This is a genomic window from Pseudorhodobacter sp. W20_MBD10_FR17 (assembly GCF_052119765.1).
Taxonomy (GTDB): domain Bacteria; phylum Pseudomonadota; class Alphaproteobacteria; order Rhodobacterales; family Rhodobacteraceae; genus Pseudorhodobacter.
In genome coordinates this window covers 1-56,834 of sequence record NZ_JBGQOQ010000016.1, presented here as the reverse complement: position 1 = coordinate 56,834, position 56,834 = coordinate 1, and the positions used below count along the sequence as shown (strand labels likewise).

The 56,834-nt window shown below is 57.2% G+C and carries 54 protein-coding genes and 1 tRNA gene (1 of these 55 running past the window's edge); 23 read left to right on the top strand and 32 right to left on the bottom strand.

Annotated features, from left to right (window positions below; all coding sequences use genetic code 11):
- The 9 genes from ACEN2J_RS12205 to coxB all read right to left on the bottom strand — a co-directional run.
- Nucleotides 1-573, bottom strand: the 5' portion of a protein-coding gene (locus ACEN2J_RS12205) for a GNAT family N-acetyltransferase (RefSeq protein ID WP_442106178.1). The gene continues 15 nt to the left of window position 1, outside the view; the window shows 573 of its 588 coding nt (coding positions 1-573); it begins with the start codon at nt 571-573; the stop codon falls past the left edge of the window.
- The gene (locus ACEN2J_RS12200; RefSeq protein ID WP_442106177.1) at nt 573-1,832 is read right to left on the bottom strand and encodes a M16 family metallopeptidase; all 1,260 of its coding nucleotides are present in this window, start codon (nt 1,830-1,832) and stop codon (nt 573-575) included. The genes ACEN2J_RS12205 and ACEN2J_RS12200 overlap by 1 nt, the downstream gene beginning before the upstream one ends.
- Complete coding sequence (gene thrC / locus ACEN2J_RS12195; protein ID WP_442106176.1) at nt 1,829-3,214, bottom strand: threonine synthase; 1,386 nt, start codon at nt 3,212-3,214, stop codon at nt 1,829-1,831. The genes ACEN2J_RS12200 and thrC overlap by 4 nt, the downstream gene beginning before the upstream one ends.
- A gap of 12 nt (nt 3,215-3,226) precedes the next feature.
- Nucleotides 3,227-3,898, bottom strand: coding sequence for an SURF1 family protein (locus tag ACEN2J_RS12190; protein WP_442106174.1), 672 nt, complete (start codon nt 3,896-3,898; stop codon nt 3,227-3,229).
- Between the two features lie 81 nt (nt 3,899-3,979).
- A complete protein-coding gene (locus ACEN2J_RS12185; RefSeq protein ID WP_442106172.1) occupies nt 3,980-4,783 on the bottom strand; it encodes a cytochrome c oxidase subunit 3 in 804 nt (267 codons plus the stop codon).
- A 53-nt stretch (nt 4,784-4,836) separates the two neighbouring features.
- Nucleotides 4,837-5,409 (bottom strand): cytochrome c oxidase assembly protein, encoded by a 573-nt coding sequence (locus ACEN2J_RS12180; protein ID WP_442106171.1) that lies wholly within the window; start codon nt 5,407-5,409, stop codon nt 4,837-4,839.
- The gene (locus ACEN2J_RS12175) at nt 5,406-5,588 is read right to left on the bottom strand and encodes a hypothetical protein (protein WP_442106170.1); all 183 of its coding nucleotides are present in this window, start codon (nt 5,586-5,588) and stop codon (nt 5,406-5,408) included. Before ACEN2J_RS12175 ends, ACEN2J_RS12180 begins: the two co-directional genes overlap by 4 nt.
- 1 nt (nt 5,589) lies before the next feature.
- Nucleotides 5,590-6,522, bottom strand: a complete 933-nt coding sequence (gene cyoE / locus ACEN2J_RS12170) for a heme o synthase (RefSeq protein WP_442106168.1) — start codon at nt 6,520-6,522, stop codon at nt 5,590-5,592.
- 84 nt (nt 6,523-6,606) lie between these two features.
- A complete protein-coding gene (gene coxB / locus ACEN2J_RS12165; protein ID WP_442106166.1) occupies nt 6,607-7,485 on the bottom strand; it encodes a cytochrome c oxidase subunit II in 879 nt (292 codons plus the stop codon).
- A gap of 172 nt (nt 7,486-7,657) precedes the next feature.
- On the opposite strand from coxB, the gene tldD reads away from it, so the two are divergent.
- Together tldD and ACEN2J_RS12155 are read left to right on the top strand one after the other, a co-directional pair.
- The gene (gene tldD / locus ACEN2J_RS12160) at nt 7,658-9,079 is read left to right on the top strand and encodes a metalloprotease TldD (protein WP_442106165.1); all 1,422 of its coding nucleotides are present in this window, start codon (nt 7,658-7,660) and stop codon (nt 9,077-9,079) included.
- Nucleotides 9,076-9,489: a hypothetical protein gene (locus ACEN2J_RS12155; RefSeq protein ID WP_442106163.1), complete on the top strand. Its 414-nt coding sequence runs from the start codon at nt 9,076-9,078 to the stop codon at nt 9,487-9,489. The genes tldD and ACEN2J_RS12155 overlap by 4 nt, the downstream gene beginning before the upstream one ends.
- A 350-nt stretch (nt 9,490-9,839) precedes the next feature.
- Here ACEN2J_RS12155 and ACEN2J_RS12150 read toward each other — a convergent pair whose 3' ends face one another.
- The 10 genes from ACEN2J_RS12150 to ACEN2J_RS12105 form a co-directional block, all read right to left on the bottom strand.
- Entirely contained in the window at nt 9,840-10,163 is a 324-nt protein-coding gene (locus tag ACEN2J_RS12150; RefSeq protein WP_442106162.1) for a hypothetical protein, read from the bottom strand.
- A gap of 70 nt (nt 10,164-10,233) precedes the next feature.
- On the bottom strand, nt 10,234-10,671 hold the full coding sequence (gene nusB / locus ACEN2J_RS12145; RefSeq protein ID WP_442106160.1) for a transcription antitermination factor NusB: 438 nt from the start codon (nt 10,669-10,671) through the stop codon (nt 10,234-10,236).
- A gap of 35 nt (nt 10,672-10,706) precedes the next feature.
- Nucleotides 10,707-11,228, bottom strand: a complete 522-nt coding sequence (locus ACEN2J_RS12140) for a 6,7-dimethyl-8-ribityllumazine synthase (protein WP_442106158.1) — start codon at nt 11,226-11,228, stop codon at nt 10,707-10,709.
- 3 nt (nt 11,229-11,231) lie between these two features.
- Entirely contained in the window at nt 11,232-12,329 is a 1,098-nt protein-coding gene (ribB, locus tag ACEN2J_RS12135) for a 3,4-dihydroxy-2-butanone-4-phosphate synthase (protein WP_442106157.1), read from the bottom strand.
- A gap of 86 nt (nt 12,330-12,415) precedes the next feature.
- The gene (gene phnE / locus ACEN2J_RS12130; protein ID WP_442106156.1) at nt 12,416-13,237 is read right to left on the bottom strand and encodes a phosphonate ABC transporter, permease protein PhnE; all 822 of its coding nucleotides are present in this window, start codon (nt 13,235-13,237) and stop codon (nt 12,416-12,418) included.
- Nucleotides 13,234-14,034 (bottom strand): phosphonate ABC transporter, permease protein PhnE, encoded by an 801-nt coding sequence (gene phnE, locus ACEN2J_RS12125; RefSeq protein WP_442106154.1) that lies wholly within the window; start codon nt 14,032-14,034, stop codon nt 13,234-13,236. Before phnE (ACEN2J_RS12125) ends, phnE (ACEN2J_RS12130) begins: the two co-directional genes overlap by 4 nt.
- Nucleotides 14,031-14,852 (bottom strand): phosphonate ABC transporter ATP-binding protein, encoded by an 822-nt coding sequence (gene phnC / locus ACEN2J_RS12120; RefSeq protein ID WP_442106153.1) that lies wholly within the window; start codon nt 14,850-14,852, stop codon nt 14,031-14,033. The genes phnE (ACEN2J_RS12125) and phnC overlap by 4 nt, the downstream gene beginning before the upstream one ends.
- A 66-nt stretch (nt 14,853-14,918) precedes the next feature.
- Complete coding sequence (gene phnD / locus ACEN2J_RS12115) at nt 14,919-15,866, bottom strand: phosphate/phosphite/phosphonate ABC transporter substrate-binding protein (RefSeq protein WP_442106152.1); 948 nt, start codon at nt 15,864-15,866, stop codon at nt 14,919-14,921.
- A gap of 166 nt (nt 15,867-16,032) precedes the next feature.
- Nucleotides 16,033-16,575, bottom strand: a complete 543-nt coding sequence (locus tag ACEN2J_RS12110) for a hypothetical protein (protein WP_442106150.1) — start codon at nt 16,573-16,575, stop codon at nt 16,033-16,035.
- 11 nt (nt 16,576-16,586) lie between these two features.
- Entirely contained in the window at nt 16,587-17,189 is a 603-nt protein-coding gene (locus ACEN2J_RS12105; RefSeq protein ID WP_442106149.1) for a riboflavin synthase, read from the bottom strand.
- Nucleotides 17,190-17,368: 179 nt separating this feature from the next.
- On the opposite strand from ACEN2J_RS12105, the gene ACEN2J_RS12100 reads away from it, so the two are divergent.
- From ACEN2J_RS12100 to ACEN2J_RS12090, 3 genes are all read left to right on the top strand, one after another.
- The gene (locus ACEN2J_RS12100; RefSeq protein WP_442106148.1) at nt 17,369-18,658 is read left to right on the top strand and encodes a capsule biosynthesis protein; all 1,290 of its coding nucleotides are present in this window, start codon (nt 17,369-17,371) and stop codon (nt 18,656-18,658) included.
- 122 nt (nt 18,659-18,780) lie between these two features.
- Nucleotides 18,781-19,893: a polysaccharide biosynthesis/export family protein gene (locus tag ACEN2J_RS12095; protein ID WP_442106146.1), complete on the top strand. Its 1,113-nt coding sequence runs from the start codon at nt 18,781-18,783 to the stop codon at nt 19,891-19,893.
- Nucleotides 19,890-21,959 carry a capsular polysaccharide biosynthesis protein gene (locus tag ACEN2J_RS12090; RefSeq protein WP_442106144.1) on the top strand — a complete coding sequence of 690 codons (2,070 nt, stop codon included), beginning with the start codon at nt 19,890-19,892 and terminating at the stop codon, nt 21,957-21,959. Before ACEN2J_RS12095 ends, ACEN2J_RS12090 begins: the two co-directional genes overlap by 4 nt.
- A 4-nt stretch (nt 21,960-21,963) precedes the next feature.
- Here the strand turns inward: ACEN2J_RS12090 and ACEN2J_RS12085 are convergent, their stop codons facing one another.
- The 3 genes from ACEN2J_RS12085 to ACEN2J_RS12075 all read right to left on the bottom strand — a co-directional run bounded on the left by ACEN2J_RS12085 (nt 21,964) and on the right by ACEN2J_RS12075 (nt 23,248).
- Entirely contained in the window at nt 21,964-22,461 is a 498-nt protein-coding gene (locus tag ACEN2J_RS12085; protein ID WP_442106142.1) for a MarR family winged helix-turn-helix transcriptional regulator, read from the bottom strand.
- A 107-nt stretch (nt 22,462-22,568) separates the two neighbouring features.
- Nucleotides 22,569-22,805 carry a succinate dehydrogenase assembly factor 2 gene (locus tag ACEN2J_RS12080; RefSeq protein WP_442106211.1) on the bottom strand — a complete coding sequence of 79 codons (237 nt, stop codon included), beginning with the start codon at nt 22,803-22,805 and terminating at the stop codon, nt 22,569-22,571.
- Nucleotides 22,806-22,852: 47 nt separating this feature from the next.
- Complete coding sequence (locus ACEN2J_RS12075; RefSeq protein WP_442106140.1) at nt 22,853-23,248, bottom strand: helix-turn-helix domain-containing protein; 396 nt, start codon at nt 23,246-23,248, stop codon at nt 22,853-22,855.
- A 122-nt stretch (nt 23,249-23,370) separates the two neighbouring features.
- Here ACEN2J_RS12075 and ACEN2J_RS12070 point away from each other — a divergent pair, with 122 nt between their 5' ends.
- From ACEN2J_RS12070 to ACEN2J_RS12025, 10 genes are all read left to right on the top strand, one after another.
- Nucleotides 23,371-24,573, top strand: coding sequence for a pyridoxal phosphate-dependent aminotransferase (locus tag ACEN2J_RS12070; protein ID WP_442106138.1), 1,203 nt, complete (start codon nt 23,371-23,373; stop codon nt 24,571-24,573).
- A 12-nt stretch (nt 24,574-24,585) separates the two neighbouring features.
- Entirely contained in the window at nt 24,586-24,996 is a 411-nt protein-coding gene (locus tag ACEN2J_RS12065) for a hypothetical protein (RefSeq protein WP_442106137.1), read from the top strand.
- A gap of 201 nt (nt 24,997-25,197) precedes the next feature.
- Nucleotides 25,198-26,475 (top strand): 4-aminobutyrate--2-oxoglutarate transaminase, encoded by a 1,278-nt coding sequence (locus ACEN2J_RS12060; protein ID WP_442106135.1) that lies wholly within the window; start codon nt 25,198-25,200, stop codon nt 26,473-26,475.
- Between the two features lie 140 nt (nt 26,476-26,615).
- Nucleotides 26,616-26,876, top strand: a complete 261-nt coding sequence (locus ACEN2J_RS12055; RefSeq protein ID WP_442106133.1) for a glycine zipper 2TM domain-containing protein — start codon at nt 26,616-26,618, stop codon at nt 26,874-26,876.
- A 154-nt stretch (nt 26,877-27,030) separates the two neighbouring features.
- Nucleotides 27,031-27,771, top strand: coding sequence for an energy-coupling factor ABC transporter ATP-binding protein (locus tag ACEN2J_RS12050; RefSeq protein WP_442106131.1), 741 nt, complete (start codon nt 27,031-27,033; stop codon nt 27,769-27,771).
- Nucleotides 27,746-28,342: an energy-coupling factor transporter transmembrane component T family protein gene (locus ACEN2J_RS12045; protein ID WP_442106130.1), complete on the top strand. Its 597-nt coding sequence runs from the start codon at nt 27,746-27,748 to the stop codon at nt 28,340-28,342. The genes ACEN2J_RS12050 and ACEN2J_RS12045 overlap by 26 nt, the downstream gene beginning before the upstream one ends.
- 18 nt (nt 28,343-28,360) lie before the next feature.
- The gene (locus ACEN2J_RS12040) at nt 28,361-28,903 is read left to right on the top strand and encodes a biotin transporter BioY (protein WP_442106129.1); all 543 of its coding nucleotides are present in this window, start codon (nt 28,361-28,363) and stop codon (nt 28,901-28,903) included.
- A gap of 200 nt (nt 28,904-29,103) precedes the next feature.
- Complete coding sequence (locus ACEN2J_RS12035) at nt 29,104-29,892, top strand: inositol monophosphatase family protein (protein WP_442106127.1); 789 nt, start codon at nt 29,104-29,106, stop codon at nt 29,890-29,892.
- A gap of 74 nt (nt 29,893-29,966) precedes the next feature.
- Nucleotides 29,967-31,124: an AMP-binding protein gene (locus ACEN2J_RS12030; RefSeq protein WP_442106126.1), complete on the top strand. Its 1,158-nt coding sequence runs from the start codon at nt 29,967-29,969 to the stop codon at nt 31,122-31,124.
- A complete protein-coding gene (locus tag ACEN2J_RS12025) occupies nt 31,058-32,221 on the top strand; it encodes an acetyl-CoA C-acyltransferase (protein ID WP_442106124.1) in 1,164 nt (387 codons plus the stop codon). Before ACEN2J_RS12030 ends, ACEN2J_RS12025 begins: the two co-directional genes overlap by 67 nt.
- On the opposite strand, the gene ACEN2J_RS12020 is transcribed toward ACEN2J_RS12025, so the two are convergent.
- Entirely contained in the window at nt 32,218-32,682 is a 465-nt protein-coding gene (locus ACEN2J_RS12020) for an Lrp/AsnC family transcriptional regulator (RefSeq protein WP_442106123.1), read from the bottom strand. The genes ACEN2J_RS12025 and ACEN2J_RS12020 overlap by 4 nt on opposite strands.
- Nucleotides 32,683-32,786: 104 nt before the next feature.
- On the opposite strand from ACEN2J_RS12020, the gene putA reads away from it, so the two are divergent.
- Nucleotides 32,787-36,236: a bifunctional proline dehydrogenase/L-glutamate gamma-semialdehyde dehydrogenase PutA gene (gene putA, locus ACEN2J_RS12015; protein WP_442106121.1), complete on the top strand. Its 3,450-nt coding sequence runs from the start codon at nt 32,787-32,789 to the stop codon at nt 36,234-36,236.
- 42 nt (nt 36,237-36,278) lie between these two features.
- Nucleotides 36,279-37,025, top strand: coding sequence for a rhomboid family intramembrane serine protease (locus tag ACEN2J_RS12010; RefSeq protein ID WP_442106120.1), 747 nt, complete (start codon nt 36,279-36,281; stop codon nt 37,023-37,025).
- 48 nt (nt 37,026-37,073) lie between these two features.
- On the opposite strand, the gene metF is transcribed toward ACEN2J_RS12010, so the two are convergent.
- Nucleotides 37,074-37,943 carry a methylenetetrahydrofolate reductase [NAD(P)H] gene (gene metF, locus ACEN2J_RS12005; protein ID WP_442106118.1) on the bottom strand — a complete coding sequence of 290 codons (870 nt, stop codon included), beginning with the start codon at nt 37,941-37,943 and terminating at the stop codon, nt 37,074-37,076.
- A 92-nt stretch (nt 37,944-38,035) separates the two neighbouring features.
- Between metF and ACEN2J_RS12000 the strand changes: the two genes are divergently transcribed.
- Entirely contained in the window at nt 38,036-38,947 is a 912-nt protein-coding gene (locus tag ACEN2J_RS12000) for a LysR family transcriptional regulator (protein ID WP_442106116.1), read from the top strand.
- Between the two features lie 135 nt (nt 38,948-39,082).
- Nucleotides 39,083-40,438, top strand: coding sequence for an MATE family efflux transporter (locus tag ACEN2J_RS11995; protein ID WP_442106115.1), 1,356 nt, complete (start codon nt 39,083-39,085; stop codon nt 40,436-40,438).
- Here the strand turns inward: ACEN2J_RS11995 and ACEN2J_RS11990 are convergent.
- Complete coding sequence (locus ACEN2J_RS11990) at nt 40,435-41,718, bottom strand: Nramp family divalent metal transporter (protein ID WP_442106114.1); 1,284 nt, start codon at nt 41,716-41,718, stop codon at nt 40,435-40,437. The genes ACEN2J_RS11995 and ACEN2J_RS11990 overlap by 4 nt on opposite strands.
- 345 nt (nt 41,719-42,063) lie before the next feature.
- Nucleotides 42,064-42,945: a DUF2059 domain-containing protein gene (locus ACEN2J_RS11985; RefSeq protein ID WP_442106113.1), complete on the bottom strand. Its 882-nt coding sequence runs from the start codon at nt 42,943-42,945 to the stop codon at nt 42,064-42,066.
- Between the two features lie 187 nt (nt 42,946-43,132).
- Here ACEN2J_RS11985 and ACEN2J_RS11980 point away from each other — a divergent pair.
- The 3 genes from ACEN2J_RS11980 (at nt 43,133) to ACEN2J_RS11970 (ending at nt 47,768) form a co-directional block, all read left to right on the top strand.
- A tRNA-Ser gene (locus ACEN2J_RS11980) sits at nt 43,133-43,222 on the top strand.
- A gap of 615 nt (nt 43,223-43,837) precedes the next feature.
- A complete protein-coding gene (locus ACEN2J_RS11975; protein WP_442106112.1) occupies nt 43,838-46,741 on the top strand; it encodes a class I SAM-dependent DNA methyltransferase in 2,904 nt (967 codons plus the stop codon).
- On the top strand, nt 46,731-47,768 hold the full coding sequence (locus ACEN2J_RS11970) for a restriction endonuclease (RefSeq protein WP_442106111.1): 1,038 nt from the start codon (nt 46,731-46,733) through the stop codon (nt 47,766-47,768). The genes ACEN2J_RS11975 and ACEN2J_RS11970 overlap by 11 nt, the downstream gene beginning before the upstream one ends.
- Before the next feature lie 1,575 nt (nt 47,769-49,343).
- On the opposite strand, the gene ACEN2J_RS11965 is transcribed toward ACEN2J_RS11970, so the two are convergent.
- The 6 genes from ACEN2J_RS11965 to ACEN2J_RS11940 all read right to left on the bottom strand — a co-directional run bounded on the left by ACEN2J_RS11965 (nt 49,344) and on the right by ACEN2J_RS11940 (nt 56,151).
- Nucleotides 49,344-50,339 (bottom strand): hypothetical protein, encoded by a 996-nt coding sequence (locus ACEN2J_RS11965; protein ID WP_442106110.1) that lies wholly within the window; start codon nt 50,337-50,339, stop codon nt 49,344-49,346.
- A gap of 648 nt (nt 50,340-50,987) precedes the next feature.
- The gene (locus ACEN2J_RS11960) at nt 50,988-53,804 is read right to left on the bottom strand and encodes a DNA-primase RepB domain-containing protein (protein WP_442106109.1); all 2,817 of its coding nucleotides are present in this window, start codon (nt 53,802-53,804) and stop codon (nt 50,988-50,990) included.
- Nucleotides 53,805-53,887: 83 nt separating this feature from the next.
- Nucleotides 53,888-54,097, bottom strand: coding sequence for a helix-turn-helix transcriptional regulator (locus ACEN2J_RS11955; RefSeq protein ID WP_442106108.1), 210 nt, complete (start codon nt 54,095-54,097; stop codon nt 53,888-53,890).
- Nucleotides 54,081-54,296, bottom strand: a complete 216-nt coding sequence (locus ACEN2J_RS11950) for a helix-turn-helix transcriptional regulator (protein ID WP_442106106.1) — start codon at nt 54,294-54,296, stop codon at nt 54,081-54,083. Before ACEN2J_RS11950 ends, ACEN2J_RS11955 begins: the two co-directional genes overlap by 17 nt.
- A gap of 281 nt (nt 54,297-54,577) precedes the next feature.
- A complete protein-coding gene (locus ACEN2J_RS11945) occupies nt 54,578-55,921 on the bottom strand; it encodes a tyrosine-type recombinase/integrase (protein WP_442106104.1) in 1,344 nt (447 codons plus the stop codon).
- A 14-nt stretch (nt 55,922-55,935) separates the two neighbouring features.
- On the bottom strand, nt 55,936-56,151 hold the full coding sequence (locus ACEN2J_RS11940; RefSeq protein WP_442106102.1) for a hypothetical protein: 216 nt from the start codon (nt 56,149-56,151) through the stop codon (nt 55,936-55,938).
- A 277-nt stretch (nt 56,152-56,428) separates the two neighbouring features.
- On the opposite strand from ACEN2J_RS11940, the gene ACEN2J_RS11935 reads away from it, so the two are divergent.
- Entirely contained in the window at nt 56,429-56,764 is a 336-nt protein-coding gene (locus ACEN2J_RS11935) for a DUF6538 domain-containing protein (protein ID WP_442106101.1), read from the top strand.
- Nucleotides 56,765-56,834 lie beyond the last annotated feature (70 nt).

Below are 56,834 nucleotides of genomic sequence, written 5' to 3'. Positions count from 1 at the left end.
CGTGCGTCCACGCCGGTCATTGCGCAAATTGGCATAAAGCACATGGGTCCGCCACCGCCCAGAAATTTGCAGATAGCTTTGCGCCACGCCCTCATATTTAAAACCCGTCTTCTCCAAGACGGCACGCGAAGCACCGTTTTCAGGCAGGCAAGCGGCCTCGACCCGGCTTAGGTCCAAATGGGTAAAGGCATGATGCACCATCGCCAAAAGCGCCTCACGCATATACCCGCGACGTGCAAAAGGCTGGCCAATCCAATAGCCGATCGTCGCAGCCTGCGACGGCCCGCGACGAATATTATCCAACGTGATTGCGCCCAAAAGTGCGCCATCTGCGCGGCGTTCCAGTAACATCGGCAAGGCCGTCCCTTGGGCTTGCGCCCGTGCAGCCCAGTAAACACGGTTGGTAAACGACCGGCGCGACAAGTGGTCATGCGCCCAATCTGGCTCCCAAGGGGTTAAAAACGCAGCACTTTCAGCCCTTAGTTCAGACCAGCTATTCCAATCACCATGGGTGGGCAAACGCAGAGTCATCCGCTCTGTTTCAATGTGAACCTTGCGTCGAAAGCTGAACATCAGAGGGCAAGCCCGCGCTTGATCTCCTCTAGGCCCGGCGCTTTGCCAACAGGGCCATAGAGCGCCAAGGCCACATCCGCCTCGATCATTTCGCCCGCATAGCGGCGCACGTCAACGGTGGTCACGGCGTCAATCTTTTCAACGGCTTCCTCGGGGGTAGGCACCCGCCCCCAAATCGCCAACAACCGCGCAAGACGTTCGGCGCGGCTTGACGGGCTTTCCAGCCCCATCAACAAACCGGCTTTTAGCTGCACCCGCGCGCGCGCCACCTCGGCCTCGCTCATATCGCTGCTGGCGCGTTTCAATTCGGCCAATGTGATCGCGGTCAAATCACCGATTTCTTCCTCCGAAGTGCCGGCGTAAATCGTGATCTGCCCAGCATCCTCATAGGCGCCCGATTGCGCGAAAATCGAATAGCACAGCCCGCGCTCTTCACGGACCTTTTGGAACAACCGGCTCGACATGCCGCCCCCCAGCGCCATCGCATAGATCTGCGCGATGTAAACATCGGGCGAGCGATACCCCGGCGCATCAAAGGCCAGCGCAAAATGCACCTGCTCTAGGGCTTTATTCTCACGCCGTTCGGCACCCTTGAACTGCGCAGGTTGGATCAACCCGCCGCCCACGGCCTTGCGGTCGCCAAACAGCGCCTCGGCTTGGGCGACAATCGCGTCATGGTCCACCGCGCCCGCAGCCGAAAGGATCATCCGGTCGGGGCTGTAATGCTCGGCGACAAAGCCGGTCAAATCAGTGCGGCTAAAGTTGGAAACCCGTTCGGCTGGCCCCAAAATCGTGCGGCCAAACGGCTGGTCGGGGTAGCACGCTTCTTGCAGCCAGTCGAAAACGATATCATCCGGCGTATCCAGTGCTTGCCCGATTTCTTGCAAAATCACATGGCGTTCGATCTCAATTTCTTTGGGGTCAAAGACCGGATTCAGCACGATATCGCCGATGACATCCAGCGCCAACGCCACATCATCCTTTAACACCCGCGCGTAATAGGCCGTCATCTCGCGGGATGTATAGGCGTTGATAAACCCGCCAACATCTTCAATTTCCTCGGCAATCCGCAAGGAAGAGCGTTTTTCAGTGCCTTTAAATGCCATATGTTCCAGAAAATGCGCAATGCCGTTCTGCTCGGCCCGCTCATGCCGCCCACCCGCAGTAATCCAAATCCCGACACTCGCAGATTGCAGCCCCGGCATCGCCTCAGAGACAATACGAAAACCGTTTGGCAGGGTCGTTACACGGCTGTTCAATTGGCAATCCCTTCGTGAATATGCGCCTGAAGCGCGGCAAGATCATTGGGCAAGCGGGTCACACGCTCATCACGGTCAAACAGGTCGGCCATCCGTTCAGGCAGGGCGGGCCGTGTGCCCATCGCCGCCTCAACCGCATCGGGGAATTTCGCCGGATGCGCTGTGGCAAGCGTAATCATCGGCACGCTGCCCAAATGTTCGGCCGCCACTTTCACACCGACCGCCGAATGCGGGCACAGCAGCTCGCCCGTCTGGGCAAAGGCACTGCGGATCGTGGCGCGGGTTTCATCCTCATCACAACGGCCCGAAGTAAACTGCTCACGTAGCATCTGCAGCGCGCCTTGCGAAATCGTAAACCCGCCAGCCTTCAACTCGGCCATTAGGGCCGAAACAGCGGCCCCGTCACGCCCGTAAGCATCAAACAGCACCCGTTCAAAGTTCGACGAGACCTGAATATCCATCGACGGGCTGATCGACGGCTTTACCCCGTCCGTCTTATACGCGCCCGTTTTCATCGCGCGGTCTAGAATATCATTCTGGTTCGTCGCAATCACCAGCTGCTCAATCGGCAGGCCCATCTGGCGCGCGATATAGCCCGCGAAAATATCGCCAAAGTTCCCCGTTGGGACCGTAAAGCTGACCTTACGATGCGGCGCACCCAAGCTGACAGCAGAACTAAAATAATACACAACCTGCGCCAGTACCCGCGCCCAGTTGATGCTGTTCACGCCAGCAAGGCGCACCCCATCACGGAACGGCAAATCGTTGAACATATCCTTAACGCGCGCCTGACAATCATCAAAATCGCCATCCATCGCAATGGCCCGCACATTCGCCTCGGACGGTGTCGTCATTTGGCGTCGCTGCACCTCGGACACCCGACCATGCGGATAAAGGATAAACACATCCACGTTGGACAACCCGCGAAATGCCTCCATCGCGGCAGAGCCGGTATCGCCGCTTGTCGCGCCGACAATCGTAATCCGCTCGCCCGATTTGGCCAAAGCGGCCTGCATCATCTGGCCGATTAATTGCATAGCGAAATCTTTGAACGCCAAGGTCGGGCCGTGAAACAGCTCTAGCAAAAAGTGGTTCGGGCCAAGCTGCACCAAAGGCGCGCGCGCGTCATGGCCGAAACCGGCATAGGCCTTGGCGATCAGCCCCCGAAACTCATCCTCGGCAAAGGTGTCGCCCAAAAACGGCCACATTACCCGAAAGGCCACCTCTTCATAGGGCTGCCCCGCCAGTGCCGCGATATCTTCCGCCGCCATCACTGGCACGGTTTCCGGCACATACAGGCCACCATCGCGCGCAAGCCCGGTCATCATGGCTTCCGAAAAGCTTAAAATAGGGGCCTGCCCCCGGGTTGAGATATACTGCATCGCAATGCCTCCCTATTCCACGTTCCGCCTGATACGCCACAGCAGCAGGCCTGTCATCCCCGCCCAGACAAGCGCAAGCGAAAACCATGTGATTGCATAGTTTAAATGATCATTCGTAATCGCCGAGCTGTCCACCGGCATCGGCTCAATCCCGTCACCTGTCTCGGATTTCGCAACGATAAGCAGCGGTTCGGCCTTTAACGCCACCGCCATCGCGGGAATATCGCGGGCAAACCAAACCCCCGTCTTGGCATCCGGCGCAGGTGTATAGCCGTCCACCTCATCTGGCCAAACTAGATTGCCCTCAACCTCCAGCGCCCGCGCCTCACGCGGCAGCCCGCGCGCATCATCCACCAAGAACCCACGATCCACCAGCACACGCCGCCCGGTATCAGTCTCGAACACAGAAATCACACGGTAGCCTGCACCGATTTCCTTGCGGCTGACCAAAACGTCCAACTCTTCGCCGGTTAACGCGCCTGAAACCAGTACTGGCAAATACTTATCCACCGCAACATCAGGGGCAGCTGGCAAACCTACCGGTGCCGCGCCTATGCGCGCGTCAATCTCAGCCAGAACCGTCTCTTTCCACGCAAGGCGCTGCAACTGCCACACGCCCAGCGACACCAGAACCGCGATTCCAAAGGCGCCAAACAGCAATGGCCCTATCATCCGCCGTATCATCAAAACTGCCCCATTCGCCTTAATGCCAAAGGCGCGGCCCTTTCGGCCCGCGCCCCTATTTTCTTGCCCATCACTTAGGGCTTATTGGCCCCAAACGTAGATCGAAGCAAACAAGAACAGCCACACCACATCAACAAAGTGCCAGTACCAAGCAGCCGCCTCAAACCCGACGTGCTGCTCCGGCGTAAAGTGGCCTTTGTAAACGCGGATCAAGCAGACCAACAAAAAGATCGTACCGATCAAAACATGGAAGCCATGAAAGCCCGTCGCCATAAAGAAGTTGGCGCCATAAATATTGCCCGCAAACCCAAAGGCCGCGTGACTGTATTCATAGGCTTGCAGCACGGTAAAGAATGCGCCCAAGGCAACAGCCAAGATTAGACCGCTTTTGATGTCTTTACGGTTGTTTTCTTCGACCAAAGCGTGGTGCGCCCAAGTCGCAGCTGCACCAGAGCACAGCAAAATCAAAGTGTTGATCAGCGGCAGGTGCCAAGGGTCAAAGGTTTCGATCCCGGCTGGTGGCCAAACACCATCAACAGCAGGTGACAATGGGCCCATCGGGTACATCGCATGTTTGAAAAACGACCAGAACCAAGCCGCAAAGAACATGACCTCGGACATGATGAACATGATGAAACCATAGCGCAGGCCAATCCGCACAACGGGCGTATGGTCGCCGATGATGGCTTCATGCACCACCTCGGACCACCACGCAAACATAACATACAGCACCATCGCAAAGCCGATCAGCCCCATCCAAGGGCCGGAGGTGCCGTGCATCCAAAGCACCGCGCCAAACAGCATGATAAACGCGCCGACAGCGCCCATGAATGGCCAGATAGATGGCGGCAGAATGTGGTAGTCGTGGTTCTTGGCGTGGGCCATGGTTGTCGTTCCCTCGTTTTAGGTACGCCGCGCTTTGCGCAGGTCGGTTTTTCTTAGTTTACGATCTTGGGGGCGGTCGGGGCAAGGGCTGCTTGCTCTTCCACCGGCAATTCTGCCTCATGAAATGTATAGGATAGGGTGATTTCATGAACATATTTACCCTCGATATCCTTCACGATCTCGGGGTCTACGAAAAAGGTCACAGGCATTTGCACGCGCTCACCGGGTTGCAGCACCTGCATGGTAAAGCAAAAACAGGCGATTTTGGTGAAATAGCCGCCCGCCGTATCGGGGGTGACGTTATAGCTGGCTTGTCCCGCAACCGCATGATCGGTCGGATTATAGGCCTCATAAAACGCCAAGCCGGTTTCGCCGATGCGCACATCCATGGTGTTTTGCATGGGCTTGAATTCCCACGGCATCCCGCGCTCCAATGAGGCGTCAAACCGGATTTTCATCGTGCGGTCGAGGATAACCTCCGACCCTTGGCTTGCCACCGAAGTGGTGCCGGCAAAGCCCGTCACCTTGCAAAACCAGTTGTAAAACGGCACCGAGGCAAAGGACAACGACACCATCAAGACAGCAACAAAGCTAAGCTGTGCGGCAGTTTTTTGGATAGGTGTCATGGCTTGGCCACCGGTACAGTGATTTCAGCGGCAGGCACGGCCTCGACCTTGCCCATATTCACAACCTTAACAACCGTAAGGCCGAAAACCAGCGCAACAAACGCCATCAACACAATACCCAAGCCTACATTGCGACCGAGACGGCGTTTGTGCAGCTCGTGTTCAACATTGAATGCCATTTTACCAGCCTCCCAGCCCATAAGGTTTCAACGCGGCCTCGGCCAAGAATGCGCCAAAATGCAAGAACAAATACAATAGCGAGAATTTGAAAACCTGCTTTTCAACCGCATAGTTATCTGCCTCGGCCTGTACTTCGTCGCGTTTCCAAATTCGCCATGCGCCCCACAGGAAGCCTGCGTTCAGAACAGCCGACACCGCCAGATACACTGGCCCCCCAATCGAGGTAAACCCAGCACCGATTGCAAACGGCACCAGCGCGATCGTGTACACCAAGATATGGTTACGCGTGACCTTTTTGCCATGCGTCACCGTTAGCATCGGCACACCGGCCTTGCTGTAATCTTCGTTCATAAACAGGGCCAGCGCCCAGAAATGCGGAGGCGTCCACATGAAAATCAACATGAACATCAACACCGCTTCAATCGAGACATGCCCCGTGACGGCAACCCAGCCGATCATGGGGGGAAAGGCACCCGCCGCCCCGCCAATCACGATATTCTGCGGGGTCGAGCGTTTCAGCCACATCGAGTAGACGACAGCGTAAAAGAAAATCGTAAAGGCCAGAAGCGCGGCCGCCAGCAGGTTTGCGGCCAGTGCCAGCATCACTACCGCGATACCCGACAGCGCCATGCCAAACCCAAGCGCCTCACCCGGCTGGACCTTGCCCGCCGGAATAGGCCGCTTGGCCGTGCGCTTCATAATCACGTCAATATCGGCATCCCACCACATGTTCAGCGCACCAGAGGCCCCTGCCCCCAACGCAATAAACAAGATCGAGGTCATCGCGATAAACGGATGCACTGGCCCCGGCGCCACCAAGACACCAACCATCGCAGTGAACACCACCAGTGACATCACGCGCGGCTTCAGCAGCGCGATATAATCGCCGAACCCCGCCTCTCCCGTTTGGTCAATTATGTGTGCATCCTGCATGGTCACAGCCCTTTGGTAGCGTATCTACAGGGCCATAGCCCCAACACGAAAAAGGAAAGGGCCATTAGCCCCTTCCCATTGTTTTTAGTTAGACGAAGCCACTTTCACGGCGGCAACACCACCAAGGCTCGCTGTCTTTTCTTCAGCCAGCCAAGCTGCGTAATCGGCTTCCGAAACCACCTTTACCGTAATCGGCATATAGGCATGGTCCTTGCCGCACAGCGTGGTGCACTGGCCAAAATATGTGCCGATTTGGTCGGCCTTGAACCAGAGGTGGTTCAAACGGCCAGGAACTGCCGAAGATTGTACGCCAAACGCCGGAACCATCCAAGCGTGGATAACGTCAGCACCGGTCAACTGCACAACGATCGTCTTGTTCACAGGAATTACCATCGCGGTATCTGTGGCCAACAAGAACTCATCCTTGGAATAGCCCGCAGCTTTCAGCTCAGCCTCAACATCGGCGTTCATAACCTTGCCGTCACCGATCAGGAAGCTGTCAAAGGTAACGCCTTCATCAGGGTATTCATAGCTCCAGTACCACTGGTTGCCAGTTACTTTGACCGTCACATCTGCCGCCGGAATTTCCTGCTGCTTAAACAGCACGGGCAACGAGAACGCGCCGATGAACACCAAAATCACAATCGGAACAATCGTCCATGCAATTTCCAACGGGCTGTTATGGGTGAATGTCGCAGGGACCTTGTTGCGCTTTTGGTGGTAACGGAATGCGATATACAGCAGCAACACCGTGACAAACAAAGTGATGACACCAATAATCACCAGCAAAAAGTGGTCAAGGCTGTGCACATCCCGCGCCAGCTCTGTCGCGGCAACCTGAAATCCGGTGCCCCCGGGTACGGGCTTGCCAACCAAGCCGCCCTCTTGTGCCACGGCCATACCGGCCGTCATCACTGTTCCAAAACTCGCGGCAATGCCGGAAAGACCTGTCATCATGCGCATATGCATATCCCGTTCGTTACGCGGCTCTTTATAGCCTGCATTTTTAGGTTTGCCCGACTCTTAGGCAGAATCCCGTTGTTTCTACTGTTGGTGAAACCATATTAAGGCCGTAACAACAAGAGAAACCATTGCGGCATAGCGACGCCGTTTGATGTAAATCAAGGACTTTCCTATGACAGACGCCCCTTTCCGCCCCTTTGAGTCGCATCTCGATGAGGCCAAAGCTCTCGATTTGCTCCGCCAAGCCACCCACGGTGCCGATGACGGCGAGCTTTTTCTTGAACGAAAGCGCTCGGAGGCCATCGTTTTGGATGATGGCCGCGTAAAAACCGCCAGCTACGACGCCTCTGAGGGGTTTGGCCTGCGCGCCGTGCGCGGTGAGGTGGCGGGCTACGCCCATTCGACCGAAATTTCCGAATCAGCCCTGAAGCGCGCTATGGATACCGCCCGTTTGGCCGTGGGCGATGGCGGCGGCACGCTGGCCGATGCCCCCAAAGGTACGAATCAAAAGCTGTATACCGATGCCGACCCGATGGCCGATGCAACGTTTGCAGGAAAAATAGACATCCTGCGCGAAATTGACGCCTATACCCGTGCGCTTGACCCGCGCATCATTCAAGTCTCGGCCACCCTTGCGGCAGGCCTGCAAGAGGTTGAAATCCTGCGCCCCGAAGGGCTGCGCCTGTCTGATATCCGCCCCATGGCACGGCTGAATATCTCGGTCATCGTTGAGCAAAATGGCCGTCGCGAATCGGGTGGCATGGGCGGCGGGGGACGCTACGGCCTTGCCCGCCTGATGGAGCCTGCGCATTGGCAGGCCCTTGCGCGTGAGGCGCTGCGCATTGCGCTGGTAAACCTTGACGCCGTTCCTGCGCCTGCGGGCATCATGGATGTGGCGCTTAGCGCGGGCTGGCCCGGCATTTTGCTGCATGAGGCCATTGGTCACGGGCTTGAAGGCGACTTTAACCGCAAGAAAACATCGGCCTTTGCGGGCCTGATGGGCCAACAAATCGCCGCCAAAGGGGTTACGGTTCTGGATGACGGGACCATCCCCGACCGCCGAGGCAGCATCAGCTTTGATGACGAAGGCACGCCGTCACAGCGCAACGTGTTGATCGAGGACGGCAGGCTGGTCGGCTATATGCAAGATCGCCAGAACGCGCGGCTGATGGGCGTCGCCCCTACTGGCAACGGTCGCCGCGAAAGCCATGCGCATATTCCGATGCCGCGCATGACCAACACCTATATGCTGGGCGGCACCACCCCGCCCGAAGAGATTGTGGCAAGCCTGAAAGACGGCATCTATGCCGTGGGCTTTGGCGGCGGGCAGGTTGATATCACCAACGGCAAATTCGTGTTTTCCTGCACCGAGGCTTACCGTGTCCAAAACGGCAAAATCGGCGCGCCGGTCAAAGGGGCCACGTTGATCGGGGATGGCGCGACCGCGTTGCAAAAAATCCGCGCTATCGGCAATGATATGGCAATGGACCCCGGCATCGGCAATTGCGGCAAAGCAGGCCAATGGGTGCCCGTGGGCGTAGGCCAGCCGACCTTGCTGATCGGCGGCCTTACCGTTGGTGGCTCGGCCACTTGACGCTGCTGCGCTCGTCACCACAGCGGCCCGTGCCCAAATCTGTGGTGTTAGGCAGCATGGCCGTGCTGTGGGGAGCGCCCTGTGTGATGGGCTGGATGCTGGCGGCGGTGCTCATGGCCAGCAAAAGCGTGGTGCCTGCAGAGGTGCAGCTAACTCTATTTGGTATGGTATACTTGCTGGTATTTTCGCCGCTGTTTTCATGGGTGGGCTGGCTGCTGGCCTTGCCATTGATCTGGTTCTTGCTGCGCGACGGCTGGTTTGGCTGGGCAAGTGCGGTGTTGGTTGGACTGGTTGTGGGCGCCGTTGCAGGCGGGTTGGTTGATACCCCGGCGGCATTGCCCTTTGGTGTGGTGGCTTTGCTGGCTTTGCGGGCCCTATTGGGCCGAAAACTGAGCTTGTCGCCGCAGTAGCGGGGGGCATTCTGCCCCCCCTTGCCTTACGGCAATTCCCCCCCTGAGGATATTTTCACCGAACAGAAAGCGAGAGCGCCCGTATAAGATAGCTCTGCTTTTGCGCGAGGGTTTTGCACCAATTGCGTTTGGTTTGGGATGAGGCTGGCCCTTGATATGTGGGGCGATCAAGCCTATCTGTAGGGACGGCGGGTTCTGCTCGGTTCGTGATAGCACATTTCCAGTGGCCCATAAGCAACTCCGAGGGAGCTGGCTCTGTTTGGATCCTGGTCCAAGTATCTGGCGACCACCTGAAAACTCAGGCTCTCGGGAAATTCACGCGAACACGGCTGCTGCGGTTCCCGCCACTTTCACCGCTTTTTTGCCCCGACATGATGTTGATGTGCGCCGACATGAACGGGGGTAAGCTGCGCCGTGACGCCCTGTTTCTTGCCACCTTTCGGGCCATCATCAGGCGCCGCCAACGACATCACCGCATAGGCAAACTGTACGCCGGCGAAAACGATGCCGTTGAAAACCACCATCATTATAAAGGCCAGCCAGCCCATTTCGGTTTTCATCACCAAATGCCGAAGGTTTGCGACATCGAAAAAGATGAGTGTGGATACAAAGGCCAGTGCCAAGGCAAAGCCGATTGCAACGTTTACGATATAGAGACGGATCAGTTTTGGCATGGCAGCCCCCTTCATGTTAGATCTAATCTAGCATGAAGGGCCTGCAATTCCACAAGCCTTATTGTCGCGGCTAGAAAGCCTCGGGCTTGGCCTCATGCGCCATGTGATCGAGCACGGCGTTCACGAATTTGGACTCTTTGCCTTCGGGGAAGAACGCCTTGGCGACATCCACAAATTCTGTGATCACCACCTTGGGCGGCGTCGGCATTTCAACCAGCTCGGCACCCGCGGCCCGAAACAACGCGCGCAGAACAGGGTCGATGCGGTCGATCGGCCATTTTGCCACCAAGGCGCGGTCGGTCATCTGGTCAATTTTGGCCTGCCGGTTCACGGCATGGTTCACCAAGGCGCGAAAATGGGTCACATCGCCCTCGGCCATCTCATCGCCATCGTAGACGGCACCAAAACGGTGGTTTTCAAACTCCCACTGAACGGCCTCAACCGTTTGACTGGAGCTTTCCATTTGAAACAAAGCCTGCACGGCATACAAACGCGCGGCAGATTTCATTTGTCTCTTCAGGTCTCTTTTTGGGTCAGGCTTGGTCATGCGCGAAAGCTATCCTCGGACGGGCGGAAACCGATGCCTTTGCGGGCGCTGGACCAGCGGCGCGACAAGGCGATCAGGTGAAGGGCGGCGGCGGCAGCACCGCCTCCTTTGTTTTGGTCATCAGGATTGGCGCGGGCTTGGGCCTGCGCCATGTTTTCCACAGTCAGAATGCCATTGCCGATGCAGGCACCCTGCAGGCCCAAAAGCGACAAAGCGCGGCTGCTGTCATTGCAAACCGTATCGTAATGCGTTGTTTCACCACGGATAATACAGCCGAGTGCTACATAGCCGTCAAAGTTGCTTTGACGTTCGGCCATAGCCACCACGGTTGGCACCTCAAGCGCGCCAGGTACTTCGATGATTTCAAAATCGGCGCCACAATCCTTGGCCGTTTTGCTGGCGCCTGCGATCAACTGATCAGCAATCGCGCGGTAATAGGGGGCGACCACGATCAACAGCTTTACCGGCTTTTCAAATGTAGGCAGCGGCAGCGTGTAATGGGTTTCACTAGAGGCCATATTTTACGCTTTCGGAATGGCACGGGTGCCGGTGATGGTCAGGCCGTAGGCATCAAGGCCCACAACTTTTGGACGGGGCGAATTGGTCAACAAGACCAAATCCTTAATCCCAAGGCTGGACAAAATCTGCGCGCCAAGGCCGTATTGACGCAGAATTTGCGGGCTAGCCTCGGCATCGGATACCATTTTCGAATGCAGATCACGCAATAGCACCAATACCCCACGCCCCTCGGCCGCGATCAAGCGCATGGCATCGCCAAACTCGCCCGTCCGGCCAACAGGGCCAAGGCCGACTACATCCAGCAGCGGGTCCATCGTGTGCATCCGCACCAAAACTTGGCCTGTGGAAATATCGCCTTTAATCAGCACGATATGCTCGGCGCCTTCGGTATCGTCGGTGTAAACCCGCATCACCCACTCGCCACCAAATTCAGACGTCACAGTGGTTTCCGAGCTGACACGCACAAGGTTATCATTGCGGCGACGATAGGCGATCAGATCGGAAATCGTGCCAATTTTCAGCTGATGCTTTTTGGCAAAACCGATCAAATCGGGCAGACGCGCCATCGTGCCATCGTCATTCATAATCTCACAAATCACGCCCGACGGGTCGAGGCCCGCAAGCCGCGAGACATCAACCGCGGCCTCGGTATGGCCTGCACGCACCAGCACGCCACCATTGCGGGCGCGAAGTGGAAATACATGGCCGGGCGTTGCAATATCCTGCGGGCCTTTGGCAGGGTCAATCGCCACGGCCACGGTCAGCGCGCGGTCTGCTGCCGAAATACCGGTCGACACGCCATCGCGCGCCTCAATCGAGGTGGTAAAGGCGGTTTCATGGCGGCTCGAGTTTTTCGGACTCATCAAAGTCAGGCCCAGTGCGTCAATCCGGTCTTCGGTCAGCGTCAAGCAAATCAGCCCGCGCCCGTGGGTGGCCATAAAGTTCACCGCCTGCGCCGAGCATTTCTGCGCGGGGATCACCAAATCGCCTTCATTTTCGCGATCCTCATGGTCCACCAAAATGAACATGCGGCCAGCGCGGGCGTCTTCAATAATCTCTTCGATTGACGAGATGTCTTTGGAATATTCGGTATCAGTCATCTTTTGCCTCGCGCATGTATCACCCAGCCCATACCGCGCCTTTGCGATGAATGCCAGAGGCAGCGCGTGCACAAGGCGCCAAGTCGTCAAATCAGCGCGGTACGCACCTTGGCCGAAACCCATTCCGAGATCACGACGGTCACAAGAATAAGCAGCAAGATCATCGTCACCTGTGGCCACGCCAGCACGTTCAGCGATGCTTGCAGCTTTAGCCCCAAGCCCCCTGCCCCGACCAGACCCAAAATCGCGCTTTCCCGGATGTTGATATCCCAGCGGAACACCGAGATCCCCCAAAACGCAGGCATAATTTGCGGGACGATGGCATAGTTCAGCACCTGTGACGGGCTGGCGCCAGTGGCGCGGATCGCCTCAATCTGGGTGACATCGGTTTCCTCAATCGCCTCATACAGCAGCTTGCCGACAAACCCGACGGAACGGAACCCGATGGCGATGATGCCCGCCAAAATCCCCGGCCCAAGGATCGCCACCAAAAGCAGCGCCCAAATAAGCGAGTTGATCGAACGGGACGCCACGATGATAAACAGCGCCGCTGGCCGCAGGATCTTGGCGGAAGGCGTGGTGTTGCGCGCGGCCAGAAATGCCACGGGAACCGCAAGAACAACCCCCAATATCGTGCCCAACGTGGCCATGTTCAGCGTATCCCACAACGGGCGCATCAGTTCGGGCGTATAAGACAGCTTTGGCGGCCACATCCGCGCACCAATATCGGCGGCTTGGCGCGGCGCGTCCTGCACAAAATACCAAATCGTGTCTTCGGTCATCACCTGCCAGCAATAGACAAAGCCCGCCAGCGTACACAGCCAAAAGCCCCAGATCAGCAACTTGGTTTTCGGCGTGCGGTACTGCCACTCTTTCAGGGTTCCGTCTTTCAGCGTTTTGGCGCTCATTGCAAAAACTTCCGTAGGTAGGACGAGCCATATTCAGACACCAAAACGATGCCGATGATGATCAGCAAGATCGCGCCCGCACTGTCATATTCATAGCGGTCAATCGCGGTGTTCAGGGTGGCACCGATGCCGCCCGCGCCGACAATTCCGATCACCGCACTTTCCCGAAAGTTAATGTCAAAGCGGTACAGCGACAGCCCGATCAAGCGCGGCATCACCTGCGGCTGCACGGCATAGTTGACCAGCTGCCACCAACTTGCCCCCGTCGCGCGGATCGCCTCGGCTTGAGTTTCGTCAATGTCTTCAATGTCTTCGGCCAACAGCTTGGCGATAAAGCCAATGGTGGCAAAGGCGAGCGTCAGAAAGCCTGCAAAGGGGCCAAAGCCGAACATGGCGACGAAAAAGATCGCCACAATGATTTCTTGCAAGGCACGGCTGACCGCGATGATCGCGCGGCACACATAGTAAACGGGGCGCGGGGCAAGGTTACGCGCGGCCCCGATACCGATGGGAATAGATATCGCGATGCCCACGATGGTCGAGGTGAAGGTCATCGTCAGGCTTTCGATCAGCCCCGTTGAAATATCCGACCAGCGCGACGTGAAATTAGGCTGCAAAAAACCTTGCACAAAGCGCATCCCGCGCTCCATTCCGGCGGCGATGCGTTCCCAATTTGCGTCGATGCTGCCGATGGCCAGCACAAACCAAACCAGCACGCCGATTTGCAGGCCAATCCGCCAGCCGCGGTGCTTGAAAATCTGCGGCGGGCGCGTCCATGTGGTGGGGTACTGGGTCATGTGCCCAGCCTTGCCAACTCATGCGCCGCCGCGCGTTCGGCCTGTTCGTCCTCTTGCGCCCCTTGGCGCATCACGGTCCAGTCTTCGGCGCCGTAAATCGTGGTCAGCACATCTTCGGTCAGCTGGTCAGGTGTGCCGTCAAACACCACTTGGCCCGCACGCAATCCGATGATCCGCTGCATAAATTGTTGGGCCAGCGGGACATCGTGGATGTTCACAATCGCCGGCAAATCGCGTTCTTGGCAAATCTCGATCAACAGCCGCATGATCTGACGGCTGGTTTTGGGGTCAAGGCTGGCGGTGGGTTCATCCACCAACAACAGCTCGGGTTCTTGGCTTAAGGCCCGCGCAATCCCGACCCGCTGCCGCTGCCCACCCGACAGCGCATCGGCGCGTTTGTCGGCATGGTCAATCAGACCAACGCGGTCAAGCAAACGATAGGCGCGCTCAATATCTGTCGCAGGGTAACGCCTTGTAAAGCTTTGCCAAAACGACACATAGCCCAAGCGGCCCGACAGCACGTTCTCCATCACAGTCAGCCGTTCAACCAGTGCGTATTCCTGAAAAATCATCCCAATGCGGCGGCGCGCACGGCGCAGATCGCCTACGCCAAGGCCAACAAGATCGGTTCCGTTCAGCTTGATCGCGCCAGAGCTGGGCTCAACCAAACGGTTCACACAGCGGATCAGCGATGATTTCCCCGCGCCCGATGGCCCGATCAGCCCGACCACCTGGCCTTTTTCAACCGTAAAGGACACGTCCGACAAGGCCTTATCGCCCGTCTTATAGGTTTTCGTCAGATGTTCGACACTGAGCATGGGGCACCGCAATAAAAGACTGTCCGAGGCCAAGAATGGCCTCGGTTTTAATGTGTTTTCAATTGCTTACTGGCAAGCGTAAGAAACGCCGTTGGCTTCGTCGATCTGGCGAATGACAGCCCAGTTATCCTTGAACGTGATCGGAATAAACTTTTCTTCGCCCGACTTTGAAAACTCGGTTTGCAGGGTCGTGCCTTCCCAATCGAAATCGTAGAACGCATTCTTAATCTTTTCCTGCAACTCTGCCGACAGGTTGTTGGCCACGCCAAACGCCGTAGTTGGAAAGGTTTGCGAGGTATACAGCACTTTGAATTGATCAGCCTGCACGACACCACGCTCAATCATTCGGGATTTCACCGAATTGGCAATCGCGGCGGCGTCATAGTCTTTGTTTGCCACACCAAGGATAGAGTTGTCATGCTTGCCCGAAAACACAGGTTCAAAATCACGACCGGCTTCCATGCCGAACTCCGATTTCAACAGGGCCGAAGGTGCCTTAAAGCCCGAGTTTGAGGTCTCGGAAGTGAACGCCATTTTATGGCCCTTGATGCCGGGAACGTCATCAATCCCCGAATCGGGATAGGTGATAATCTCCATCTCATAGCCAAAATTGTCATCTTTGGAGGCCATGATGGTAAAGGGCCGGAACCCCGAGCAGGCCACGGCCAAAGGCGTCGAGCCGGTGTTAAAGCCTGCGATGTGCAAGCGGCCAGCCCGCATTGCCTCAATCTGGGCGGCGTTGCTGCCAACCGGGAAAAACTGCACCTTCTTGCCGGTCTCTTTTTCCATATGGGTCAGAAAATCAGACCATGCCGCGGCGTAAACGGCGGGGTCTTCGACAGGCGTATAGGCAAAAATAAGAGTGCCGGGATCAACCAACTGTGCCGGATCGGTTGGGATATCGGCGATCAAATCGCCATCAGCATCAGAATAGCGGCTATCAAGCGCGAATTCGGCCTGTGCAGCCCCTGCACAAAGCACTATCGCGGCAGCCGTAAGCATAAGATGTTTCATTGGTCGTCTCCCTTGTTTTGTCGGACACAAGTGCCCTATGTCCGGCACGTCATCGTTTCGTGACGCTTTTGTAACAAATTTAAGACTGGTCGATAAAACAGGGTTACGTCAACAACTGCGTTTTCAAATCGCCCAAAAATTACGCAAATAATTGAATTTCAAAGGCTTACTGCGAAAACACCTCTGAGGCGGGAACATATCCTGCAAGGCGCGCGGCACTGCACCACTCGGCCTCCGCGCCATAAGCGCCGACTAGAATCTCCTGATCGCTGGGCAGTTTACCCAATGCCGCCAGCAAGGCCGAACGCTGTGCCGAAAAACTGGCAAAGGCTGCAGGTGCGGCAAAAGCCGCAACCAAGGGGGCCGCAGCAAGCAAATCATCCGGCTGCAATGGCACAGTGGCAAGCCCGCGCCGATCTGCGGCCATCGCCTCCAGCTTTTGGCGCACAGCAAGGCGAACCTGCATCTGCCCCTTGTGCAGCTCTAACGCGTTAGAGGAGAATAAAACTGCGATAATATCACGGCCCGTGGTGGCACGGATGCCCGCATAGGTGCGGTAATCAAGCCCCAGTTCATCCGCCCGCCGCAGCCGCCCGCGCAGCACCTCAATCGGAAAATGCGGCAACAGCGCCTTACGCGCAGCGCCCCAACAATGGGTACGCCATGCGGCCCCCGGCTCCATCGTGGGGCCCTGATTGTGACCAATCACAGCCCGCCCTGTCACTGCGCCGCCCAGTCGCGCAGCCGCGCCACATAGCGCGCCATCGTATCAATTTCCAGATTAACACGGTCGCCCAGCGCCACATCGCCCCAAGTGGTCGCAGCCTGCGTATGCGGGATAAAGTTGATGCCAAAATCGACTCCATCAACCTCATTCACCGTCAAGGATGTACCATTCAGCGCAACCGACCCTTTGGGCGCGATAAACCCTGCCAGCGCATGCGGCGCACGAAAGATCACGCGGGCGCTATCGCCCTCGCGGCGCAAGCCAACAACCTCGGCCACCCCGTCAACATGGCCCGAAACGATATGGCCGCCCAGCTCATCCCCGACTTTCAGCGCACGTTCAAGGTTCAGGCGTTTGCCCAGCGCCCAGCCGCCAATATTGGTTTTGCCGACAGATTCCGCGCTGATTTGCACGTCGAACCAGTTTTGCGGGCTGCGGCCCAGCGCGATCACCGTCAGGCAAACCCCTTCACAGGCGATGGACGCGCCGATATCAATGCCTGCAACATCATAGCCCGTGCCAATCCGCGCGCGCAGATCACCCTGTTGGTCCAGCTCCAACACCTTGCCAATATCTGTAACGATGCCCGTAAACATAGCCTATCCCCTTGTTCATCCCCAAGGCCTAGCCGCAGGACGCAGCCCTTGCAAGCCCGCAGGTGCCAGCATCAATTTAGTCCGTCTTTACCTTTAGATTGTATCGTCTGCGAACATCTGTATGAAAATTTCGCTTTACGCGGCGCGATAAATACTTTGGAAAGGCAAAAAGGGTTGCAATGCGCATATCGGGTAAAAATCGTCGTTTTTTGTTGCTTCAGGGGCCGCACGGGCCTTTCTTTGGGCAGTTGGGCAAAATGCTGGCGCAATCCGGGGCCGAAGTGTGGCGCGTAGGGTTTAACCGTGGGGACCGTGCGTTCTGGCCCAATACCGCCAACTACATTCCCTACAAAGGCAGCAGCCAAGACTGGCCGCTCTCCTTTTCCGCCCTGATAGAACGATTGCGTATCACCGATATCGTCCTTTATGGCGATACCCGCCCTTTGCACGCCGATGCCGTGAAACTTGCGCAAAAAGCAGGGATCACTGTCCATGTGTTTGAGGAAGGCTACATGCGCCCGCATTGGGTAACGTATGAGAGGGGCGGATCTAACGGCAACTCACGGCTGATGGATTTAACGCTGGCGCAGATGCAAACCGACCTTGCGCAGTCGGATATGGACCTGCCCGATGCCCCGGCCCGCTGGGGCGACATGCGGCAACATATGTTTTGGGGTGCACTCTATCATTGGTTTGTGATGATCGGGTTTTGGGATTATCGCGGTTATCGCCCACACCGCGCGCTAACGGTCAGGCAAGAGTTTTTGCTGTATTGCAGGCGGCTGGTGCTACTGCCGTTTCACCGTTGGGAGCGGATGCTGGCCAGTTTTCGCATCAAACACGGCGGCTTTCCCTACCACCTTGTGCTATTACAATTAGAACATGACAGCAGCTTTCAAATGCACTCGCCGTTTTCCACGATGACCGAGTTTCTGGCTCTGGTGACGGAAGGCTTTGCCAAAGGTGCCGCCCCCCATCACCACCTCGTATTCAAGGCACATCCGCTAGAGGATGGTCGTGTTCCCGTGGCATCAGAAATTCACCGTTTGGCGAAATTGCATGGTGTAACAGGCCGCGTGCATTTTGTGCGCGGCGGTAAACTGGCTGCATTGCTAAACCACGCGCGCTCGGCCGTGACAGTAAATTCAACCGCCGCGCAACAGGTGCTTTGGCGTGGCCTTCCGCTAAAAGTTTTCGGTGCAGCCGTTTATGCCAAGCCCGAATTCGTGTCTTCTCAGCCGCTTGATGCGTTTTTTTCATGCCCAACACGCCCCGACAGCCGTGCGTATCGTGATTATCGGCATTACCTGTTGGAAACCAGCCAAGTGCCCGGCGGCTTCTACTCCTCGCGTGGCAGACGCGAGCTGCTACGACAGGTAGTAGATATGATGCTGTTAGCCGATGATCCCTATGACGCACTAACCAAGGGAAGCGCGGCACCAAGGCAACAGTTGCGCATCGTGAACTGATAAAGCGCTGGAATGCTGGAATTTTATGCTGTGCATCTGTAGAGTTGTAAAAAAATTCTGAGGCAATATCCAAAAAAGGAGCCCGGGCAGTGAAACTATCGGTATCAAAAGGGGCCAAGAGATTGGCCCTTATCACTATTTTGGTGGCTCTGGCAGCTTGCAGCCTGCCGCGCTCTGGCCCAACCAAAAAAGAAATATTTGCGGGTTCTGTATTGAAAGACGGCGATGCATTCATCGTCTCGGTCAACAGCCGCGTCACGCGTGCCACCGCTGTCACCCCAGCACTTGGCTTTGGGTCAGATTTCCGCAACGCGGGCGTCGTTGGGTCGGATACGATTTCGCCCGGTGATACCTTGGCGCTATCGGTATTTGAAAACGTCAAAGACGATCCGCTGCTGGGCAACACAGGCCAGCGCGTTTCCGTGTTGGACCAAGTGCAGGTCGATGGCTCGGGCTATATCTTTATCCCATATGCTGGCCGCATAAAGGCCGCGGGCCAAACCCCCGAAGGCCTGCGTGGCGCGATAACGCGCAAGCTTGATACGCAGACGCCTGATCCACAGGTCACCGTACAGCGTGTCGCTGGCGATGGGTCTACCGTTTCAGTTTCGGGAATGGTTGGCGGCCAAGGTGTCTTTCCGATCGAGCGCCCGACCCGCACCCTCACAGCGATGATCGCACGGGCCGGCGGCGTAGCGATTGAGCCTGCCGTTGCCATTGTGCGCGTAACCCGCGGCAGCCGAACCGGAAAAATCTGGCTCGAAGACCTGTATTCCAACCCTTCCCTTGATATCGCTTTGCGGGCAGGGGATCGCATCGTTGTTGAAAAAGACACCCGCGCTTTTGTCGCCTTGGGGGCGACAGGTACACAAAACCGCGTGCCGTTTGAAACCCAAACCTTGTCCGCGATTGAGGCGATTGCCCAAGTTGGTGGCTTGAACACGTCGCTCGCCGATCCGACAGGTGTTTTCGTGTTCCGCAATGAACCCGCCGAGATTGCCAATTCAGTCCTTGGCCGCTCTGACCTGACGGGCGATCAACGGATGGTTTACGTCCTCGACCTCACGCAACCAACCGGTATGTTTGAGGCGCGCGATTTCTTGATCCGAGATGGCGACACTGTCTACGTCACCGAGGCACCGTTTGTGCAATGGCAGAAAACCATCACTGCCGTTTCAGGATCAGCAAGCGCAGCATCAAACATATCCTCTGCGTCTTCAAACGTAGGCCTATGACGGCAAACGTCTCGTCCTCCAAAGCCGCCGGGGTAGCACCCCGGCGGCTTTTCTATTTCAACGCAGGGTTTGCACGGGCGGCCCGCTTGCGGCGCATCTTGCACCTCGCGGGGTATGATTTGACCCTCGGCTTGCCCGCGCGCGGCGATAGCGTCGCCGTTTGGGGCCGCAGCCCTTTTGCATGGCGTGGTGAAAAAATCGCAAAATGGCGAGAGGCGCAGCTGGTCAGAGTCGAGGATGCCTTTTTGCGATCGGTCCGCCCTGGCCGCAGCGGCGATGCGCCTCTTGGCCTCATGATCGACCCTGTCGGGGTACATTTTGATGGCAGTGGCCCGTCCCAATTGGAAACCATACTTACCACCGCAGACTTAAACAATTCAAACCTTTTGGCACGTGCGACTGCAGGAATTGCCCGCTTAAAAGCACTCGACTTATCAAAATACAATATTCACCAGTCGGGCCATGCTTCCCCCGAACCTGGGTATATTCTGGTGATCGATCAAACCAAAGGGGATGCGTCGCTGCAGTTCTCTGGTGCGACCAAAGGTGTATTTGAGCGTATGTTAGCCGCAGCCAAGGCCGAGCATCCCGGCAAAAGGATCGTCATCAAGACCCATCCTGAAACCAATCTCGGGTTACGTGCCGGTCATTTCGGCCCTGATGCCAACCATATAATACTCACTGCCCCTCTCTCGCCTTGGGCGCTGCTTGGTGGGGCAGCAGCTGTCTATACCGTTTCGTCACAAATGGGATTCGAAGCGATAGTCGCTGGCCACCGTCCACGTGTCTTTGGCCTGCCCTTTTATGCCGGTTGGGGGCTTTCCGACGATGAAATTGCCTCACCACGCCGTAGCCGCCGCTTGACCGCCGAACAACTTTTTGCCGCCGCGATGATCCTGGCCCCCACATGGTATGACCCCTGCCAAGACCAGCTGTGCAGCTTTGAACAGGCGGTAGACCAACTCGAGGCCGAGACACGCGCCTACCGCGAAGATCACGCGGGGCATATTGCCTTTGGAATGCGTGTTTGGAAACGCGGACGGCTGCAAAACGTCTTTGGTCGCTACACGCCGTTGCGCTTTGTCGAAAATCCAGACGCGGCTTTGGCACAGGCGAAGAAAAGCGGCAAAGGCCTGTTGGTTTGGGCAGGCAAAGAGCCTGCCGATTTTGCCGCGAAGTCCGCAGCTTTTGGCCCCATCAGACGGGTTGAAGATGGTTTTTTACGCTCGCGCGGGTTGGGGGCCGACTTGGTGCCCCCCCTCAGTCTCGTCGCCGATGATCTGGGGATCTATTATGACCCGAGCCGCGAAAGCCGGTTGGAACGCCTTATTTCCTGCCCAAGCACGCCCGGTGGAGACGCGCGCGCGCTCAGTTTGATTGAAACGATCCTGCAAAACCGGCTGTCAAAATACAATCTTGGCGGTGCGGCCTTGCCCCACCTTCCAGCGGGGTACCGCATTCTTATCCCCGGCCAAGTCCAAGATGATGCCTCTATTCGGCTGGGCGCGGGCAAGGTCTGCACCAACCTCGGCCTTATTCAGGCCGTTCGTGCCGCAAACCCTCGTGCTGTGCTGATCTATAAACCGCACCCCGATGTCGAAGCGGGTTTGCGTCCGGGGAGAATTGATCCGGCTATTTTGGCACCCTTGGTACAGCATGTTGCCGAAAATGCCGATCCAGTGGCGCTTTTGGACGCGGTGGATGCGGTTTGGACCATGACCTCTCTACTCGGGTTTGAAGCCCTTATTCGCGGCAAGCCCGTAACCTGCCTTGGCGCGCCGTTTTATGCCGGATGGGGCCTGACCAATGACCTTGGCCCAATCCCCATACGACGATTGCAGCACCCAGATGGCACAGCCCGGTTCCGGCCCAGCCTTGAAGGGTTGGTTCACGCCACGCTGATTGCCTATCCGCGCTATTATGATCCGGTCAGCACCCTGCCTTGCCCGCCGGAAATTGCCCTTTCGCGGCTGCAAAGCGGTGACATTCCCCGCCACGGCCTTGGCAACCGCCTGCTTGCAAAATTGCAAGGGCGGTTTGCAAGCTATGCCGCGCTTTGGCGTTAAGCGACTAGTAAATATAACGAATCTGGTCGGTCCAATAGCGCTCCATCCGTTTCAGGGATTGATTGATATCTTCCATGCCTGCCGCATTGATGATTCCGCGCGCCTCAAACCCTTCGGTATGGCGCGCGAAGAGTTCGTTCAACAAAACTCGCACCTCTCGGCCTTTTGCAGTCAATCGCACCCGCACCGAACGACGATCAATCTCTGACCGTTGATGGTGCATATAGCCAAGTTCGACCAATTTTTTCAGGTTATAACTAACGTTCGAGCCTTGATAATAGCCACGCGATTTCAGCTCACCTGCGGTGACCTCATTCTCGCCGATATTGAACAACAGCAGCGCCTGAACCGAGTTTATTTCGAGCACGCCCACGCGCTCAAACTCATCTTTTACAACATCAAGCAGCAAACGGTGAAGACGTTCAACCAGTGCAAGGCTTTCGAGATAACTGGCCATGAGCGCTTTTTGCGACCCGTCCAGTAGATTTGTATGTAGTGTCATTGCCGTCTCCGCCCAGGAATTTGATCTAGGCAGAATCGGCACAAAACAAAAACATTCCGTAAACTCGCGCCAGTTTCATCACGAATTTATTGAAAACCTAGCCTCGATCAGCGGAGTAGGCGTGTGCGGGCAAACTGCCCGATCTCGGCGATCAGTTCGCTCAGCACTGCGGGCGCGGCCCCCTGCCCCAGCACCCAAGGCAATAAATCCTGATCATTTTCGCGCAGCAATTGATCATAAAGCGCAAGCCGTTCAGCGGCCATACCCGCCAAATGCGCATCGGCATAGGGCCCAAGAATCATATCCATTTCCTTGGTGCCACGCCGCCAAGACCGCATTTTCATACGCTTCAGGCGTGCTTCAGCGCTTTCATTTTCAACAGGGGATTCGATCACAGCACAACCTCACGCATCAAACCACGCAACCGTTTCTCCAAATGTCCCATATCTTGCGACAAAGCAAGCGCCTGCGCCCGCATCCGTGCCAGATCGGCCAATGCTTTTTGCAGATCGTCGTTCGTCGCAGGCACCGGAGCCTCTACCCCGTCGCCTTCACCTGTCAGCATCCAACGCATTGAAACATTTAGCAAACCCGACAGCATTTGCAATTTATTCGCGCGCGGTTCGGAATGATCATTTTCCCAATTTTGAATTGTTGCCAATTTCACCCCCAGCTTGCGCGCAAGCGCCTCGGGCGTCAGGCTAGCCGCCTCACGCGCGGCGGCCAAACGGTCGCCAAAAGTTGCCGCCTCTGCGCTATACCACTCAGATTGGTCCATATCGGGCATTGATCGTCTCCTAATGCATGCTTAGTGCTTGATCGCAGTTGCTGTGCAACCTAAGACAAACTGCCGCCAAGTACAAACCGGGGCGCCGGCGGCAAAACGCCCCCACCGAACCGGAGCCTATTATGGCCTTTTTGTCCGATACCCTCGCCCGTGTAAAACCATCGCCAACCATTGCCGTGACCACCAAAGCCAATGAGCTGAAAGCCGCTGGCAAGGACGTCATCGGGCTTGGCGCAGGCGAGCCGGATTTTGACACGCCGCAAAACATCAAAGACGCGGCAAAGGCGGCGATTGATTCGGGCAAAACCAAATACACCGCCGTCGATGGCATCCCCGAGCTGAAAAAGGCGATTTGCGCCAAGTTTGAGCGGGAAAACGGCCTGAAATACGCGCCGAACCAAGTGTCGGTTGGCACGGGCGGCAAACAGATTTTGTATAACGCGCTGATGGCGACCTGCAATCCGGGCGATGAGGTGATTATCCCCGCGCCGTACTGGGTTTCCTACCCCGATATGGTGCTGCTGGCGGGTGGCACACCTGTTGCTGTGGCAGCAGGGATTGAGACCGATTTCAAACTGCAACCAGAACAGCTTGAGGCGGCGATCACGCCGAAAACAAAGTGGTTTATCTTTAACTCGCCGTCCAACCCCACGGGTGCAGGCTATACCCGCGCAGAGTTGAAGGCGCTGACCGATGTGTTGATGCGCCACCCGCATGTTTGGGTGATGTCTGACGACATGTACGAACACCTTGTGTTTGATGATTTCGAATTCTGCACCCCCGCGCAGATTGAGCCCGGCCTTTATGACCGCACGCTGACCTGTAACGGCGTGTCCAAGGCCTATGCGATGACCGGTTGGCGCATAGGCTATGCCGCAGGCCCTGTGGCGCTGATTAAGGCGATGAGCACGATCCAGTCGCAATCCACCTCGAACCCGTGTTCGATCAGCCAATATGCGGCACTCGAAGGGCTGACTGGCCCGCAGGAGTTTTTGACCGAAAACAAAGCCTTGTTCCAACGCCGCCGCGATTTGGTGGTTGGCATGTTGAATGACGCCAAAGGCATCACCTGCCCCAAGCCCGAAGGTGCGTTTTACGTCTATCCCGATATTGCGGGCTGCATCGGCAAAACCAGCGCGGCAGGCACCAAGATTACCGATGACGAAGTGTTTGCTACAGCCTTGCTGGAAGAAACCGGCGTTGCGGTGGTGTTTGGCGCGGCGTTCGGGCTTTCGCCAAACTTCCGCGTCAGCTACGCTACATCGGACGCGGCGCTGAAAGAGGCCTGCACGCGGATTCAGGCGTTCTGCGCTGGTTTGGTGTAATTAGGGGGCATTATGGCTGGCGATCTGCCGGACTATTATTTTCGAATCCGTGAAAACGGGGCGTTGGTGTTTCGGGTTGATACCGAAAACCGCCAACGCCGCATCGAAATGGATCAGATCGCCACCATCAACATTCGCAATGGGGAGGTAAAACCCCATGGCGAACGCAAACTAACCCCCGAAGATATTAAAGAAATCCAAGTCTGGATCGACGAACGCGCGCATCAGCTGGCCGCGCGCGAGGTGGACGATATTTTGCGCGCCATCGACCACATGAACCTAACGGCGCAATGGGTGCAAACCCGTGCAAGTGATGCACAACTTGACCAAGTGACCGACACATTGCTGCTGGCGATGCACGACTTGCGGTCGGTTTTGGTGCGCAAAAAGGCTGATCGGCTGATGAAAGGCGACGTGACCTGACCAATCACCCCGAATATTCTACGAATATTCTAGCCTGAGGGCAAATACACAGCAGAATACACCGCCGTTTGGTGGAATGGCGAGGTTTTCTTCGAGATCGATAGATGCTACCGCTAACACCGCCCACTATGCAATAAAGACCGGTTGAAGCGGCACCTAAAAAAATGTCAAATCCCTTTATCTTAACTCGGGGTGACGACAATGTTGAATGCAGAAGTGGCCAAGCGCCGGGATGATGCGATTTCGCGCGGTGTGGGTATGTTGACCCAGATCTTTGCCGAACGCGCGCTGAACTCGGAAATCTGGGATATCGAGGGCAACCGTTATATCGACTTTGCGGCGGGGATCGCGGTGGTAAACACCGGCCATTGCCACCCCAAGGTAATGGCGGCCGTGACCGAGCAGTTGGGCCGTTTCACCCACACCTGCCATCAGGTTTTGCCTTATGAGCCCTATGTCCGTTTGGCCGAGCGCCTGAACGAATTGGTCCCCGGCGATTTCCCAAAGAAAACCATCTTTGTGACCACAGGTGCAGAAGCCGTTGAAAACGCGATCAAAGTTGCGCGTATTGCCACTGGCCGCCCTGCAATCATCGCCTTTGGTGGTGCGTTCCATGGCCGTACCTTTATGGGCATGTCGCTGACCGGCAAGGTCGAGCCTTACAAAAAGGGCTTTGGCGCTATGATGCCCGACGTTTACCATGTGCCCTTTCCGCAAGATGTGCATGGCATTTCGACCGCCGATGCCATGTCGTCCCTGAACAAGCTGTTCAAATCCGATCTGGACCCTGACCGCGTGGCCGCAATCATCTTTGAACCTGTCCAAGGCGAAGGCGGCTTTTACCCCGCGCCGCCAGATTTGCTGCGCAGCCTGCGGGCGTTTTGCAACGAGCATGGAATCATCATGATCGCCGATGAAGTTCAGACCGGCTTTGCCCGTACTGGCACGATGTTTGCGATGGACGGCTATGATGTGGCTGCCGATATGACCTGTATGGCCAAAGGCCTTGCTGGTGGTTTGCCATTGGCAGCCGTCACCGGCCGCGCCGACCTGATGGATGCCGCACGCCCCGGCGGCTTGGGTGGCACCTATGCGGGCAACCCATTGGGCATCGCAGCTGCGAATGCCGTGCTTGACGTGATCGAAGAAGAACAGCTTTGCGACCGCGCGAATGAGTTGGGCAGCCGCCTGCGCCAAAAGCTAGAGGCGATTCGCTCAATCACCCCCGAGGTGATTGATATTCGCGGCCCCGGCTTTATGGTCGCCGTTGAATTTGGCAACCCCAACACGATGGAACCAGACGCCGATTTCACCAACCGCGTTCGGCAAGAGGCGCTAAAGCGCAATCTGATTTTGTTGACCTGTGGCGTTTACGGCAACGTCATCCGCTTTCTTGCGCCGATCACTATTCCGGATGATCATTTCGCCGAGGCGATGGACATCCTTGAGGCCTCTGTCGCGGCCGCGCGCAAAGTCTAAAGGCTATAAGTGTTTGAAAAGGGGGCCTTTGCGGCCCCTTTTTTTATGCCCGTTTTACGCCTGCAAAAATGCAAATAAGATTGGAACCGTTTTGCCCCTACGCAGGTTAACCCAGCGAAACAACATAACGCGAGGTTATCATGAACAAGCTGCTATTCATCGTCCCTATTGCTGCACTCAGCCTTGCAGGCTGCCAAACTGCAAACCAAAACGCCGCCGCAGGTGCTGTTGCGGGTGGGGTTCTTGGTGCCGCCGTTTCCAGTAAGGATGACCGCCTGACGGGCGTCGCCTTGGGGGCCGCTGCGGGTGTTGCTGCGTCTACGCTGATCGGCACAGCTCCGGGCAATCAAAATTGCTACTACCGCAACAGCCGTGGCGAGCGGTTCATCGCCGCCTGCTAATCACGACTGACGACCTTACCTGTCGACACTTCCCCCCTGTGTCCCAACTGGCCGGACGCCCATCACCATGGGCGATCCGGCTTTTTTCTGTTGGCTTGGCAGCCCTGCGTGAACCCGCTAGAAGCGCGTCAAAACCCTGATTGCCCGAGAGTTCATGCCCAGCCCTTTGCCCGATGACAGCAGTATTACCCTAACGGATGCCAGCTTTGCGGTGGCGGGTCGACAAATCCTTGGCGGTCTAACCCTGCATTTGACCGAACAGCGCATCGGGATTATCGGGCGCAACGGTTCGGGGAAATCTACGTTTCTGCGGTTGGTGGCTGGGCTGATCGCCCCTACAACAGGCAGTGTAAAGGTGGGCGGTCTTGCCCCCGCATCCGACCGAAAGGCGATGTTGGCACGCATCGGGATTTTGTTTCAGAACCCCGATCATCAGATCATTTTCCCTACCGTGGGCGAAGAGCTTGCCTTTGGGCTGCGCCAACAAGGGCTGGATAAAGCTGCGGCGACTGTGCAAGTTCAGGCCCTTCTGGCCCGACATGGCCGCAGCCATTGGGTGGCCCAGCCGGTGACCGCGCTGTCCCAAGGCCAGCGGCATTTCTTGTGTTTGCTGGCTGTGCTTGCGATGCAGCCCGGCACAATCTTGCTGGATGAACCCTTTGCCGGCCTTGATCTGCCAACCCAAGCACGGCTGGACCGTACCTTGGCAAGCCTGCCGCAACGTTTGATTCTAATCACACATGACCCCAAAGCCTTGGCAGGATATGACCGTGTGATCTGGCTGGAGGACGGGCGTTTGCGCGCGGATGGGCCTGTCGGGCCGATTGTTGCCCAGTTTACGGATGAGATGACGCGGTTGGGGGACGTTGATGCTGACACTGACCTCACCCTTTGAAACGCCGCTGCATCGGGTTTCGGCTGGCGTAAAGCTGGCGGCGCTGGCGGTGGCAAGCGTGGGGCTATTCAGCTTGCAAAACCCGTGGCTGGTTTTTGCGGCAGGGGCTGGGCTGGCGTTGCTGTACCTCAGCTTTGGGATCGGCTTTGCTCGGTTTGGCGCCGCGATGCTGCGCCCGCTTTGGCCATTTTTTCTGGTGCTAGGGCTGTGGCATCTTTGGCTGGGCGAATGGGCGGCGGGGCTGCTGATTGGCGGCCGCATGTTGGTTGCGGTGGCACTGGCAAATCTGGTGACGATGACAACGCGGCTGGATGATATGATTGCAGTGGTCGAACGCTCCGCCGCCCCCTTGGCACGCTTTGGTATGCAGCCCCGCGTTTTGGCTGTGGCGATAGCTTTGGTGATCCGGTTTACGCCTGTTTTGATGGACAAGGCAGGGCAGTTAGGGCAGGCATGGCGGGCGCGATCGGCGCGGCGGGTGAACTGGCGGATCGTGCTGCCAATCAGCCTGATGGCGCTGGATGATGCGGACCGAGTGGCAGAGGCAATACGGGCCCGTGGTGGGCTTTGACAGAATGGAACGAAATTGATGGAAAAGAATGTCACCTATATCGCGCTGTTTGCGGCGCTGATCGCGGTTCTTGGCTTGGTGCCACAAATCAGCCTTGCCAGTGGTGTGCCAATCACGGCGCAAAGCCTTGGCGTGATGCTGTGCGGCACGGTTTTAGGGGCAAAACGCGGCGGCCTTGCAGTGCTTTTGTTTATCGGGCTGGTGGCGCTTGGGTTGCCACTGCTCAGCGGTGGGCGCGGTGGTTTGGGCGTGTTTTCAAGCCCGACAGTTGGCTTTGTGATCGGCTTTCCAGTGGCTGCTTTTGTCGCTGGTTTGGTCGTTGAAAAGACTCGTGCCGCGATTGTGGTCGCTGCTTTTGGCGGCGCTTTGATTGGCGGGGTTGTGGTGCTATATCTGTTCGGCATCACCGGTATGGCGCTGGTTTTGGGCAAAAGCTGGCCTGCGGCATCCTTGCTGGTTGGCGCCTATATTCCGGGCGATTTGATTAAGGCTGGCATGGCCGGTTTTATCACCCAAGGGCTTGCGAAACTGCGGCCTGAGGCCGTTTTGTCGCGGGGATAGCCTGTCTATTGGCGGATTATGAGGCCGCGCCTCGTGAAGAGTCAGGGCATAACGGGCCTGCCGCACCGATGAGTTTGGTCGCGCGCAGGCCGCTTTGGCGCAATCACCTGCCGGAAAAATGATGTGGCTTGGCTTCTGCCCTTGGCATTGGCGCGGGCCGCGCGTATAGGCTTTGGCCTTACCCGAATGGAGCCGATGGCATGCAAGGCAGCGCGAACCTAAACCTGATGAAGAAAGCCGCCCGTAAAGTAGGGCGGGCTTTGGTCAAGGATTTCCGCGAGGTGGAAAACCTTCAGGTGTCAAGCAAAGGGCCGGGGGATTTTGTGACCCGCGCCGACCGCGAAGCCGAAAGGATGCTGCGCGAAGCGTTGCTGGGCGACCGTCCGACCTACGGCTTTTTGGGCGAAGAAAGCAAAGAGACCGAAGGCGCAGACCCGACACGCCGCTGGATTGTCGACCCGCTCGACGGCACAACCAACTTTTTGCACGGCTTGCCGCATTGGGCGATCTCGATCGCGCTGGAACATAAGGGCGAAATTGTTGCCGGTGTGATCTTTGACGCCGCCAAGGATGAGATGTTTTGGGCCGAAAAAGGTGGCGGCGCGTGGATGAACGAAAGCCGCTTGCGGGTTTCGGGGCGGCGCTCGATGATTGAGAGTATTTTTGCCACTGCTGTGCCGTTTGGCGGCAAAGGCACCCTGCCCGCAACTTTGCAAGATTTGGCACGGGTTTCGCCCGTGACAGCTGGCGTGCGCAGCTGGGGATCGGCCGCGTTGAACATGGCCTATGTGGCAGCGGGCCGGTTTGACGGCTATTGGGCGCGCGGTGTGGAGCCTTGGGATATCGCGGCAGGCATCGTGATGGTGCGCGAGGCCGGCGGTATGGTCTCGGCGATTCGCGAGGGTGATGATCCTTTGGTAAAGGGCTCGATCGTTGCCTGTAACGAGCCGCTGTTTGAAGGCTTTCGCAAGGTTATTCGCGGCGAGTAAGGCACGGTTTGGCCGATGCCGGTTTCAGGTATTTGGGCCACGATGAAATAGCTTTTGTGTCATGGGGGTGACAGATGGACGGGTTTCATTGGCATCCTGATGCGCGTGTTTATGATGGAAAGGGTGTGGCATTGCCGCGCCCTTTTCTCGTTTCAGGGGTTTGCTCTGACAGGCCGACAGCCTTGGCGCTGGGGCATGCATTTTCTGGCGGCCCGTTTCGCATTGGCGCCGAGGCCGCCCCTGCCCCGACCGTAGGGTTTGAAACTTTGACATCGGGCAGCACGGGCGCGCCGCGACGAATTGCGCGGAGTTTTGCGTCATGGCGGCATAGTTTTGCCGTCAATGCGGGTCTGTTCGGCATTGGGTCTGGGGTGCGGGTGGCCGTGCTGGGGCGCTTGGTGCAATCTTTGTCCTTATACGGCGCGATTGAGGCGATCACCCTTGGGGCCGAGCTGCATGTGATGGACGGGGCACGACCAGATCGCCAATGGGCCGCGTTGCGCGCGCGCGGCGTTCAGGTGATTTGGGCGGCACCTGCACAATTGCAGCTTTTGGCCGAGGCTGGGGGAGCTGTTTTGCCTGCGGTGCGCTTTGTGCTGGTCGGTGGCGCCAAACTTGATACCGGCTTGCGGGCGGCGCTAAGAGAGATGTGTCCCACGGCGCAAGTGCGCGAGTTTTATGGCGCTGCAGAGGCGAGCTTTATCACTTTGGCCGATGACGAGACGCCGGAATATTCGGTCGGGCGGGCCTATCCGGGGGTTGAAATCGGGATTGGTGGCCCTGCGGGGCATGCCGCCGACGGCCGGATTTGGGTGCGTAGCCCTTATCTGTTTCAGGGCTATGCCAGCGCCGACGCAGGTGTCGCCACGTGGCAGGATGGGTGGTTGGGGCTGGGCGAGATTGGCACGATGGAGAACGGGCAATTGGTGCTGCGCGGACGTATAGACCGGATGGTAACGATCGCGGGGCAAAACGCCTATCCCGAAGCGATAGAGCTGTTCTTGCTGGGGCTTCCCGGCATATTGCGGGCGGCGGTGCTGCCGCGGGCCGATGGCTTGCGCGGCCAAGTTTTAGAGGCGGTTCTGATGGGGTCGGGAAATGAGGCGGAGATATTAACCGCTTTGCGGGCGCAGTTCGGGGCGCTGATTGCGCCAAGGCGTGTGCAGTGGCGCAGCGATTGGCCAGTATTGGCATCGGGCAAGGCCGATCTGGCCGCTTTGGCCAAAACATGAGCCGCGCGTTCATCATCGCCGCGCGCAGAACACCTGTGATGCCGGTCGGCGGCGCGTTTGCACGCCTTACGGTGCATGATTTGGCCGCCTCCGTGATGCTGGCCTGCTTGACTGATGCAGGACTAGAGGCGGGCTGCGTAGATGAGGTCATCTTGTCAAACGCTTTGGGCGCTGGCGGCAACCCTGCGCGGGTGGCTGCGCTGGCCGCAGAACTGCCCGAGCGCGTGGCAGGTCTTAGCATTGATCGGCAATGTGCGGGCGGGTTGGATGCGGTGATCTTGGCCCGCGCGCTGATCGAGAGCGGCGCGGCCGAGGTCGTGCTAGCAGGTGGTGCTGAAAGCTATTCCCGCAGGCCAATGCGGCTGCGCACCGACCCTGACGGCGGGCCTGCCGTGGCCTATGATGCGCCCCCCTTTACGCCTTGGCCAAACCGTGACCCATTGATGCATGAGGCCGCCGATAGCTTGGCGCAACGGCTTGGCATTTCCCGCGCGGTACAAGATGCGTTTGCCGTGGCATCCCATGCAAAAGCAATGGCCGCAACACATACCGAGATTGTACCAATGCATGGCGCTGTGCGTGACGGGTTCACACGGGCAATGACGCCGGCGCTTGCGACACGGGCCAAGGTCATCACACACAGCATCACCGGCACAATAACGGCGGCAAATGCAGCAGTGGCTGCAGATGGTGCCGCATTTTGCCTTGTCGTGTCCGAACGTATTGCCAAACTGGCCGCCCGCGCCCTGCATATCAAGGCCGGCGCAACCCTTGGTGCGGCCCCCCAAGAACCGGGGCTTGCCCCTTTAGGGGCGATTGCCCGGGTTCTTTCCCCCCGCCCGATCGCCCTTCAGATGCCAGACCGTTCAGAGATTATGGAGGCATATGCAGTGCAGGCCATTGCCTGTATTCAAGGCGCGGGGCTAGATCCTGCAACGGTGAACATCGGCGGCGGTGCTTTGGCGCGCGGGCATCCGGTCGGGGCCTCGGGGGCCATATTGGTCGCCCGGCTGTTTGCAGATATGCAACGCGGGCAAGGCCTTGCGGCCATTGCGGCGGCAGGCGGTATTGGGTCGGCCTTAATCCTCGAGGCTTAAGCCCCAGCTTCTTTCACCGCCTCCATTGCCACATGGGTCGAGGTAGAGGCGACATGTGGCAAAGATGAAATCCGTTCACCCAGCACACGTCGATATTCCTGAATATCGCCCGTCCGCACCTTTAGAAGGTAATCGAACCGGCTGGCCATCATATGGCATTCCTCAACTTCCGTGATTACCAGAACGGCCTTGTTAAAGGCTTGCAGCGCCGCCTCACGCGTGTCCGACAGGCGCACCTCGACAAAGGCGACATGCGCCTGCCCCATCTTGATCGGGTCCAATTGCGCGCGATAGGCGGTGATCACACCACTTTCCTCAAGCCGCTTCATTCGCGCTTGTGTTGGCGATTTCGACAGGCCGATACGGCGGGCCAGTTCGGTTGCACTGATCCGGCCTTCGGCAGCAAGCACCCGCAAAATCGCCAAATCAAAGCGATCAAGATCTAATGGCTCTAATGACATCAACAATCCCTATACAATCAGCCAAAACGTCTGCCTATTACCATAAATCGGGACGAATGACTTTTGATTCACGTCTATGATATTGGAAATAGGAGAGCTTGCCCATGCCCCGTGATTCCCTTGAAACTGCTTGGACGATCGTTGACCGTGATGCTTTGCGAGGTGAGGCCGAACTGGTCCGCGCGTTGATAGCCGAGGCAGGTTTAAGCCCTGATGACCGCGCGCGCATTGCCGCCTCGGGCGCTGATTTGGTACGCGCGATCCGCGCCAGCGCCAAGCCCGGCTTGATGGAGGTTTTCCTCGCTGAATACGGGCTGTCGACGGATGAGGGCATCGCGCTGATGTGCCTTGCCGAAGCGCTGTTGCGGGTGCCGGATGCCGACACAATGGACGCGCTGATCGAGGATAAGATAGCGCCCAGCAATTGGGGCAAGCACCTAGGCCATTCAGCGTCCTCGCTCGTCAACGCATCGACTTGGGCCTTGATGCTAACGGGCCGTGTGCTGGATGAGCGCAAGCCAAGCGTGGTGGCCAGCCTGCGCGGCGCGGTAAAACGTCTAGGTGAACCTGTAATCCGCACCGCTGTTTCACGCGCGATGAAGGAAATGGGCAAGCAGTTCGTTTTGGGCGAAACCATTGACGCCGCAATGAAACGCGCCCGCGATCTCGAGGCCAAGGGTTTCACCTATTCCTATGATATGCTGGGCGAGGCTGCACGAACCGAGGCTGATGCCCGCCGCTATCATCTGGCCTATACGGCGGCGATTACTGCCATTGCCAAGGCTGCAAAGTCGAAAGATATCCGCGACAACCCTGGCATTTCGGTAAAACTGTCCGCACTGCATCCGCGCTATGAGGTCGCCAAGCGTGAGCGGGTTATGGAAGAGTTGGTGCCGCGTGTCCGCGCCCTTGCCGGATTGGCACGCGCCGCAGGTTTGGGCTTTAACATTGACGCCGAAGAGGCCGACCGACTGGCGCTGTCTTTGCAAGTGATTGAGGCCGTTTTGGCCGATAAAGCCTTGAAAGACTGGGATGGTTTCGGCGTGGTTGTGCAGGCGTATGGTCGCCGCGCAGGTGCAGTGATTGACTGGCTTTACGGGGTTGCAGAACGCTTGGACCGCAAGATCATGGTCCGTTTGGTTAAAGGCGCCTATTGGGATGCCGAGGTGAAACGCGCGCAGGTGATGGGGTTGGAAAGCTTCCCCGTGTTCACCCGCAAACAGGCGACCGACGTGTCTTATATGGCCAATGCCAAAAAGCTGTTGGGCATGACGGACCGGATTTACCCGCAATTTGCCACCCATAACGCGCATACCGTGGCCGCTATTTTGGACATGGCAACCGACAAACGCGCCTTTGAATTCCAGCGCCTGCATGGCATGGGCGAGCGTTTGCATGACATCGTTTTGGAAGGCCACGGCACCCGCTGCCGGATTTATGCGCCCGTGGGGGCACACCGCGATTTGCTGGCCTATTTGGTGCGGCGCTTGCTGGAAAATGGCGCGAACAGCAGTTTTGTGAACCAGATTGTAGATGAGGCCGTGCCGCCAGAAGAGGTTGCCGCCTGCCCTATGAATGCGATGGAAGCGATGGTTCCGGTGGAAAGCCAGATACTGCGGACAGGGCCACGATTGTTCGGGCAGCGCCAGAATTCGCAAGGCTGGGATCTGACTGATAGCGGCGATTTGGCCGCGATTGAGGCCATGCGCGCACCATTTGCCACCACCTTGTTTGAGGCACGGCCAATGCTGGCCGGGCCGGTTGCAGGCGGCAAACGCTGGGCTGTGACCAACCCTGCGACGGGCGATGTGGTGGGGCATGTGCTGCCCGCCTCGGCCCCCGATATAGAAACGGCATTGACAGCCGCGTGCCCGTGGGATGCGGCACCGGCACAGCGGGCGCAAGTGCTGCGCCGCGCCGCCGATTTGTACGAGGCCGAGTTTGGCCGGATCTTCGCACTTTTGGCGCGCGAGGCGGGTAAAACCTTGCTGGACGCGGTAGGAGAGCTGCGCGAAGCTGTTGATTTTTTACGCTATTATGCAGATCAGGGTGAGGCTGCTACGGCCCCTGCACGCGGCGTGTTTACCTGCATCAGCCCATGGAATTTTCCATTGGCTATTTTCTCGGGCCAGATCGCCGCGGCGCTTGCCGCAGGCAATGCCGTGCTGGCCAAGCCTGCCGAGCAGACAGGATTGATTGCGGCCTTTGCCGTTGAATTGCTGCATAAAGCGGGGGTGCCGGTAACGGCCTTGCAACTGCTGCCGGGGGAAGGCGTAGTTGTTGGCGCGGCGATCACCGGCGATGCCCGCGTGAACGGCGTGTGCTTTACCGGATCGACCGAAACCGCCCAGCGAATTCGCCGCACTATGGCAGACCATATGGACCCAACCGCGCCGCTGATCGCGGAAACGGGTGGCTTGAACGCAATGGTCGTTGATAGCACGGCCCTGCCCGAGCAGGCGGTGCGCGATGTGTTGGCATCAAGTTTCCAATCGGCGGGGCAGCGGTGTTCGGCGCTGCGGTGTTTATATTTGCAGGATGATATCGCCGATACCGTTAAGGAAATGTTATTCGGTGCGATGGATGATCTAGAGGCCGGAAACCCGTGGAATTTGCTAACCGATGTGGGGCCGGTGATTGACACCAAGGCACAGGAGGGTATTCGCGCCTATATTGAGGCCGCGCGCGCCGAAGGGCGGGTGCTGAAGGAAGGTGTAGTGCCTGCAGGCGGCACATTTATTGCGCCAACCGTGATCGCGGTGAACGGCATTGCCGAGATGCCGCGTGAGATTTTTGGCCCCGTTCTGCATATCGCGCCTTGGAAGGCGGGAGGGTTGAACAAGGTGATCGCCGATGTAAATGCGATGGGCTACGGGCTGACCTTTGGCCTGCACAGCCGGATTGATGACCGGGTAGAGCGGGTTGTGGCGCAGATTTGCGCTGGCAACACCTATGTGAACCGCAACCAAATTGGCGCGGTTGTCGGCAGCCAACCCTTTGGCGGCGAAGGTCTTTCTGGCACTGGACCAAAGGCGGGTGGGCCGGATTACTTGGTGCGGTTTATGCAACTGGACGCGCCAGTCATGGACGGGACGGTTGGCGATTGCGTTGCGGCCGATGTAGAAAAGGCCTTGCAGGCCGAAGCCACACCGCGCCGTGCAATTCATGTGCAGGATTTGCCGGGGCCAACGGGCGAGAGCAACCGGCTGTCGGCCTTTGCACGCGAACCGTTGCTGTGCCTTGGGCCAAGCCGTGAACAAGCGCTAGCGCAGGCCGAGGCGGTGCGGGCATTTGGCGGCGAAGCGGTTGAGGCACCTTGTTTGGCCGCCGAAGCATTGACACGTCTGAACGGGTTTTCGGGCGCGCTTTGGTGGGGCGATCAGGACCAAGGCCGCGCCTATGCAAAGGCATTAGCGGCACGAAAAGGGGCGATTCTGCCACTGATCGGCGGCTTGCCTGACGCGGCTCATGTGCGGCTCGAGCGGCACGTTTGCGTGGATACGACGGCCTCGGGCGGGAACGCGCAACTGTTGGCGGAAATGGGCGAAGCGTGAAACAGGCTTGACGCTTGAACGCGGATCGGGAAGTTTGGCATAATGTTTCCGATCCGCGATCATAACCCCTCGGGGCGTACTCCGTATGTCACCTATGCGCTTATCCTGCTGAATATCGGGGTATTCGCAAGCTATTGGCTCAGCATCCCGAACGAGCCACGACTGGCGATGTTTTATGTCGAATGGGGGCTGGTGCCACGCCGCGTGATGGCCGGCGGGGGCTATGGCACTATTTTAACGTCGATGTTTCTGCATGGCGGCTTTATGCATCTGGCAGGTAACATGCTGTTTTTATATATTTTTGGGGATAACCTCGAGGATATTCTGGGTCATGTCCGCTATCTGGGCTTTTACCTTTTGTCAGGCTTCGCGGCGGCAGGGTTGCAGATTTTTGCTGACCCATCGTCTGGCGTGCCAATGATTGGGGCATCAGGGGCGATTGCTGGGGTGATGGGTGGCTATTTGTTGCTGTTTCCTCGCGCCAAAGTGGACATTTTGTTCATCTTTGTGATCTTTTTCCGCGTGTTCCCGCTGCCGGCTTGGGTAATGCTGGGCGTTTGGTTTGGGATGCAGTTGTTTAGCGGCTTTTCCACCCCCAGCGGCGACGGAGGCGTGGCCTATTGGGCGCATGCAGGCGGGTTTATGGCAGGGCTTGTGATGATGTTTCCCGTCTGGCGCGGGCTTGGCGGGACTGCATTTTGGAATCGCACGCATGGTGTGCCACCGCACCCGCAAGCTGTATATCCCACTGTTAAATCAGGGATACCCCGCGTCAGAAGAGGCAAATAAAAAAACGGGCAGCAACCGCTGCCCGAGTAGGAGATTTCGTAAAACCGGTTAGGCGACGTTTTGCAGATCAACACTCTGCGTGACGCCAAGTGCGTGGCACACTTCATGGGTCAAATGCGGCTTGTTCAGCGTGTAAAAGTGCAGATCTTCAACACCTTCCGAGAGCAGCGTATCGCAAAGCTCGGTGCAAAGCGCGGTTGCCAGAAGTTCCTCGCGCCCGTCACGTTTGGCCGCCGCGAATGCTTCATCCAGCCAAGCCGGAACCGAGGTGCCACAACGGGCGGCGAATTTCTTGGTCCCAGCCCAAGACTGGATCGGCAGGATGCCGGGAAGGATCGAGGCGGTGATACCCTCTTTCACACAAGCATCACGGAACCGAAGGAAAGTTTCGGCCTCAAAGAAAAACTGGGTCATGGCGCTGGTCGCACCGGCATCAATTTTACGTTTCAGAAAGCGCACATCAGCCATGGTATCAGCCGAATCAGGGTGGGGCTCGGGGTAGGCACCAACGCGGATTTTGAATTTACCCGTGGCGGCCAGTGCTTCGACCAGCTCCACAGATGAGGCAAAACCTTCGGGGTGGGGGGTGAAACGCTCGGCCCCTTTGGGGGCGTCACCGCGCAAGGCCACGATTTCAGTAACGCCAGCGGCTGCATAGCTTTCCGCGATTTCCAAGGTTTCAGCGCGGGTTGCATCAACACAGGTTAGATGCGCGGCAACGTTCAGCCCGTAATTCTTGGCGATTGCGCCCACGGCCTCATGCGTCAATTTGCGGGTCGTGCCGCCAGCGCCATAGGTCACGGACACAAATTTAGGGTTCAGGGGCGCCAAGGCTTGTACCGTTTCCCACAGCCGGAAAGACGCATCCAAAGTCTGGGGTGGGAAAAATTCAAACGAGATATTTGGTGTCTTGGTCATTTTATAGCTCCTGCTCTGACCCCTCTTGTCGCAGATTCGATGATGTGAGACAATTTCATAATACTAATCATGTTTATGAGGATGACCGCATAATGCACATTGAGTTCCGCCACCTGCGCACGATACGGGCCATTCATCAGGCGGGTGGCCTCGCACGGGCCGCCGATATGCTGAACATGACGCAATCGGCGCTGTCGCATCAGGTTAAGGGCCTAGAGGATCAGGCCGGGGTCGAGCTGTTTGTGCGCCGGTCCAAGCCGCTGAAACTATCGGCGGCGGGGATGCGGATGCTACGGCTGGCCGAGCGAATTTTGCCGGAAATGGACGCGCTGGAGGAAGAGTTTCGCGGCCTTCGTTCGGGCAAATCGGGGCGGCTGCATATTGCGATTGAATGCCACGCCTGTTTTGAATGGCTTTTCCCCGTGCTGGAACTGTTTCGCCGCGCCTGGCCCGAGGTGGACGTGGATATCCGCGCGGGCCTTGCATTTGAAGCGCTGCCCGCCTTGCAACGCGAAGAGGTGGATCTTGTGATTTCTTCCGACCCTGCCCCGCTGGCGAATGTGGTGTTTAACCCGCTGTTTGATTATCATCCGATGTTTGTGGCCAGTGCGCAAAACCCGTTGGCCCAAAAAACGATGATCGAGGCCGAGGATTTTCGCGATCAATTGCTGATCACCTACCCCGTCACCCGCGACAAGCTGGATGTGTTTACCGAGCTGCTGACCCCTGCCAAGGTAGAGCCGCGCGGCACACGGCCGGTGGAGTTAACGGCGGTGATTTTGATGCTGGTGGGTTCAAATCGCGGGGTGTCGGTGCTGCCCGATTGGGTGCTGCGGGATTTGCGGTCGCATAGTGATTATGTAACGCGGCCCTTGGGGCCTAAAGTGATCACAAAACGGCTCTATGCCGCGACCCGAGAGGAAGACGCGACCAAACCTTTTATGGCGCATTTTCTGAAACTGGGGCGAAGTGAGCCAGTAAAACTGCAACGGATTCAGGGGTAAGGTGTCGGCGGCCTGAATAGGCCGATTATAACGCGCATCCCGCACGGAGCGCGGGCTTTACAAGACCCTTTTCACACTTGCCCCTCCTGCCCCATGGCGTTTAGGTACATTCAGCCTTCTCGCCGATGGATTCCCATGACCTATACCCCCGCCCCCCCGACCACCAAAGATATGCTTGGTATCGCTTGGCCCTTGATGCTTAAGGCGATGATGCTAAACGGGATTGTCGTCATCGACGCCTATCTCGTTTCGGCCTTGGGCGAAGAGGCTGTGGCCGCGATGGGCCTTGCGGCGGCCTTTGGCAGCCTTTTGCTGGGGGTGCTGTTTGCCTTTTCCACGGCGACCCAAATCCTGATCGCGCAGGCGTTTGGCTCTAAAAACCAAGTCGCCCTAAAGACCGGCTTTTATGCGGGGCTTATTATCAACCTTGTGTCGGCCGCAATCGGCGCGGTTTTGGTCTGGGCTATCGCGCCGCCGCTGATTGCGTCCTTTGCGCATACCCCTTGGATCGCCGAACAAGCGTGGAATTACCTGCTGGTCTTTCTGGTGCTGGTGTTTGTCGAGGCGATTGCCCAATGTTTGGGCAGCTACTTCAACGGTCGCAGCAAAACGGTTATTCCGTTTCGCAGCTATCTGATTGCGGTGCCGATCAACGTCTTTGCCAGCTATGCGCTGATCCATGGCCATTTCGGCATGCCTGCCCTTGGCGTGGTCGGCGCGGGCATTGGCAGCGTCATCGCCTCAACTGCCCGCGTGGCCTATCTTGGCAGCAGCTTTTACAGGCTGAATGGCGGTTACCGCGATGTTGCAGGCTGGATGCAGGCAACGCTTTGGCAATCGACCAAGCGCCACTTAACATTCGCTCTGCCCATCGCGGGCACCTTTATAAGCAACGCGCTTTGCGTCTATGTCCTTGCGCTGCTGTTTGCCAAAATGTCGGTCAACGATTTCGCCGCGCTAACACTGATATCCCCGTGGATTAACCTGACGGGCAATGTCGGAACGTCTATTGCGCAGGCGGCGGGCATCATTGTCGCCCAGCTTTTAGGCAGCAACCGTACCGGCGAAGAGCTGGATATCTTCCTCAGCCGCGCGTGGCGCATGGCGATGATCGCCGCCGCTCTCGTCTCGGCCAGCTATTGCATCGTCACCTTTGGCGCAGACTATATTTATGGCAACCTAGAGGCCGAGACCCGCGCTGCCCTCTTCAGTTTTCTGCCAGTGTTGTTGCTGCTGTCTTTCCCCAAAGGGTCCAACGCGATGTGCGGCCACACCCTGCGCGCAGCAGGTGACACGCTCTATGTGATGAACATCTTTGTTCTGTCACAGTGGTTGTTTCGGGTACCGCTAACGGCGCTGTTCATACTGTACTGGGACACGCCTGTCACTTGGGTCTTTGCCCTGTTTCTGGGCGAAGAATTGGTCAAATTCCCACCGTTTCACAAGCGTCTGTTCAAAGGGGAATGGAAGCGCGGGCTGGCCGAAACCTAACCCAAGCCCACCAGACCGAACACCTCGCCCAACAGCACAAAGTTCAAAACCAGCACAACGCCCGCGCCCAAAATCGCCAGCCCCCGCACCAGCGGGCCGGTTACAAACACGCCCATCACCTCACGTCGGCCGGTCAGGATTAACAGCGCAATCATCGGCACGGGCAGCGCAATACTTAGCACCACCTGCGACATCACCAGCGCCTCGGTTGCATTTACACCCATCCACACCACAACAAAGGCCGGGATCATTGTCACCGCACGCCGAAACCAGATTGGCAGGTTTATCCGCAAAAAACCCTGCATAATCAACTGCCCAGCCATGGTTCCCACCACGGAACTGGAAATCCCAGACGCCAAAAGCGAGACCAAAAATACGACCGCCGCAGCCCCGCCCAGCAAGGGCGTCAGCAAGTGATAAGCGGTTTCAATCTCGGCCACTTCAGGGTTGCCCGCATGAAACGCACTGGCGGCCATCATCACCATGGCCATATTCACCATGCCCGCCGCTGCCAAGGCCACAACCACCTCAATATTCGAAAACCGCACCACGCGGGCCCGCGTCGCATCATCCGGCGTCACCGCGCGCCCTTGGGTCAGGCCCGAATGCAAATAAATCGCGTGCGGCATCACCGTGGCGCCAATAATCCCTACGGCAATCGTCAGCGCGGTCATGTCGGGCAGGTTTGGCGTTATCAAACCCACAGCCGCCTCACCCCACGCAATCGGCGCGATCACCAGCTCGACCAGAAAACACAGCCCGATCACCGCGACAAACGCCCCAATCACAAGCTCCATCGGGCGAAAGCCCTTGGCATCAAACAACAAAATCCCGTAGGTCACGATGGCCGTTATCACCATCCCCCACATCAAGGGGATGCCAAACAACAGCGCCAAACCGATCGCGCCGCCCAAAAACTCGGCCAAATCGGTGGCCATTGCGGCAATCTCGCTGATCACCCACATCACAAAAACCACCGGCCAAGGAAAATGATCGCGGCTCAGCTCGGCCAAATTATGCCCCGTCACAATGCCCAACCGCGCCGAGAGCGCCTGAAACAGCATCGCAATCAGGTTCGCGGCCAGCACAACCCACAGCAAACTATAGCCATAGCCCGCGCCTGCCTGAATATTCGTCGCGTAATTGCCGGGGTCCATATAAGCGATCGACGCAATCACAGCAGGCCCTACGAACAACAGCGCCCGCCGAGGCCCCATTTGCCCACCGATCAAAACTTCGGCCATGCCCGCGCGCGCGCGCTCCGTCGTATTCAATGCCATAATCTGCCCAATCGTTTTGCGGACACCTAACGCCAAGCCGAAGCCAATGTCAAAACCCATGAAAAAAGGGACACGGCCACCGCAACACCCCCATCATTCTGTCTGAAACGACTACGCGCCCAAGCCTGATACCAAACCGTGGCCTGCCGCGCCCCCAATATTATCATAGGTCGTGGGCACGCCTGCCTTTTCGCGCAATGTATCGCCGTGACCAAAGCGATCGCCATCACGAACAAAAACGGCAACGCGCGCGCCAAAGCAGCGGCGGTAAGGACGAGGTAGGAAAACATTTTATATATTTATATCAAAATGATACCACATCACACGCACGCTCCTCACCCAAAATCAGATATCTTCACCCATCATCTGCTTGGCTGCCGCACGTCCCAGATCGCGCGAGATTTGCGAAAAGACCACATCAAAAGCACTGAACAGGGCATGATTTAATTTCTGGCCCGGTCCGGTCTTGGAAAACCCGATATATGACGCCAACTCATCATCCGAAAGCGGCCCATAAGCCAGCGCAAGGTAAGGCAGAACCCAAGCCTCTGTCTCGGCACGAATATCCGGTTCCTGCCCCCAAACATCGGCCAGCATATCCTCTTCAGGCATGCCACCAGTGCCCCCTTCCACCTCGGACAGCCCTTGAAAAAACGCCAGATTAGCGTTCATGGCACCCGCGATATTTAGCTCGATCAAATCATTCGCTTCCGAAAACGCTTGCAGCGCCTCAATCCGCGGGGCGGCCTCGGCCATCATCTCCTCGGCCCGCGCCTTCGCCGCATCTTCTGCCGCCTCATCCATCAAAGACCGACGGGCTTCAATTTCCAATGATAAAATCCGCTGCCCCAGTTCAGTTGCGAAAAATCCGTCCATTGCGGCCAGATCCGCGTCTGCGCCCTTAAGAGCCGCAGCAAACGCCTGATTGAAACGCGCCTGCATTGTTGGCCCATCATAGATAATCTCAACCGCACGCGCCCAACCTGCGCCCCCGTTGCCCGAGAACAGCTCGTCCTCCATGCTCGCCCCATAACGAAGCCCTTCCAAACGCATAACGTCAATCACTTCGGCAATTTTTAGGGTTTTCACCAAGTCGACAACCGTCGAAATACTACGCGTCTGCGCCTGCACCAAATAGGCGGGCTTTGCATCTGCGGCCCCCAAAGAGCTACCACAGCCCAAAACTGCGGACAGAAAAATCGCCAACAAATTCACACGAGCATTCATATTATGACACCTTGAATGAGCACACCAACACCTACATCGCCCCACAATACTTGCCAACCCGCCCACAACCCCCAACGGCAAAATCATGCCATATAAAAAAAACGTGCCCCTATTCAGAATTGATGCAAATCAGGCTTGCAACACATCACTCAGCAAGCTAAACGCCGCACTTGAAGATCCCCGACGCGGAGAGGTGCCGGAGTGGTCGAACGGGGCGGTCTCGAAAACCGTTGAGCCTTTACGGGTTCCCAGGGTTCGAATCCCTGTCTCTCCGCCACATACCATTGAAATCGTTGAGTAATTTTCAGTTCGCCAAAATTGGCCCCTAATCAGCCCCTAAATGCCCGCGCACTGCCTTTGCAGATTTTGTCAGCTAGTTCTGTGGCAGTGTGCCTAGGGCGCGACATTCTGACGCGGGCAAGGCGCGCTTGCGCTTGATGGCTCCGGCACGGGGCCATAGGTCACTGCCATCACAACCTTCACAGACCGCCGTCGCCGTAATACCAACAACCCGGCGGCAACTGCACCGCCGCGCCCGAGGTAATATTCCCCACCACAATGGACGCCGTGCGGGCCGGACAAGAACACGGGCGCAAGTCGTGGACACGGACGCCGTGCGGACAGGACGGGGCATGGTGCCGGACGTGGACAGGGACGCCAGACCGGACACAGGACGCCCCCGGACGCGAACCCACCCCCCGGCCTACCCCCGCGCTGCGGGGCTTTACTCTCTATGGCGCGCCGACAAAGCGGCCAATTTCTCCAACTTTTTTGACAAAGCAGACAATCAAAACAACGGGGCTGCGCAAAGATTGCCAATTCAGACACTTAACCTCTTGGCATAAATCACCTTCAAGTGCTTACATGCGGGCCAAGCAATCAGGGCCAGCACATGACACCTCAAGAATTTATCGACAAGTGGCGCAATGTTGACCTTAAAGAACGCACAGCCTCCCACAGCCATTTCCTAGACCTCTGCACCCTCTTGGAAATTCCCGACCCGGTGACAGCCGACCCCAAAGGCGAATGGTTCACCTTTGAAAAAGGCGCGTCCAAATCATCCGGCGGCGAAGGCTGGGCCGATGTTTGGCGCAAGGATTGCTTTGCATGGGAATACAAGGGCAAGCGCAAAGACCTAGACAAAGCCTTTGACCAATTGCGCCAATACGCAATCGCGTTGGAAAATCCGCCTTTGCTTATCGTGTCGGATATGGACCGCATCCGCATCCACACCAACTGGACCAACACCGTTCAAAAGGTCCACACCATCGAATTGGTTGACCTGACGGACGCCGCCAACCGCGACCTTCTACGCCACTGTTTTACCGACCCCGAACGCCTCAAACCCGCCAAAACCCGCCAAGTCCTGACCGAAGAAGCCGCCCAGCGCTTTGCCACCCTTGCCCAACGCCTACGCAGCCGGGGCCATAACCCCGAAGCCGTAGCGCATTTCATTAACCGGCTTGTCTTTTGCATGTTTGCCGAAGACGTGAACCTTCTCCCAAACAAGATGTTTGAGCGGATGATAAAAGCCGCGCGCCCCAAACCCGAAACCTTTGACGCCCACGCCAAAACCCTGTTTGCCGCCATGCGCACGGGCGGCATGGTCGGCTTTGAGGCGGTGGAGTATTTCAACGGCGGCTTGTTTGACAGTGACGCCACCCTGCCCCTGACGTGGGAAGACCTAGACGACCTTATCCGCGCCTCTACGCTGGATTGGTCCGATATTGACCCCTCTATCTTTGGCACCTTGTTTGAACGCGGGCTGGACCCGGACAAGCGCAGCCAATTGGGGGCGCATTACACCGACCGCGACAAAATCATGCAAATTGTTGGCCCGGTTATCGTGCATCCGCTGTTGGCGGAATGGGCCGAGGTGCGGGGTAAAATCACGGACCTGCTGGACAACGCCCCCAAGTCCACGAAAGACAAGCTGCTGCGAGGCAAAGACCTTGCCGCCAACACCAAGGCGCAGAAAGAGGCCGAGGCGTTGCACAAGGCCTTTATCGAACGGCTCAAGGCATTTCGCGTGCTGGACCCGGCCTGCGGTTCTGGCAACTTCCTCTATATCGCGCTGTTGGAACTGAAAAACATCGAACACCGCGCCAACCTAGAGGCCGAAGCGCTGGGCCTTCCCCGTGCCTTCCCCTCTATCGGGCCGGAATGTGTTTTGGGCATAGAGTTGAACCCTTACGCCGCCGAACTGGCCCGCGTGTCGGTTTGGATTGGGGAAATTCAATGGATGCGCCGCAACGGCTTTGAGGCGGCAAAGAACCCGATTTTGCGGACGCTGAACACGATTGAGAATAGGGATGCAGTACTAAACGCCGATGGCACGCGAGCAGTATGGCCCGAAGCCGATGTGGTGGTAGGCAACCCGCCGTTTTTAGGGGCAGGCAGACACTTGAGAGAGTTAGGAGAAGAATATACCGAACGACTGCGCTCCGCATTTAAAGGATTTGTGCCAGAGAGCGCCGATTTGGTTTCGTATTGGTTTGCGCAGTGTCAATTAGCCGATAGCGCACTCCAGCGAGTAGGCCTAGTTGCAACCAATTCAATTCGCTCTTCTGGCAGCAACGTACCTGTGAAAGCGTTCTCAGAAAAATTCACAATATTTAACGCATGGTCTGACTTACCTTGGGTCGTTGATGGCGCGGCAGTTCGCGTTTCGATTGTTTGTGGCAGCATCTTAGCGCCGTTACATCTAACTCTAGACGGGCAAGAGGTTTATGCCATTTCACACACGCTCTCAACTGATCTAAAAACGGCTTACCGCCTACCAAATCAAGCGCAGATAATTTTTCGCGGCCCGCCTAAGATTGGCCCTTTTGACATTTCTGGCGCGACCGCACGCGATTGGCTTCAATTGCCTACAAACCCAAATGGCAAGGCAAATTCTGAAGTATTGCGCCCACTTTGGATTGCAAATGACATTGTTAGAAGGCCAGATGAGCGTTGGATAATCGATTTTGCGGACATGCCTGAAGAAGAAGCTGCGCTTTTTGAACGCCCTTTCCTCCATACTGCGGTTCATGTGCAACCAGTACGCGCTTCAAACCGTCGAGTTGCCAGGCGGGACCGTTGGTGGTTGCATGGCGAAACTATTCCGGCACTTCGAAGGAAGATGGAACAATTTGACCGAATAATAGTTACTCCGATGGTCTCTAAACATCGGGTATTTGTTTGGATGCCAACGTCAGTTTTACCCGATCAACGGCTTATGGCGATTTGTCGGGATGATGACACAAGCTTTGGGGTGCTGGGTTCTTCATTTCATTCATTTTGGACGCTGCGGAATTGCTCTTGGCATGGGGCCGGGAACGACCCAGTTTACAACGCAGGCAACGTCTTCGAAACCTTCCCCTTCCCCGAAGGCCTCACGCCCAATATCCCCGCCGCCGATTACGTCGCCGACCCGCGCGCCCAGAAAATCGCCGCCGCCGCCGCGCGACTGAATGAGTTGCGGGAAAACTGGCTCAACCCCGCCGATCTAGTCAACCATGTGCCAGAGGTGGTTCCCGGCTACCCCGACCGCATCTTGCCCAAGGATGAAGCGGCGGCAAAGGAGCTGAAAAAACGCACCCTAACCAACCTCTACAACGCTCGCCCCGCATGGCTGGACCACGCCCACAAAGCACTGGATGAGGCCGTGGCCGAGGCCTATGGCTGGGGCGATGATTACCGCGCAGGCCTGTTGACCGAAGACGAAACCCTGTCGCGCCTGTTCCACCTCAACCAATCACGCGCGGCGGCAGAGGCCAAAGCCAGCAAGAAAGGCAAAGCCAATGGCAAATAACCCGACCGTCTGGGGCGTTCATATGGGCGTGCATGTTGGCGACCGCCCCATTGACGGCGGATATGTAGGGATTGGCTGGGACAAAATGGGCGATTTGACCCAAATAGCGCCCGACAGGGAAGCGTTCAAAGCCGCGCTTGCTGTAGCCTATCCCGACAAAAAAGCGGGCGCTATACCCGTCGATGCGGGATCAATGTTCAAATTTCTTCATGAAATCAAAGCCGGGGACATTGTCGTCTACCCCTCCAAAGCAGACCGTATGGTCAATATAGGGCGATTTAAAGGGTCCGCTGAATATGTAGCAAAAGACCCTGACGATTATCTAACGCACCAACATGTGGAATGGCTAGGGCATTTCCCCCGCAACGAATTCAGTCAAAGCGCGTTAAATGAAATAGGCTCTTTTCTAACAATGTTTCGAATAAAACGGCATAAGACCGAATTTCTTAGCAAAATTGACCCAAGCATACCGGCGACTGCACCCGGCATCGCAGCGGACCCTTACGAAGCCGAGGATGCAACTGACGACGATGCAGCAACGGTGGCGGCGTCCTTGCAGGCCGAAGCAAACACAAGCGATTTTGTCATCAAGCGGTTAACAACAGAACTGACAGGCTATCAATTTGAAGACTTTATGGCACACCTCTTGGAATGCATGGGATACACTGCTCGTGTGACACCAAAAAGCAGCGACGGCGGCGTGGATGTGATTGCCCATATGGATGCGTTGGGACTGCAACCGCCTATAATTAAGGTGCAGTGCAAGCGCGTGACAAACCCGATTGGCATAGCAGAGGTGAACCAGCTTCTAGGGACTTTGGGAGAAGGGGAGTTTGGGCTTTTCGTTTGCCTTGGGTCGTACACGCGTCCCGCGATAGAGTTGGAGCGGAATAGGTCTAAATTGCGCCTGATAGATGGAGAGCAATTCGTTGAAATGGTCTTGGAAAATTACGGCAAACTTTCGCCGCGCTATCGCACGCTTTTGCCATTGAAGCAAATATATGTCCCTGATTTGCCGAAGCTTTAAGACCGAAAACCAGCCACGACCCATCGGATAACTCTGTAAGATAAAACAACAAAAGCTAATGCCGCGAACGGGACGCCTAATGCGGCAACAGAGTACCATACGTTTTCGAGTGACTTGCTTGCCCCGAAGCGCAGGCTTTCAGTTTGGGCAGTCACCATACAAAAACCCTCCGGGAGTGGAGGGGCATCTTCGGGCAAGGAATTGTTTGCTGCGATACAAGCATCTTTTAGATGAAGGTTAAAATCCCAATAGTTAAGTATCTCAACCACCCCGACGATGACGCAACCGGACGCCCAAAGCGCGGCCATGACAATCCACAACCTAAAGGAGCCAGTGTGAAGGTTAAGGTTTGCGAACAAGTGCGGCCTTTTTTCTATTGATTGGTGTCCGTTTTAGGTTCGGTACAGCAGGCAAATTATTTAGCATAGAAACGCAAACCTTGGCTTTTCGCAATCTATATAGTTCCGGGCTGACTGCGCCCTTTTTATGTTATACTATAACACATGCCTGATTTGTCATTCACCAGAAAGCCGACCCATGCAAAGACCGCCCGGATTTAAGTCCGAAACACAGCGCGAAAACTTCCTGACGGCGGCGAAAACCTATCGGCGCGGTGGGCCAATGTCCGGCAGATGCGGAGTGCGGACGCGGACAGGGCAGGTTTGCACCCAAATCCCAATCAACGAAGGCAAAGGCCGTTGCCTGCGTCATTGCGGGCCGGTTGCTGCGCAGGCGCATAGAGAAGCCCAACTCCGGCAGATGCAGACCGGAAAGACCTCCCCGGAGGCTTTTGCACAGGCAGAAACGCGACGGGCGCGAAACAGGCTTACAAATGGCTGGAAGAAAAACCCCTCCCTGCCGGGTCGGACGATTGATCTGGGCGTGGCAGAAGGGGCGTTTAGGGACGCCGCGCGGACGCTGGGCGCGAACATGGACGCGCTTTTGCCTGCCGTCCGTGATTGGTTGGCGTGGCGATACCAGCGGACGCAATTGGACCGAAGGGCGGACGCGGTGTGGACGCGGGCCGTCCGGGTTGACCTGCCCAAACGGATCGCGGACGCTGACGCCGCTATGGTTTGGGTCCGGCTAGGTAATCTGGACAAGCGTACGAAGGAAGGCCGCGCGGTGAAAGCCGCTTTGCGTGTTGGGGGCGAGGCATATGCGGCGTCTTTGGGTAATGCCCCCCCGAAGCAGATACCGGGTGCGTCTGGCGAGCAATTTCGGCCCGGTGTAGCGGTCTGGACGGCCCCGGCCTCTAAGGCGTCGTCAAAGCGGGGTTTGCCGGACCGGATTAAGCAAGCGAACCCGGCTCGGGGAACCCCGCCTAAGCCTTTGGGTAGGCCAAGGAAGCGGCCAGACACGTCTAACGAGTTGGCGGCGCTTATGGCGGTCTATTGGGCGGCTGACAGCACCATACAGGGCATGTTTCAGTCAATTGTGGGGGAAGCAGATAGGTTGGCCTTCCTGCGGGCCTTGAAGGGCGTTGCGGACGCGCCGGGTGATCCCAACGCCCGGAGGCGCTGGGAAGGTTGGGCTAGGCCGGACCTGCAGGCTTAGTGCGCCCGTCTCGGGCGGCTATCCCGCTGCAAGCGCCGCTTGACCGGATCGGCAGCAACCGACGGGCAACAACATAAGACGGAAGATCACTTCCGCCGCACCGCCGACACGTTTTGCATCACGCCAAAGAATACTTTGGATCGCTGCATCTTCGTTTTCGTGGATTGGGTCTGCCTGCCACGCCGTAAAGGCAGGGTTGGCCCCGTGTCCGCGCTTTTCGCCAAGATTAGCCGTGTCCGCGAGATAATGCGCGACAAACCAGCCATCGGGGGCATCGGGGTCCGCCACCCTTACTGCCAGTAACAGGCTTTTTTCGCGTGTCCCGCCGTGCTTGAGGACGCGGACACGCCCGACGCGTTCCGGGTGCTTGCGCAACCATTCAGCGTCCGTGCCGAGTGCAAGACCCGGATAGCTTGAAGGCTCAAACCGTTGGGTTATGCCGTAGACGTGCGCATCATTGCGCTTGTACTCTGGGCCAGCATTCGCTTTGTGCCAAATTGGTTTGGCCATTGCGGGTGCCTGTCTGCGGCGACGGGGTGCAGACTGTTCGCTTTTACGGCGCTTACGTTTGAGAGGCATTGGCCTGAATTGCGCCTGCCAGTGTTCCGAAAGTTCGGACGTGTCCGGCACCACCAGAAACCGCAAAGTTGCGAATGGGAGACGGCCCTCTGCTTCTGCATCGGCTGCAAACACCGACATTGCCAGATCATTTGCATTTTGGATCGTGGGCAGTTCTTTCCACGCCCTAAACTCGTTAGACGCAAGATGGATGGAATTGGCCTCAAAATATACCATTTGAAGCCCGTCTGGCTGCAAAAGGTCGTATAGGCGAATTACGAGCTGTAAGACGCGCCCGCCAAGTCGGGTTTCGTCTTTTGTGAGCCGAAGGCGGGCAACGGCTTCGGGGTTGTCCCACAACCATTCTGCATCCGAGTGCGGTGCATTGTCGTCGGGATTGATTTGAGTGACTTCGGGGAGGCGACCGTAATAACGGTTCAGTGTCAACTTAGGCATCTTAGACCCCTGTATTCTTGGGGGTTGGGTTTGTGAAACGAGAAGCCTCGCAACACGGCTTGTGCGCTGGACGAAGCGCGGGGATCGGGACGTCCGGTGCGCTGGACGAGGCGCGTTTTTGTGCGTCCGGGGACAGCCTGCGAGTTCTGTCTGAGGTTCGAGGGGCTTGCCCTCCGCAAGAGTTTTGTTCAGAGGCGCAAGCGGCGTCTGAAAAGAACATAGCAAATCTGATTGGTTCTGCCGGACGCGGACGTGGCGTCCGCGCGGCTGAAAATACGCCGCCGGAACCTGTCGGGTGACAAGGTGACAAAGGTGACGAGGAAATCGGGAAACTTTCTTTGTTTGTGCATTTCCCAATATCCGCCGTGCGTTTTTGGGCGTTTCCCCTTCTTTTCTCTCTATTTTGATATTTTTAAGAGAACGGCTTGTCACCTTTGTCACCTATCAAAATTATCTATTTCAAAACATTATCTTACGGGTGACAAAAGGGGGTGACAAACGGGTGACAAAGGGTGACAAACCACCCTCCGGGTGCGCGCGGGGGCTGCCTTGGCGCGTCCGCTCAAAATACACCCCCCGGCTCTCTGGGGGCTTTGTCACCCTCACTGTCACCCGTTTGTCACCCCTTTTGTCATCGCCGCCACTTTGTTATTCGCCGCCCGCCGCGTCCGGCACGATCCTAAACTCATATTTTCGGGCGTGTTTTGTGCGTCCGGCGTCCGTTTGAGCCACCCCCCATAAATCACGCAACGGCCCCTTTATCCGTGAAAGACCGTTTTTCAGCGGGATTTTGTTTCTGTCCCAAACAGGACCGTCTTCACAAGCGAGCGCCCGGTCCAAGTCGTCGTAACCGCCGACCCAGACACCACCGGGCTGCTTACGCAGGAAGGCGCGCAGACGGTAGCCAATTGGATCGTCCGACAGTTGCCCCTCTGCGGCCTCTGCGCGCATGGCGTTAAGGGCGTTGGTCAACAATCCGGCAGGCCAACCCACCCCATGCCAAGCGGCGGCTTCTGCCACTTGGGCCGTATCGGCAAAGCGCGGCGGCGGCGACAAGGCACCACACGCCTGCGCCGCCGCGACGATGCTCGCGTTTTTCAAACCGACCACCAAAAGGTCAAAGAGGTCGGCAAGAAGATGCGGCAGGTCCGCCGCCCAAGCCGCGTCTAGTTGGGTTTCCGCTTTGCGTTGGTTTTTCGCCAAGGGCTGGGTCACTACGGTTAGCAAGCGGTCCTGTAAGTCGGGACGTTTTGTAATTCCACCGTCTAAAACACTTGTGAAGATGATCGAACAAAGCGCGCTGGAAATGGAGCGGTCGCCGTCTGTGTAGAGTTTGCGGGCCACTTGCGACCCGCCCGACGCCAAACTACAAATTACATCTGCATGTTCAGAACGGACACCGGACGTGTTATCCAAAACAAAGTTGGATTGTTGACCTACCATTGAAATAATCGCTGCCCCATCCGACGGCAGGCGAGACACAACCGCACCTGCGTCCGGGTCGGTCAAACCATTCAAACGTTTTGCCGCCGTGGTTTTGCCGCCCGCCTGTTCCCCGGCAAACAGAAGGTGCGGCACGGCACCCGTGCGGACAAACTGTGCAAAAGAGAAGGTCACAAGTGCAGCGCGTTGCTGGACGCCCATGTCTTTTGGATCGTTTTTCCGAATGACAGGCGCAATCGGGATATGTCGGCCAAGCCTGTCCAAGAATGAAACACCGTCAATTGCCGCAACTGGTTCCGGCAAAGGAAGCCCGCCCGTCCGGTGGGCCAAAGGCAGTGGCAAGTCCGAAACTTGAACAATCTGCCAGCCATTGCCGTCAATTTGGACGGCGCGGTTCTCTGCATCCATTAGATTGACAAAGATTTTAGGGGAGGCAGCGGTCCCGCCGTTTGCAACACGGCAGAACACGTCTTGTGTTGGGCGCGAAGCCGCGCGCCCTTCCAAGGTTTCCACCAGATTGTTTCGTGCGGCCCCTGTCACGTCTAATCCCTGCTGAGACAGCCAACCTGCCAAGCGGAGAAACCCCGCCATAGTTTTGAGGTTGCACAAGCGCCCGCTAACCCAAAGCCAAAGACCGCCCTTCGGGTCGAGAAAGGGGATCATTTTTTGCCCCTCTACCAAATCTGCGGCGGCAACATGCGCAGCCCGCTTGGCTTTTGAATTGCCCCCGTCAGCGCCCTCGCTTTCAACCCGCGCCTCCGCCCGCGCCGCCATCGGCTCGATCACGTCCTCGACCGAAGCACCCTGACCACCAACCCCTGCACCCGCAAACGCCTCACGGGCCAAAAACTGCGAAGCCGTCGCGCACCCTTCCAGACCACCCAAACCCAACCCCACGGCCACCGCCGCCCGACGGTCAAATTCTTCTTCCATCATGGACCGGAAGTCCCGCGTCGATAACTCCTGACAAGACGCGTGGTTACAGTGCATCAGCCCGTCACCCAGAAAAGCAAACCCCGTGTCCGCCCGGTCGCCGTGGGCTGCATGGTTAGGACAAAGCGCCTCGACCACCCCCGGCCTGATCTGGACCAAATTCATCCCCAAGACCTGACCCATCTTCATCAACGGGTCCGGCTTACCCAAGTCCGCCGACCGGACCAAAGCCCCGGCCCCCATCATCCCACCAAGCGCCGCCGAAGACGCCTGCGACCGCCCCGAAGCCGTCTGCGGAAACTCCCGCAAGCCCCAATCCGCCCCGGCAGAACCGAGCAACACCGAGCCAACCTTTTCCAAGTCCACCCGTGCGCCACCAAACCCTGCCCCGGACCGGCACTCGTTCCACTCGACCAAACCAACTTCCACCGGCTGACCGCCGTTCTTGTCCCGATACTTCTTCTTCGAGTTCCAACCCCCCGGAAGCCTGATATACCGCGCCGGGTCCATCACGTCGTCGGTCAGACCCAACTCCACCAGCCAAGCCCGGACACACGCCAAGTCCACCCACCGGGCCGGGTCCGCCGCGTCCCCCTCAAGCGCCCAAATCCAAGTCTGGTTTCCCGGCGACGTTTCGATCTTGGCCGTCGGCAAGGGAAAGCCTGCCTTAAACTGCGCGTCCCACTTCGCCGGGTCGATCTTCGTCCCAATGTCGTCCACAATCAAAAGCGGTTGCGCTACCACGTTCCGGTTGCCACGGGCTTTCGCGTTCGGGTCCATGACCCCAATCGCCATGTACAAATCGGCTTCCATCTTCGGGAACGCCCGCTCCAAGTGACCCAACCCGGCTGCGCCGAACCACTCGCGGTTCTCGCCTTCGACCGTGGGCATCCCGGCAGTCCAGACCAGCCCCTTTGCCACCCACTTCCCGAACAACGCCGAAACATATTCGGCCTGTCCAGCCCAAGTCTTTGTATCGAAGGGGTGGGGGTTAGTTGCTTGATTTATCGTTCTATTGACGACGATAACTGACGGGTTGCCAAGGCTGACAACTTGCCCTGACAGGGCATTTGTGTTAGAAATATTCATCTGGTTTTCCTCCTGACGGGAAGATTAAAATTTGAGGTCGTTCGCATGTGGTGGTGCGGGCGACCTTGTTCTTTTGTGGGTGTTTAGGCTGCTGTGCGCTCGGCTTTGCGGGCTTCCACCCACGCCAAAACTTCACTTTCCGGCCATGCAGAAGCGCGACCAAGTTTGACTTGGCGGGGAAAGCCGCTGTCAGATGCAGGGCGCTTCATTCTGCGGTAAAGTTCTGGCCGAGACAGGCCGATAAGGGCTAAAACCTCCGGCAGACGCAACAGGCGGTCAGGCGCTACGGTCATGGCCACCCCCTTCCACGACACGGCGGCTTTCAAGCCACGCATCCAAGTCTGCTTTGCGCCAGCGAAGGTTTCTACTGGTCAGCGTTATGGGGGACGGGAAACCGCCAGCCTTACGCCAGCGCCAAAGGGTGGCAGGGTTTACGTCAAGCAAGCGAAGAACGTCGGTTCTCCGCAGAAATACATCATCAATTCCAGCCACAATCAGTCTCCTTTGATGTGGTTTCAGTGACGGGTTACATGCTCGACGCTCCTTTGGGTTCGGGTGTTGGAAATTACACAATCCGTAGCACGTGCTGCGCTGTAATGCAATCACATTTCCTCACGGAAACCCACTCAACATATTGACAAGTCAGGCAAATCGCGGACGTGACTGGACGTGGACCGCGTCCGGGACTTGTTCCTACTGGGTCCGGCGCGGACGTGGAACTGGACACGAATAAAAGGGCAGGCCCGGACGCGCGTGTCCGCGCCCAGAAGGGGTTATTGTGCCTCCCCAGCCTTTCGCAGCGGCACAACATTGTCCTCGCACGCTGCTGGGTTCTCTCCGGCACAGACGTCCGCCCAAACTTCCATCATGGCCCTACGGCGCTCGTGGGCCGATTGGCGCATGTATGCCCGTTCTACCGCCCCTAATTGGTGCGCCAACTGCTCTTCGATCAACTCTCGCGGAAACTCGGTCTTTGTCCCAGCCCATCCTTTGAACGTGGCGCGAAAGCCGTGAACAGTGAACCCCTTATAGGCTTCCATACCCCGCATGAGCATCAGCGCGGCCATTTCGGACAAGGCCTTGCCAGTTCCCCCAACAAAAACAATATCGGAGGGAAGGGCATCCTGAGTACGACGCCGCTTTGCCTCTGTGAGAATTTCCGCCATTCGGTCCGTGATTGGTACGACATGGCCCCGGCGCATCTTCATTCTTTCTGCTGGGATTGTCCAAACCCGTTCTGCCAAATCTATTTCACTCCAAACCGCGAAACGGGCTTCCCCTGTCCGGCAAGCTGCCAAAATTATCCATTCGATCATCAGCGCCGCCATACTGTCGGACTGTTTGGCGCGGATCGCGCTAACAAACTCCGCTATCTGGGAGAGTGGCATTGCTGGGTGGTGCCGTGGCGTCTTGCGCGGCGTTGGCAACGTGGCGTTGAATTGTTGCCACGATGCGGGGTTGTCGCCCTTGTAGTGTCCGTTCTGGATCGCGTGGGAGAAAAGCCTTTCTATCCGTTCCCGGCTCCGCGAAGCGGTGACAACCTTGTCAGCCCAGATTGGCTTGAGAACCGCCAATACATCTTCGCGGGTGATTTCAGACAAAGGCTTGTTGCGCATTCGTTTAGCGTGGGTTTTAAAAGTGGCCTGCCATTGTTGGATATGTGCCTTGTTAGTGAACCCCGGCAGCGCAAAGGGCAGAAAATGCTCGTCCGCATAGCGCCCGAATGTCATGGCCTTTGCGTTGGCTGCTTCTGTCAACTGCGCCGCGCGGTGCTGGGTTTCTTCGTCGGCTCGGCGTTCTTCTTCAATCGGGTCCAGTTTCTTCGCAATTTGGTCGCGCGCCGCCGCCGCCTTCGCCCGTGCCGCTGCAAGAGTTGTGGCGGGGTAAGCCCCCAACCCCATTTCGCGTTGAATGGATTTGCTTCCCTTGGCAGCTTGCGCCGCGCGATAATCCAAGTCTGGGCTGGTGAATTTGAAAACGAACTTGCCTGTGGATTTGCCCGTTTTGCGGTTCTTGCCCGTGGCACGGTATAGCAACCCGCCCCCATCATTTAGGGTGGTGCCGGGTTCTGCGGCGTTGATCTGGACAGGGGTGAGGCGATTAAGTGCTTTCGACATGGCTTTGCCCCCAATCAGTGTAAGCGGCGCGGGTCCACCGGGCGCGCGGCAATGTCCATCTGCAAGGTGCAGTTTGCTTCGTCCATGCGAATTGCTGCAATCCGGTCGGGGTCGTCCATGTTTGCGGACACAGTTGCGGCCAAGTCCACAAGCGCATCCAAATCGTCGGCGGACAAGGTGATGGTCAAAACGGTTGCGGGAGCAGAATTAGGCTGGTTGTTGGCGGACATGGTTCGATTTCCTTTAGGGAGAAGCTACATCAGCCCCTAATCAGCCCCTAAAAATTATGAGCTGTCAAGAGTCTCCCAGAGACATCAAGAGACGCCGTCTTTAAGTTAATTGTTGTTATACAGTTACTTAAATAAAAGTCCGAGACATGCAAATACACCGTGATACATGATTTATGCGGACTGTCTCTCCGCCATCCTTCCCATTTGACAAAAATTCCCCAATAAACTAGTAATTACAGGGTATTCAGGCACCCACGGCACTAGATCGGGAACTAATTTGGGAACTAACTTCCACCCACCAAAGCTCATTCAAATCCCTTCCAAAGGGAACAAATGGTATGTGGTGATTACCAAGCCTGTGGAACTACAAGGATCATCAACGAACATCCAGGTGCGACGTTCCACCAAGACCACCGACCGCCGCAAGGCAGAGTCCGCCATGCCGAGTATCGCAACGGCGATCTACGCCGAATTCGATACGGCCCTGACTATTCAGCAACAAAACTCAAAGACGATGACATTTCACTATCTGTCGGATGATGAGGTTCAAGCCAACCTCAGCCTGCGTGACCCATTCTTCGCCCGCAGGATGTTAATTGTCACTGAGAACTGACCCGGCGGGGGTGCGGACGAAAACTTGGACTATCTTGGAGATAGTTCATGTATAGCTACGAAGAACGAAT

Bases quoted from the DNA above. Each gene is read 5' to 3' on its own strand.
- thrC (WP_442106176.1), bottom strand. From the start codon at position 3,214: ATGCAGTATATCTCAACCCGGGGGCAGGCCCCTATTTTAAGCTTTTCG.
- ACEN2J_RS12190 (WP_442106174.1), bottom strand. From the start codon at position 3,898: ATGATACGGCGGATGATAGGGCCATTGCTGTTTGGCGCCTTTGGAATC.
- ACEN2J_RS12185 (WP_442106172.1), bottom strand. From the start codon at position 4,783: ATGGCCCACGCCAAGAACCACGACTACCACATTCTGCCGCCATCTATC.
- ACEN2J_RS12180 (WP_442106171.1), bottom strand. From the start codon at position 5,409: ATGACACCTATCCAAAAAACTGCCGCACAGCTTAGCTTTGTTGCTGTC.
- ACEN2J_RS12175 (WP_442106170.1), bottom strand. From the start codon at position 5,588: ATGGCATTCAATGTTGAACACGAGCTGCACAAACGCCGTCTCGGTCGC.
- cyoE (WP_442106168.1), bottom strand. From the start codon at position 6,522: ATGCAGGATGCACACATAATTGACCAAACGGGAGAGGCGGGGTTCGGC.
- coxB (WP_442106166.1), bottom strand. From the start codon at position 7,485: ATGCGCATGATGACAGGTCTTTCCGGCATTGCCGCGAGTTTTGGAACA.
- tldD (WP_442106165.1), top strand. From the start codon at position 7,658: ATGACAGACGCCCCTTTCCGCCCCTTTGAGTCGCATCTCGATGAGGCC.
- ACEN2J_RS12150 (WP_442106162.1), bottom strand. From the start codon at position 10,163: ATGCCAAAACTGATCCGTCTCTATATCGTAAACGTTGCAATCGGCTTT.
- nusB (WP_442106160.1), bottom strand. From the start codon at position 10,671: ATGAAATCTGCCGCGCGTTTGTATGCCGTGCAGGCTTTGTTTCAAATG.
- ACEN2J_RS12140 (WP_442106158.1), bottom strand. From the start codon at position 11,228: ATGGCCTCTAGTGAAACCCATTACACGCTGCCGCTGCCTACATTTGAA.
- ribB (WP_442106157.1), bottom strand. From the start codon at position 12,329: ATGACTGATACCGAATATTCCAAAGACATCTCGTCAATCGAAGAGATT.
- phnE (WP_442106156.1), bottom strand. From the start codon at position 13,237: ATGAGCGCCAAAACGCTGAAAGACGGAACCCTGAAAGAGTGGCAGTAC.
- phnE (WP_442106154.1), bottom strand. From the start codon at position 14,034: ATGACCCAGTACCCCACCACATGGACGCGCCCGCCGCAGATTTTCAAG.
- phnC (WP_442106153.1), bottom strand. From the start codon at position 14,852: ATGCTCAGTGTCGAACATCTGACGAAAACCTATAAGACGGGCGATAAG.
- phnD (WP_442106152.1), bottom strand. From the start codon at position 15,866: ATGAAACATCTTATGCTTACGGCTGCCGCGATAGTGCTTTGTGCAGGG.
- ACEN2J_RS12105 (WP_442106149.1), bottom strand. From the start codon at position 17,189: ATGTTTACGGGCATCGTTACAGATATTGGCAAGGTGTTGGAGCTGGAC.
- ACEN2J_RS12100 (WP_442106148.1), top strand. From the start codon at position 17,369: ATGCGCATATCGGGTAAAAATCGTCGTTTTTTGTTGCTTCAGGGGCCG.
- ACEN2J_RS12090 (WP_442106144.1), top strand. From the start codon at position 19,890: ATGACGGCAAACGTCTCGTCCTCCAAAGCCGCCGGGGTAGCACCCCGG.
- ACEN2J_RS12085 (WP_442106142.1), bottom strand. From the start codon at position 22,461: ATGACACTACATACAAATCTACTGGACGGGTCGCAAAAAGCGCTCATG.
- ACEN2J_RS12080 (WP_442106211.1), bottom strand. From the start codon at position 22,805: ATGAAAATGCGGTCTTGGCGGCGTGGCACCAAGGAAATGGATATGATT.
- ACEN2J_RS12075 (WP_442106140.1), bottom strand. From the start codon at position 23,248: ATGCCCGATATGGACCAATCTGAGTGGTATAGCGCAGAGGCGGCAACT.
- ACEN2J_RS12070 (WP_442106138.1), top strand. From the start codon at position 23,371: ATGGCCTTTTTGTCCGATACCCTCGCCCGTGTAAAACCATCGCCAACC.
- ACEN2J_RS12065 (WP_442106137.1), top strand. From the start codon at position 24,586: ATGGCTGGCGATCTGCCGGACTATTATTTTCGAATCCGTGAAAACGGG.
- ACEN2J_RS12060 (WP_442106135.1), top strand. From the start codon at position 25,198: ATGTTGAATGCAGAAGTGGCCAAGCGCCGGGATGATGCGATTTCGCGC.
- ACEN2J_RS12055 (WP_442106133.1), top strand. From the start codon at position 26,616: ATGAACAAGCTGCTATTCATCGTCCCTATTGCTGCACTCAGCCTTGCA.
- ACEN2J_RS12050 (WP_442106131.1), top strand. From the start codon at position 27,031: ATGCCCAGCCCTTTGCCCGATGACAGCAGTATTACCCTAACGGATGCC.
- ACEN2J_RS12045 (WP_442106130.1), top strand. From the start codon at position 27,746: ATGCTGACACTGACCTCACCCTTTGAAACGCCGCTGCATCGGGTTTCG.
- ACEN2J_RS12040 (WP_442106129.1), top strand. From the start codon at position 28,361: ATGGAAAAGAATGTCACCTATATCGCGCTGTTTGCGGCGCTGATCGCG.
- ACEN2J_RS12035 (WP_442106127.1), top strand. From the start codon at position 29,104: ATGCAAGGCAGCGCGAACCTAAACCTGATGAAGAAAGCCGCCCGTAAA.
- ACEN2J_RS12030 (WP_442106126.1), top strand. From the start codon at position 29,967: ATGGACGGGTTTCATTGGCATCCTGATGCGCGTGTTTATGATGGAAAG.
- ACEN2J_RS12020 (WP_442106123.1), bottom strand. From the start codon at position 32,682: ATGTCATTAGAGCCATTAGATCTTGATCGCTTTGATTTGGCGATTTTG.
- putA (WP_442106121.1), top strand. From the start codon at position 32,787: ATGCCCCGTGATTCCCTTGAAACTGCTTGGACGATCGTTGACCGTGAT.
- ACEN2J_RS12010 (WP_442106120.1), top strand. From the start codon at position 36,279: ATGTTTCCGATCCGCGATCATAACCCCTCGGGGCGTACTCCGTATGTC.
- metF (WP_442106118.1), bottom strand. From the start codon at position 37,943: ATGACCAAGACACCAAATATCTCGTTTGAATTTTTCCCACCCCAGACT.
- ACEN2J_RS12000 (WP_442106116.1), top strand. From the start codon at position 38,036: ATGCACATTGAGTTCCGCCACCTGCGCACGATACGGGCCATTCATCAG.
- ACEN2J_RS11995 (WP_442106115.1), top strand. From the start codon at position 39,083: ATGACCTATACCCCCGCCCCCCCGACCACCAAAGATATGCTTGGTATC.
- ACEN2J_RS11990 (WP_442106114.1), bottom strand. From the start codon at position 41,718: ATGGCATTGAATACGACGGAGCGCGCGCGCGCGGGCATGGCCGAAGTT.
- ACEN2J_RS11985 (WP_442106113.1), bottom strand. From the start codon at position 42,945: ATGAATGCTCGTGTGAATTTGTTGGCGATTTTTCTGTCCGCAGTTTTG.
- ACEN2J_RS11975 (WP_442106112.1), top strand. From the start codon at position 43,838: ATGACACCTCAAGAATTTATCGACAAGTGGCGCAATGTTGACCTTAAA.
- ACEN2J_RS11970 (WP_442106111.1), top strand. From the start codon at position 46,731: ATGGCAAATAACCCGACCGTCTGGGGCGTTCATATGGGCGTGCATGTT.
- ACEN2J_RS11965 (WP_442106110.1), bottom strand. From the start codon at position 50,339: ATGCCTAAGTTGACACTGAACCGTTATTACGGTCGCCTCCCCGAAGTC.
- ACEN2J_RS11960 (WP_442106109.1), bottom strand. From the start codon at position 53,804: ATGAATATTTCTAACACAAATGCCCTGTCAGGGCAAGTTGTCAGCCTT.
- ACEN2J_RS11955 (WP_442106108.1), bottom strand. From the start codon at position 54,097: ATGACCGTAGCGCCTGACCGCCTGTTGCGTCTGCCGGAGGTTTTAGCC.
- ACEN2J_RS11945 (WP_442106104.1), bottom strand. From the start codon at position 55,921: ATGTCGAAAGCACTTAATCGCCTCACCCCTGTCCAGATCAACGCCGCA.
- ACEN2J_RS11940 (WP_442106102.1), bottom strand. From the start codon at position 56,151: ATGTCCGCCAACAACCAGCCTAATTCTGCTCCCGCAACCGTTTTGACC.